This window comes from Mycolicibacter kumamotonensis (assembly GCF_002086285.1).
Lineage (GTDB): Bacteria > Actinomycetota > Actinomycetes > Mycobacteriales > Mycobacteriaceae > Mycobacterium > Mycobacterium kumamotonense.
In genome coordinates this window covers 1-55,522 of record NZ_MVHU01000026.1, presented here as the reverse complement: position 1 = coordinate 55,522, position 55,522 = coordinate 1, and the positions used below count along the sequence as shown (strand labels likewise).

The 55,522-nt window shown below is 68.7% G+C and carries 58 protein-coding genes and 1 tRNA gene (1 of these 59 cut by a window edge); 33 read left to right on the top strand and 26 right to left on the bottom strand.

The window, feature by feature from the left end; translation table 11 throughout:
- From purH to BST28_RS16455, 3 genes are all read left to right on the top strand, one after another.
- On the top strand, positions 1 to 497 hold the 3' end of the coding sequence (gene purH, locus BST28_RS16465; protein WP_083081924.1) for a bifunctional phosphoribosylaminoimidazolecarboxamide formyltransferase/IMP cyclohydrolase. It extends 1,081 nt beyond the left edge of the window; the window shows 497 of its 1,578 coding nt (coding positions 1,082-1,578); the start codon falls outside the window, past its left edge; it ends in the stop codon at positions 495 to 497.
- Positions 498 to 560: 63 nt separating this feature from the next.
- Entirely contained in the window at positions 561 to 2,336 is a 1,776-nt protein-coding gene (locus BST28_RS16460; RefSeq protein ID WP_083081921.1) for an N-acyl-D-amino-acid deacylase family protein, read from the top strand.
- A gap of 3 nt (positions 2,337 to 2,339) precedes the next feature.
- The gene (locus tag BST28_RS16455; RefSeq protein WP_019736328.1) at positions 2,340 to 2,927 is read left to right on the top strand and encodes a TetR/AcrR family transcriptional regulator; all 588 of its coding nucleotides are present in this window, start codon (positions 2,340 to 2,342) and stop codon (positions 2,925 to 2,927) included.
- Here BST28_RS16455 and BST28_RS16450 read toward each other — a convergent pair.
- On the bottom strand, positions 2,907 to 3,941 hold the full coding sequence (locus tag BST28_RS16450; RefSeq protein ID WP_065286908.1) for an alpha/beta hydrolase: 1,035 nt from the start codon (positions 3,939 to 3,941) through the stop codon (positions 2,907 to 2,909). The genes BST28_RS16455 and BST28_RS16450 overlap by 21 nt on opposite strands.
- A 90-nt stretch (positions 3,942 to 4,031) precedes the next feature.
- Between BST28_RS16450 and BST28_RS16445 the strand changes: the two genes are divergently transcribed.
- Both BST28_RS16445 and BST28_RS16440 read left to right on the top strand, forming a co-directional pair.
- Positions 4,032 to 5,423: a sigma 54-interacting transcriptional regulator gene (locus BST28_RS16445; protein WP_065286993.1), complete on the top strand. Its 1,392-nt coding sequence runs from the start codon at positions 4,032 to 4,034 to the stop codon at positions 5,421 to 5,423.
- Positions 5,416 to 7,395, top strand: coding sequence for a vWA domain-containing protein (locus BST28_RS16440; RefSeq protein WP_083081919.1), 1,980 nt, complete (start codon positions 5,416 to 5,418; stop codon positions 7,393 to 7,395). Before BST28_RS16445 ends, BST28_RS16440 begins: the two co-directional genes overlap by 8 nt.
- A 1-nt stretch (position 7,396) precedes the next feature.
- Here BST28_RS16440 and BST28_RS25130 read toward each other — a convergent pair whose 3' ends face one another.
- On the bottom strand, positions 7,397 to 8,764 hold the full coding sequence (locus BST28_RS25130) for a PPE family protein, SVP subgroup (protein ID WP_083081916.1): 1,368 nt from the start codon (positions 8,762 to 8,764) through the stop codon (positions 7,397 to 7,399).
- Between the two features lie 322 nt (positions 8,765 to 9,086).
- Between BST28_RS25130 and BST28_RS16430 the strand changes: the two genes are divergently transcribed.
- The 8 genes from BST28_RS16430 (at position 9,087) to mnhG (ending at position 17,076) form a co-directional block, all read left to right on the top strand.
- Positions 9,087 to 10,103, top strand: coding sequence for a HAMP domain-containing sensor histidine kinase (locus BST28_RS16430; RefSeq protein ID WP_019736601.1), 1,017 nt, complete (start codon positions 9,087 to 9,089; stop codon positions 10,101 to 10,103).
- Positions 10,103 to 10,759 carry a response regulator transcription factor gene (locus tag BST28_RS16425; protein WP_019736602.1) on the top strand — a complete coding sequence of 219 codons (657 nt, stop codon included), beginning with the start codon at positions 10,103 to 10,105 and terminating at the stop codon, positions 10,757 to 10,759. Before BST28_RS16430 ends, BST28_RS16425 begins: the two co-directional genes overlap by 1 nt.
- 229 nt (positions 10,760 to 10,988) lie before the next feature.
- Entirely contained in the window at positions 10,989 to 13,892 is a 2,904-nt protein-coding gene (locus BST28_RS16420) for a Na+/H+ antiporter subunit A (RefSeq protein ID WP_029249114.1), read from the top strand.
- Positions 13,889 to 14,338 carry a Na(+)/H(+) antiporter subunit C gene (locus BST28_RS16415; protein WP_019736604.1) on the top strand — a complete coding sequence of 150 codons (450 nt, stop codon included), beginning with the start codon at positions 13,889 to 13,891 and terminating at the stop codon, positions 14,336 to 14,338. The genes BST28_RS16420 and BST28_RS16415 overlap by 4 nt, the downstream gene beginning before the upstream one ends.
- Positions 14,335 to 15,930: a Na+/H+ antiporter subunit D gene (locus tag BST28_RS16410; protein ID WP_083081913.1), complete on the top strand. Its 1,596-nt coding sequence runs from the start codon at positions 14,335 to 14,337 to the stop codon at positions 15,928 to 15,930. The genes BST28_RS16415 and BST28_RS16410 overlap by 4 nt, the downstream gene beginning before the upstream one ends.
- Complete coding sequence (locus BST28_RS16405; RefSeq protein WP_029249115.1) at positions 15,927 to 16,454, top strand: Na+/H+ antiporter subunit E; 528 nt, start codon at positions 15,927 to 15,929, stop codon at positions 16,452 to 16,454. Before BST28_RS16410 ends, BST28_RS16405 begins: the two co-directional genes overlap by 4 nt.
- The gene (locus tag BST28_RS16400) at positions 16,451 to 16,732 is read left to right on the top strand and encodes a monovalent cation/H+ antiporter complex subunit F (protein ID WP_019736607.1); all 282 of its coding nucleotides are present in this window, start codon (positions 16,451 to 16,453) and stop codon (positions 16,730 to 16,732) included. Before BST28_RS16405 ends, BST28_RS16400 begins: the two co-directional genes overlap by 4 nt.
- Positions 16,729 to 17,076, top strand: coding sequence for a monovalent cation/H(+) antiporter subunit G (gene mnhG, locus BST28_RS16395; protein WP_083081911.1), 348 nt, complete (start codon positions 16,729 to 16,731; stop codon positions 17,074 to 17,076). The genes BST28_RS16400 and mnhG overlap by 4 nt, the downstream gene beginning before the upstream one ends.
- Here mnhG and BST28_RS16390 read toward each other — a convergent pair.
- The 4 genes from BST28_RS16390 to BST28_RS16375 all read right to left on the bottom strand — a co-directional run bounded on the left by BST28_RS16390 (position 17,061) and on the right by BST28_RS16375 (position 19,491).
- Positions 17,061 to 17,678 carry a class I SAM-dependent methyltransferase gene (locus tag BST28_RS16390; RefSeq protein ID WP_019736609.1) on the bottom strand — a complete coding sequence of 206 codons (618 nt, stop codon included), beginning with the start codon at positions 17,676 to 17,678 and terminating at the stop codon, positions 17,061 to 17,063. The genes mnhG and BST28_RS16390 overlap by 16 nt on opposite strands.
- 108 nt (positions 17,679 to 17,786) lie before the next feature.
- Positions 17,787 to 18,128 carry a hypothetical protein gene (locus BST28_RS16385; protein WP_065286915.1) on the bottom strand — a complete coding sequence of 114 codons (342 nt, stop codon included), beginning with the start codon at positions 18,126 to 18,128 and terminating at the stop codon, positions 17,787 to 17,789.
- A gap of 53 nt (positions 18,129 to 18,181) precedes the next feature.
- Positions 18,182 to 18,499, bottom strand: coding sequence for a DUF2563 family protein (locus tag BST28_RS16380; protein WP_083081909.1), 318 nt, complete (start codon positions 18,497 to 18,499; stop codon positions 18,182 to 18,184).
- A gap of 77 nt (positions 18,500 to 18,576) precedes the next feature.
- Positions 18,577 to 19,491 carry an oxygenase MpaB family protein gene (locus tag BST28_RS16375; RefSeq protein ID WP_083081906.1) on the bottom strand — a complete coding sequence of 305 codons (915 nt, stop codon included), beginning with the start codon at positions 19,489 to 19,491 and terminating at the stop codon, positions 18,577 to 18,579.
- Between the two features lie 75 nt (positions 19,492 to 19,566).
- Between BST28_RS16375 and BST28_RS16370 the strand changes: the two genes are divergently transcribed.
- Complete coding sequence (locus BST28_RS16370; protein WP_083081904.1) at positions 19,567 to 20,199, top strand: TetR/AcrR family transcriptional regulator; 633 nt, start codon at positions 19,567 to 19,569, stop codon at positions 20,197 to 20,199.
- A 9-nt stretch (positions 20,200 to 20,208) separates the two neighbouring features.
- On the opposite strand, the gene BST28_RS16365 is transcribed toward BST28_RS16370, so the two are convergent.
- The 7 genes from BST28_RS16365 to BST28_RS16335 are packed head-to-tail and all read right to left on the bottom strand — an operon-like array spanning position 20,209 to position 29,288.
- Complete coding sequence (locus BST28_RS16365) at positions 20,209 to 20,808, bottom strand: DUF1707 SHOCT-like domain-containing protein (protein ID WP_029249116.1); 600 nt, start codon at positions 20,806 to 20,808, stop codon at positions 20,209 to 20,211.
- A 56-nt stretch (positions 20,809 to 20,864) separates the two neighbouring features.
- Positions 20,865 to 21,662: an enoyl-CoA hydratase family protein gene (locus BST28_RS16360; protein WP_083081901.1), complete on the bottom strand. Its 798-nt coding sequence runs from the start codon at positions 21,660 to 21,662 to the stop codon at positions 20,865 to 20,867.
- On the bottom strand, positions 21,662 to 22,840 hold the full coding sequence (locus tag BST28_RS16355) for an acyl-CoA dehydrogenase family protein (RefSeq protein WP_083081899.1): 1,179 nt from the start codon (positions 22,838 to 22,840) through the stop codon (positions 21,662 to 21,664). Before BST28_RS16355 ends, BST28_RS16360 begins: the two co-directional genes overlap by 1 nt.
- A complete protein-coding gene (locus BST28_RS16350) occupies positions 22,837 to 24,828 on the bottom strand; it encodes an acetyl/propionyl/methylcrotonyl-CoA carboxylase subunit alpha (protein ID WP_065286920.1) in 1,992 nt (663 codons plus the stop codon). Before BST28_RS16350 ends, BST28_RS16355 begins: the two co-directional genes overlap by 4 nt.
- A 7-nt stretch (positions 24,829 to 24,835) precedes the next feature.
- Entirely contained in the window at positions 24,836 to 26,431 is a 1,596-nt protein-coding gene (locus BST28_RS16345) for an acyl-CoA carboxylase subunit beta (RefSeq protein ID WP_019736617.1), read from the bottom strand.
- Complete coding sequence (locus tag BST28_RS16340) at positions 26,428 to 27,576, bottom strand: acyl-CoA dehydrogenase family protein (RefSeq protein ID WP_065286921.1); 1,149 nt, start codon at positions 27,574 to 27,576, stop codon at positions 26,428 to 26,430. Before BST28_RS16340 ends, BST28_RS16345 begins: the two co-directional genes overlap by 4 nt.
- Positions 27,573 to 29,288, bottom strand: coding sequence for an acyclic terpene utilization AtuA family protein (locus tag BST28_RS16335; protein ID WP_109510808.1), 1,716 nt, complete (start codon positions 29,286 to 29,288; stop codon positions 27,573 to 27,575). Before BST28_RS16335 ends, BST28_RS16340 begins: the two co-directional genes overlap by 4 nt.
- Before the next feature lie 221 nt (positions 29,289 to 29,509).
- Here BST28_RS16335 and rpmF point away from each other — a divergent pair, with 221 nt between their 5' ends.
- The 7 genes from rpmF to BST28_RS16305 all read left to right on the top strand — a co-directional run bounded on the left by rpmF (position 29,510) and on the right by BST28_RS16305 (position 34,591).
- Complete coding sequence (gene rpmF / locus BST28_RS16330) at positions 29,510 to 29,683, top strand: 50S ribosomal protein L32 (protein ID WP_013827873.1); 174 nt, start codon at positions 29,510 to 29,512, stop codon at positions 29,681 to 29,683.
- A 63-nt stretch (positions 29,684 to 29,746) separates the two neighbouring features.
- Positions 29,747 to 30,439, top strand: coding sequence for a response regulator transcription factor (locus tag BST28_RS16325; RefSeq protein WP_019738968.1), 693 nt, complete (start codon positions 29,747 to 29,749; stop codon positions 30,437 to 30,439).
- Positions 30,439 to 31,893, top strand: coding sequence for a HAMP domain-containing sensor histidine kinase (locus tag BST28_RS16320; protein ID WP_065286922.1), 1,455 nt, complete (start codon positions 30,439 to 30,441; stop codon positions 31,891 to 31,893). The genes BST28_RS16325 and BST28_RS16320 overlap by 1 nt, the downstream gene beginning before the upstream one ends.
- A gap of 45 nt (positions 31,894 to 31,938) precedes the next feature.
- Positions 31,939 to 33,297 carry a S1C family serine protease gene (locus BST28_RS16315; RefSeq protein WP_083081896.1) on the top strand — a complete coding sequence of 453 codons (1,359 nt, stop codon included), beginning with the start codon at positions 31,939 to 31,941 and terminating at the stop codon, positions 33,295 to 33,297.
- A gap of 138 nt (positions 33,298 to 33,435) precedes the next feature.
- Positions 33,436 to 33,930, top strand: a complete 495-nt coding sequence (locus tag BST28_RS16310; RefSeq protein WP_065286924.1) for a MogA/MoaB family molybdenum cofactor biosynthesis protein — start codon at positions 33,436 to 33,438, stop codon at positions 33,928 to 33,930.
- Between the two features lies 1 nt (position 33,931).
- Entirely contained in the window at positions 33,932 to 34,054 is a 123-nt protein-coding gene (locus tag BST28_RS25125; protein ID WP_019735883.1) for a hypothetical protein, read from the top strand.
- A 105-nt stretch (positions 34,055 to 34,159) separates the two neighbouring features.
- Complete coding sequence (locus BST28_RS16305) at positions 34,160 to 34,591, top strand: large conductance mechanosensitive channel protein MscL (protein ID WP_019735882.1); 432 nt, start codon at positions 34,160 to 34,162, stop codon at positions 34,589 to 34,591.
- A gap of 4 nt (positions 34,592 to 34,595) precedes the next feature.
- Here the strand turns inward: BST28_RS16305 and BST28_RS16300 are convergent, their stop codons facing one another.
- The 3 genes from BST28_RS16300 to BST28_RS16290 form a co-directional block, all read right to left on the bottom strand.
- Positions 34,596 to 35,240: an SAF domain-containing protein gene (locus tag BST28_RS16300; protein ID WP_065286925.1), complete on the bottom strand. Its 645-nt coding sequence runs from the start codon at positions 35,238 to 35,240 to the stop codon at positions 34,596 to 34,598.
- A gap of 66 nt (positions 35,241 to 35,306) precedes the next feature.
- Positions 35,307 to 35,663, bottom strand: a complete 357-nt coding sequence (locus BST28_RS16295; RefSeq protein WP_065286926.1) for an FmdB family zinc ribbon protein — start codon at positions 35,661 to 35,663, stop codon at positions 35,307 to 35,309.
- Positions 35,664 to 35,769: 106 nt separating this feature from the next.
- Positions 35,770 to 36,354, bottom strand: a complete 585-nt coding sequence (locus BST28_RS16290) for a 5-formyltetrahydrofolate cyclo-ligase (protein ID WP_083081893.1) — start codon at positions 36,352 to 36,354, stop codon at positions 35,770 to 35,772.
- A 75-nt stretch (positions 36,355 to 36,429) separates the two neighbouring features.
- On the opposite strand from BST28_RS16290, the gene BST28_RS16285 reads away from it, so the two are divergent.
- From BST28_RS16285 to BST28_RS16265, 5 genes are all read left to right on the top strand, one after another.
- A complete protein-coding gene (locus BST28_RS16285; protein WP_019738501.1) occupies positions 36,430 to 37,341 on the top strand; it encodes a UTP--glucose-1-phosphate uridylyltransferase in 912 nt (303 codons plus the stop codon).
- 47 nt (positions 37,342 to 37,388) lie between these two features.
- Entirely contained in the window at positions 37,389 to 38,657 is a 1,269-nt protein-coding gene (gene glp, locus BST28_RS16280) for a molybdotransferase-like divisome protein Glp (RefSeq protein ID WP_064920124.1), read from the top strand.
- Between the two features lie 10 nt (positions 38,658 to 38,667).
- Entirely contained in the window at positions 38,668 to 39,330 is a 663-nt protein-coding gene (locus tag BST28_RS16275; protein ID WP_083081891.1) for a GNAT family N-acetyltransferase, read from the top strand.
- Positions 39,331 to 39,476: 146 nt separating this feature from the next.
- Positions 39,477 to 40,583 carry a divisome protein SepX/GlpR gene (gene sepX / locus BST28_RS16270; protein ID WP_083081888.1) on the top strand — a complete coding sequence of 369 codons (1,107 nt, stop codon included), beginning with the start codon at positions 39,477 to 39,479 and terminating at the stop codon, positions 40,581 to 40,583.
- A gap of 50 nt (positions 40,584 to 40,633) precedes the next feature.
- Positions 40,634 to 40,706: transfer RNA gene (locus BST28_RS16265), tRNA-Ala, on the top strand.
- A gap of 34 nt (positions 40,707 to 40,740) precedes the next feature.
- On the opposite strand, the gene BST28_RS16260 is transcribed toward BST28_RS16265, so the two are convergent.
- The gene (locus BST28_RS16260) at positions 40,741 to 41,313 is read right to left on the bottom strand and encodes a TetR/AcrR family transcriptional regulator (protein ID WP_065286930.1); all 573 of its coding nucleotides are present in this window, start codon (positions 41,311 to 41,313) and stop codon (positions 40,741 to 40,743) included.
- Between the two features lie 184 nt (positions 41,314 to 41,497).
- Here BST28_RS16260 and BST28_RS16255 point away from each other — a divergent pair, with 184 nt between their 5' ends.
- A complete protein-coding gene (locus tag BST28_RS16255; protein ID WP_019735461.1) occupies positions 41,498 to 42,709 on the top strand; it encodes a cytochrome P450 in 1,212 nt (403 codons plus the stop codon).
- Positions 42,710 to 42,715: 6 nt separating this feature from the next.
- Here BST28_RS16255 and BST28_RS16250 read toward each other — a convergent pair whose 3' ends face one another.
- From BST28_RS16250 to BST28_RS16240, 3 genes are all read right to left on the bottom strand, one after another.
- On the bottom strand, positions 42,716 to 43,540 hold the full coding sequence (locus BST28_RS16250) for a hypothetical protein (RefSeq protein ID WP_019735462.1): 825 nt from the start codon (positions 43,538 to 43,540) through the stop codon (positions 42,716 to 42,718).
- Entirely contained in the window at positions 43,537 to 44,145 is a 609-nt protein-coding gene (locus tag BST28_RS16245; protein WP_065286931.1) for a TetR family transcriptional regulator, read from the bottom strand. Before BST28_RS16245 ends, BST28_RS16250 begins: the two co-directional genes overlap by 4 nt.
- Positions 44,146 to 44,220: 75 nt before the next feature.
- Positions 44,221 to 45,135, bottom strand: a complete 915-nt coding sequence (locus BST28_RS16240; protein WP_065286932.1) for a hypothetical protein — start codon at positions 45,133 to 45,135, stop codon at positions 44,221 to 44,223.
- 192 nt (positions 45,136 to 45,327) lie between these two features.
- On the opposite strand from BST28_RS16240, the gene BST28_RS16235 reads away from it, so the two are divergent.
- Complete coding sequence (locus tag BST28_RS16235; RefSeq protein ID WP_162112292.1) at positions 45,328 to 46,374, top strand: EcsC family protein; 1,047 nt, start codon at positions 45,328 to 45,330, stop codon at positions 46,372 to 46,374.
- Here the strand turns inward: BST28_RS16235 and BST28_RS24125 are convergent.
- A complete protein-coding gene (locus tag BST28_RS24125) occupies positions 46,327 to 46,554 on the bottom strand; it encodes a hypothetical protein (RefSeq protein WP_019737092.1) in 228 nt (75 codons plus the stop codon). The two genes, BST28_RS16235 and BST28_RS24125, sit on opposite strands and share 48 nt — an antisense overlap.
- Here BST28_RS24125 and BST28_RS25370 point away from each other — a divergent pair.
- Entirely contained in the window at positions 46,445 to 46,885 is a 441-nt protein-coding gene (locus tag BST28_RS25370; protein WP_162112293.1) for an SRPBCC family protein, read from the top strand. The genes BST28_RS24125 and BST28_RS25370 overlap by 110 nt on opposite strands.
- A gap of 15 nt (positions 46,886 to 46,900) precedes the next feature.
- Here the strand turns inward: BST28_RS25370 and BST28_RS16225 are convergent, their stop codons facing one another.
- Together BST28_RS16225 and gdhA are read right to left on the bottom strand one after the other, a co-directional pair.
- Entirely contained in the window at positions 46,901 to 47,230 is a 330-nt protein-coding gene (locus tag BST28_RS16225) for a DUF732 domain-containing protein (protein WP_019737094.1), read from the bottom strand.
- Positions 47,231 to 47,319: 89 nt separating this feature from the next.
- On the bottom strand, positions 47,320 to 48,669 hold the full coding sequence (gene gdhA / locus BST28_RS16220; protein ID WP_019737095.1) for an NADP-specific glutamate dehydrogenase: 1,350 nt from the start codon (positions 48,667 to 48,669) through the stop codon (positions 47,320 to 47,322).
- Between the two features lie 155 nt (positions 48,670 to 48,824).
- On the opposite strand from gdhA, the gene pat reads away from it, so the two are divergent.
- Entirely contained in the window at positions 48,825 to 49,832 is a 1,008-nt protein-coding gene (gene pat / locus BST28_RS16215) for an acetyltransferase Pat (RefSeq protein ID WP_083081880.1), read from the top strand.
- 43 nt (positions 49,833 to 49,875) lie between these two features.
- On the top strand, positions 49,876 to 50,532 hold the full coding sequence (locus tag BST28_RS16210; RefSeq protein ID WP_019737097.1) for a DUF5642 family protein: 657 nt from the start codon (positions 49,876 to 49,878) through the stop codon (positions 50,530 to 50,532).
- A gap of 19 nt (positions 50,533 to 50,551) precedes the next feature.
- Here the strand turns inward: BST28_RS16210 and BST28_RS16205 are convergent, their stop codons facing one another.
- Positions 50,552 to 51,148, bottom strand: coding sequence for an alpha-ketoglutarate-dependent dioxygenase AlkB (locus BST28_RS16205; protein ID WP_207570117.1), 597 nt, complete (start codon positions 51,146 to 51,148; stop codon positions 50,552 to 50,554).
- Between the two features lie 33 nt (positions 51,149 to 51,181).
- Positions 51,182 to 52,741, bottom strand: coding sequence for a dolichyl-phosphate-mannose--protein mannosyltransferase (locus BST28_RS16200; protein ID WP_083081875.1), 1,560 nt, complete (start codon positions 52,739 to 52,741; stop codon positions 51,182 to 51,184).
- A gap of 24 nt (positions 52,742 to 52,765) precedes the next feature.
- On the opposite strand from BST28_RS16200, the gene rsmI reads away from it, so the two are divergent.
- Positions 52,766 to 53,602, top strand: coding sequence for a 16S rRNA (cytidine(1402)-2'-O)-methyltransferase (gene rsmI / locus BST28_RS16195; protein WP_083081872.1), 837 nt, complete (start codon positions 52,766 to 52,768; stop codon positions 53,600 to 53,602).
- A gap of 31 nt (positions 53,603 to 53,633) precedes the next feature.
- On the opposite strand, the gene BST28_RS16190 is transcribed toward rsmI, so the two are convergent.
- Positions 53,634 to 54,704, bottom strand: coding sequence for an oxygenase MpaB family protein (locus BST28_RS16190; protein WP_083081869.1), 1,071 nt, complete (start codon positions 54,702 to 54,704; stop codon positions 53,634 to 53,636).
- Positions 54,705 to 54,821: 117 nt separating this feature from the next.
- Between BST28_RS16190 and BST28_RS16185 the strand changes: the two genes are divergently transcribed.
- Positions 54,822 to 55,427 (top strand): TetR/AcrR family transcriptional regulator, encoded by a 606-nt coding sequence (locus BST28_RS16185; protein ID WP_019737102.1) that lies wholly within the window; start codon positions 54,822 to 54,824, stop codon positions 55,425 to 55,427.
- The last annotated feature ends 95 nt before the right edge of the window (positions 55,428 to 55,522 follow it).

Genomic DNA, 55,522 nt, shown 5'->3' with positions numbered 1-55,522 from the left:
GGGTACTGGTGGCCTCCGAACCGCTGCGGGGCGGCACCGAGTGGCGTCAGGTCAGCGGCGGGCTGCTGATGCAGAGCCGCGACGGCCTCGATGCCGACGGCGACAACCCGGTGAACTGGACGCTGGCCACCGGGTCACCGGCCGATCCCGCCACGCTGGCCGACCTGGCCTTCGCCTGGCGATCCTGCCGCGCGGTGAAGTCGAACGCGATCGTCATCGCCGGCAACGGCGCCACCATCGGCGTGGGGATGGGCCAGGTCAACCGGGTCGATGCGGCCCGGTTGGCGGTCGAGCGCGGCGGTGAGCGGGTGGCCGGCGCGGTGGCGGCCTCCGATGCGTTCTTCCCGTTCCCCGACGGGCTGCAGACCCTGACCGCGGCGGGGGTGAAGGCGATCGTGCACCCGGGCGGCTCGGTCCGCGACGACGAGGTCACCGCGGCAGCCGCCGAGGCCGGGATCACGCTGTACCTGACCGGGGCGCGGCACTTCGCGCACTGACCCTTGACAAAAAGATTGCAGGCGCTCACTATCTAACTCAACCTCGGAGTTAGGAGTGCCGTCGTGACCTACGACCTGATCATCCGCAACGGCCTGTGGTTCGACGGCCTGGGCAACGCCCCCCAGGTCCGCACCCTGGGCATCCGCGACGGCGTCGTCGCCGACATCGTGTCGGGGGAGCTGGACGAGACGGACTGCCCGGACGTGATCGACGCGGCCGGGAAGTGGGTGGTCCCCGGCTTCATCGACGTGCACACCCACTACGACGCCGAAGTCCTGCTGGACCCGGGCCTGCGGGAGTCGGTGCGCCACGGCGTCACGACGGTGCTGCTCGGCAACTGCTCACTGTCGACGGTGTACGCCGACGCCGAGGACGCCGCGGACCTGTTCAGCCGGGTCGAGGCGGTGCCGCGCACGTTCGTGCTGGATGCGTTGCAGTCGCACAAGACCTGGTCGACCCCGGCCGAGTATGTACGGGCCCTCGAGGAGTTGCCGCTCGGGCCCAATATCGGCTCCATGCTGGGGCATTCGGACCTGCGCACGGCGGTGCTCGGGCTGGATCGCGCCACCACCGACGGCGTCATCCCGACCGATGCCGAACTGGAGAAGATGGCCGCGCTGCTCGACGAGGGCCTCGACGCCGGCCTGCTGGGCATGTCCGGGATGGACGCGGCCATCGACAAGCTCGACGGTGACCGGTTCCGTTCGCGGGCGCTGCCGTCGACGTTCGCCACCTGGCGGGAGCGGCGCCGGCTGATCAAGGTGTTGCGCAAGCGCGGACGCATGCTGCAGAGCGCGCCCAACGTCCGTAAACCGTTGACAGCCCTCAACTTCTTCCTGGCCAGCAGCAGCATGTTCGGCCGTCGGCGCGGAGTTCGGATGAGCCTGCTGGTCTCCGCGGACGCCAAGTCATCGCCCGGTGCGGTCCGGGTCTTCGGGCCCGGGGCCAGGCTGCTCAACGCCGTCCTGAACGCCAGCGTCCGGTTCCAGCACCTGCCGGTGCCGTTCGAATTGTATTCCGACGGAATCGATCTGCCGGTATTCGAAGAGTTCGGCGCAGGAACCGCCGCGCTGCACCTGCGGGACCAGTTGGAGCGCAACGCGTTGCTGGCCGACACCGAGTACCGCCGCCGGTTCCGGAAGTCCTTCGACCGCAAGAAGCTGGGTCCGACGTTGTGGCACCGCGACTTCCACGACGCTGTGATCGTCGAATGCCCGGATGCGAACCTGATCGGCAAGAGCTTCGGCCAGATCGCCGACGAACGCGGGCTGCACCCGCTGGACGCCTTCCTGGATGTGTTGGTGGACAACGGTGAACGCAACGTCCGCTGGACCACCATCGTCGCCAACCACCGGCCCAAGCAGCTGGACAAGTTGGCGAACGAGCCGGTAATCCACATGGGGTTCTCCGACGCCGGGGCGCACCTGCGCAACATGGCGTTCTACAACTTCTCGCTGCGGCTGCTCAAGCGGGTACGCGACGCCGAGGCGGCCGGTCGACCGTTCATGAGTGTGCAACGGGCCGTGTACCGGTTGACCTCCGAGGTCGCCGACTGGTTCGGCTTCGACGCCGGCACACTGCGTCCCGGCGACCGGGCGGACTTCGTGGTGATCGACCCGGCCGGCCTGAACGACTCCGTGGACGCCTATCACGAGGAGCAGGTCCCGTTCTACGGCGGGCTTTCCCGGATGGTCAACCGCAACGACGACGCGGTGGTGGCGACCGGGGTAGGCGGCGCCGTGGTGTACCGCAACGGCCGGTTCTGCGACGGCTTCGGCACCACGATGAAGTCCGGCCGGTTCCTGCGCGCCGGATCCCGTGAGCTGCAAGCGGTGTAGCGCATGGCCAGAACCCAGCAGGAGCGTCGTGAGACCACCGTCGCGCGCCTGCTCGACGCCAGCATCACCACCATCGCCGAGATCGGCTACGCCCGGGCGTCGGCCAAGGTGATCGCCGCGCGCGCCGGGGTCTCCGACGGGGCGTTGTTCCGCCACTTCGGCACCATGGGCGACTTCATGGCCGCCACCGCACGCGAAGTGCTGCGCCGCCAGCTGGAGCAGTTCGACAAGCAGGTCGCCGAGATCCCGGCGGAGGTGCCGGCGCTGGAAGCGGTGCTGACGGTGCTGCGCGACCTGACCGCCAACTCGACCAACGCGGTGGTCTATGAGCTGCTGATCGCCGCCCGCACCGACGACAAGCTGCGAGAGACGCTGCAAGAGGTGCTGGCCGAATACAGCACCAAGATCTGCGATGCCGCCCGGGTGCTGCCCGGGGCGGACGCGTTTCCGCAGGATCTCTTTCCGAACCTGGTCGCCCTGCTGACCAACACCTTCGACGGTGCGGCGATCGTGCGCGCCGTGCTGCCGCAGCCGGAGATCGAGGCGAACCGGATCCCGCTGCTGCTGACGCTACTGGATGGCCGTATCTGAGCGCGTCGAGTCGATACTCGGCGCGGCGGGCATCACGTAGTCGATGAAGTCCGCGATCTCGGCGATGGCGCGGCGCGCGTCGGGGTTGAAGTCGAAGCTGAGCTGGAACATGTGCAAGGCGCGGTCCCAGACCTGCACCCAGTTCGGCACCCCGGCCGCGGTGAGTTTGTCGGCCAGCACAAAGGTGTCGTTGCGCAGCATCTCGTTGTTGGCGACCTGCAGCAGGAATGGTCCCAGGTCGTGCAGCTCCGATTCGGGGGGCATCACCGGCAGCTCGCGGGTGCCGTTCACGGTGGCGAACACCCGGTAGATGAACATGAACGCCATGAACGGGAAGAACGGATCGCGGTGGGCCCGGGCGGCCTGCCGTTTGATCTCCATGTCCGATGACGTCAGCGCCGACATCAACACCTGACCGGCGGGCACCGGCAGCCCGGCGTCACGCGCCGTCAGCGCCGTGGTCACCGCCATCAGCCCACCGGCGGAATCACCCGCCATCACGATGCGATCCGCGCTGTACCCGGCGTCCAGCACATGCCGGTACGCGCACATGCCGTCGGCGATGGCCTCGTCGACGCCGGCCAGCGGCGCCAAGCGGTAACCGACATTGAACACCTTCGCGCCGGTGGCCTCCGAGAGCTTGCTGGCGAACCGACGGTGCGAATTGAGGCCCAACGTGACCAGCGCCGAACCGTGGAAGTAGACGATCACCCGGTCGGAGTCGCGGGCCGAGGGGGCCACCACCCACTCCGCCGGACAGTCGGTCAGCCGCTCGCGTGTCACCTCGGTGCCCGGCAGCGCCCGGATGTAGCGCATCGGTTGGTCGATGAGGTCCAGCCGCGCCCGCTGCAACGCCGCGGGCCAGAACCGGTTGACGACGATGCCGATGATCGTCAGCACCGCGATCGAGGTGCGCAAGAAAATCGCCGCTCCCAATGCCAACAGCCGAGCCTGCCAGGAGGCCGGGCCGAAATAGGTCTGAGCCGGTCGATCGCGCCATTCCGATGAGTTCACGGTACCCAGGGTATCGGGTATTTGGCGGCGGATGAAGTGGGACGCCGTGACGGACCACCGCGCCCGTCGTAGCTTGGAGTGGTGACCGCGCTGAACTCCCCGCCCGATCTGCCCACCACACTCGGCGAATTGCGAGCCGCCGGCCACCGCGAAAGGGGGGTCAAGCAGGAGATCGCCGAGAATCTGCTGGCCCGTCTCGCCGACGGCGAAGAACCGACAACCCTGTGGCCGGGGATCTTCGGTTTCGACGACACCGTGCTGCCGCAGTTGGAGCGGGCGCTGATCGCCGGGCACGACATCGTGCTGCTCGGCGAGCGCGGACAGGGCAAGACCCGGCTGCTGCGGGCGCTGACCGAGCTGCTCGACGAGTGGACCCCGGTGATCGCCGGTGCGGAACTCGGCGAGCACCCCTATTCGCCGATCACGCCGGAGTCGATTCGGCGGGCCGCCGAGCTCGGCGACGACCTGCCGGTGACCTGGCGGCACCGCAGCGAGCGCTACACCGAGAAACTCGCCACCCCGGACACCAGCGTGGCCGACCTGGTCGGCGACATCGACCCGATCAAGGTCGCCGAGGGCCGAAGTCTGGGTGACCCCGAGACCATCGCCTACGGCCTGATCCCGCGCGCGCACCGCGGCGTCGTCGCCGTCAACGAGCTGCCCGACCTGGCCGAGCGCATCCAGGTGGCGATGCTCAACGTGATGGAGGAGCGTGACATCCAGGTGCGCGGCTACACGCTGCGGCTGCCGCTGGACGTGCTCGTGGTGGCCAGCGCCAACCCCGAGGACTACACCAACCGGGGCCGCATCATCACCCCGCTCAAGGACCGCTTCGGCGCCGAGATCCGCACCCACTACCCGCTGGAGCTCGACGCCGAGGTCGGCGTGATCGCCCAGGAGGCCCACCTGAGCGCGCAGGTGCCGCACTATCTGCTGGCGGTGCTGGCCCGCTTCGCCCGCTACCTGCGTGAGTCCCGCTCGGTGGATCAGCGCTCGGGTGTCTCGGCGCGGTTCGCGATCGCCGCCGCGGAGACGGTGGCGGCCTCGGCGCGGCACCGCGGCGCGGTGCTGGGCGAAACCGACCCGGTCGCCCGGGTGGTGGACCTGAGCACGATCGTCGACGTGCTGCGCGGCAAGCTGGAATTCGAATCCGGTGAGGAGGGCCGCGAGCAGGCAGTGCTGGAGCACCTGCTGCGCCGGGCCACCGCCGACACCGCATCGCGGGCGCTGGGCGGGATCGACGTCGGACCGCTGGTGGCCGCGGTGGAGCAGGGTGCGGCGGTGACGACCGGGGAGCGGGTGTCGGCCAAGGCGGTGCTGGCGGCGCTGCCGGAACTGCCGGTCATCGACGCCGTCGCCCAGCGCCTCGGCGCCGAATCCGAGGGCGAACGAGCTGCCGCACTCGAATTGGCCTTGGAGGCACTGTATTTGGCCAAACGCATCGACAAGACCTCCGACGAAGGTGAAACCGTCTATGGCTAGAAGCCACGCGTCGCGGTATTCGGCCTACACCGGTGGGCCGGACCCGTTGGCGCCGCCGGTCGACCTGGCCGAGGCGCTGGAGGAGATCGGCCGCGACGTGATGGAGGGGACGTCGCCGCGACGGGCCCTGCAGGAGCTGCTGCGCCGCGGCACCAAGACCATGACCGGTGCCGACCGGCTGGCCGCCGAGGCGCAGCGGCGCCGCCGGGAACTGTTGCGGCGCAACAATTTGGACGGCACGCTGGCCGAGGTCAAGAAGCTGCTCGACGAGGCGGTGCTGGCCGAACGCAAAGAGCTGGCCCGCGCACTCGACGACGACGCCCGGTTCGCCGAGATGCAGATCGAGTCGTTGTCGCCGTCACCGGCCAAAGCGGTGCAGGAGCTCGCCGACTACAACTGGCGCAGCGCCGAAGCCCGGGAGTCCTACGAGAAGATCAAGGACCTGCTCGGCCGTGAGATGCTCGACCAGCGCTTCGCCGGCATGAAGCAGGCGCTGGAAGGCGCCACCGACGAAGACCGGCAACGGGTCACCGACATGCTCGACGACCTCAACGAGCTGCTGGACAAACACGCCCGGGGTGAAGACACGGCGGAGGATTTCCAGCAGTTCATGGACTCCCACGGCGAGTTCTTCCCGGAGAACCCGCAAAACGTCGAGGAGTTGCTCGACTCCCTGGCCAAGCGGGCCGCCGCCGCGCAGCGCTTCCGCAACAGCCTGAGTGCCGAACAGCGTGCCGAGCTGGATGCGTTGGCGGAGCAGGCATTCGGCTCGCCGTCGCTGCAGCAGGCGCTGGGCCGCCTGGACGCGCACCTGCAGGCGGCCCGGCCGGGGGAGGACTGGAGCGGCTCGTCGGAGTTCTCCGGCAACAACCCGCTGGGCATGGGGGAGGGCGCCCAGGCGTTGAGCGACATCGCCGAACTCGAGCAGTTGGCCGAACAACTGTCGCAGGCCTACCCCGGCGCCAGCATGGACGACGTCGACCTGGACGCGCTGGCCCGCCAGCTCGGCGATCAGGCCGCCATCGATGCGGCGACGCTGGCCGAGCTGGAACGTGCGCTGCTCAACCAGGGTTTTCTCGACCGCAGCTCCGACGGCCAATGGCGGCTGTCGCCCAAGGCGATGCGCCGGCTCGGCGAGACGGCGCTGCGCGATGTGGCACGCCAGCTCTCGGGGCGCCGCGGCGAACGAGACCACCGCCGCGCCGGGGCGGCCGGCGAGCTGACCGGGGCGACCCGGCCCTGGCAGTTCGGTGACACCGAGCCGTGGAACGTCACCCGCACCCTGACCAACTCGGTGCTGCGGCAAGTCGCCGAACCGGGCACCCCAGCCACCCGGGGTCGGCTGTCGATCAGCGTCGAGGACGTGGAGGTCTCCGAGACCGAGACTCGCACCCAGTCGGCGGTTGCGCTGCTGGTGGACACCTCCTTCTCGATGGTGATGGACAACCGGTGGCTGCCGATGAAGCGCACCGCCTTGGCGTTGAACCATCTGATCAGCACCAGGTTTCGCTCGGATGCGTTGCAGATCATCGCTTTCGGGCGTTACGCCCGTACCGTCACCGCCGCCGAGCTGACCGGTCTGGAGGGCGTCTACGAGCAGGGCACCAACCTGCACCACGCGCTGGCCCTGGCCTCGCGGCACCTGCGTCGGCACCCCAACGCCCAGCCGGTGGTGCTGGTGGTCACCGATGGGGAGCCGACGGCGCACCTGGAGGACTACAACGGCGGTGGCGCATCGGTCTTCTTCGATTACCCGCCGCACCCGCGGACGATCGCGCACACCGTCAAGGGCTTCGACGACGTCGCAAGGCTCGGCGCGCAGGTCACCATCTTCCGGCTCGGTGACGACCCCGGACTGGCCCGGTTCATCGACCAGGTGGCGCGGCGGGTTCAAGGTCGTGTCGTGGTGCCCGAACTCGACGGGCTGGGCGCCGCGGTGGTCGGCGACTACCTGCGGTCGCGGCGCCGCTGAATCAACGCGACAGCAGCCGCTGCTTCTGCTCGGCGAATTCGGCTTCGGTCAGGTAGCCGGCGTCGTGGAGCTGACCGAGTTCGCGGATTCCGGCCGCCAGTTCGATGACCGCGTTCGCCGCCGCGTGGCCTGGGGCCGCCGCGGGTTGCGAGGGCGCATCCGATGATTGCGCCGCCGCCGGCTTGGCCTCGGCGGCCGCGGTCACCTTGCCCTGCTGGCCGCGGTTCTGGTTGATGGCGCCGGCCAGTGCACTGCCCCCCATACCGGCCAGTGCCATCTGACCGAACGCCGTTCCCAGCCCGGCCGGCGAGGTCGCCGGTCCGGCGCTGAGCGGGGTCGCGAAGCTGGTGTGCTGGATCTCGGGGGCCACCTGAGCCCAATTCGGGGGCACCGACAGCGCGCCGAGCGGGAGCGCATGACCGACCTTCACCGACTCGTGGGGCACTCGAAGGTTCTCGGTCGACGGCACGTCCGCCGTCGCCCCCAACTGGCCCAGCGCATCCAAGATGTTCTTCTGGCCTCCGTACAGCAGATCCTGGGTGTCCAGGATCTCCTGCGAGTCCAGTTCGGCGTAATGCATGGCTGCACCCGCCAGCCACACACCGATGATCGACAGGGGCAGCGCGATACCGATACCCACCTCGTCGGCCGTAACGGCCAGCCAGTCGAAGAACCCGATCGGCACGTCGGCCGGCGCCGGCATGGGCGAGATCGGTGCCGCGACTTCCGCCGAGCCCGGCCCCGACAGCGTGGAGGCCAGCTGCGACGGCAGGCTCTGCGCCACGTTGCCCGCGGAGTTGGCGCCGGCCGCCTGTGCGGCACCCTGGCCCAGCGGCCCGGCCGGGTTGGCGGTCTGCGGCGGCGGCTGGAACGGCTCCAATTCGGTGGCGGTCGCCGACAGCGACGCGTAGCTGTACATGGCGGAGGCGTCCTGGGCCCACATCTCGGCGTACTGGGCTTCGTTGGCCGCGATCGCCGCGGCGTTCTGCCCCAGGATGTTGGTGGCCAACAGGGTCAGCAACGCGGCGCGGTTGGCTGCGATCACCGGCGGCGGCACCACCATGGCAAACGTCGCCTCGTAGGCGGCCACGGCCGCCTTGGCCTGGAGGCCGGTCCGCTCCGCCTGGGCGGAGGTGGCGTTCAACCACGACACGAACGGAGTGATCGAGGCCGCCATCGCCGCCGATGAGGGACCCAACCACGGCCCACTGGTCAGCTCGGAGACCACCGACGCATAGGCCGTGGCCGCCAGGTGCAGATCGGCGGCCAGCCCATCCCAGGCCGTGGCAGCGGCAATCATCGGACCCGGGCCCGCCCCGGCATACATCAGACCGGAGGTGATTTCCGGTGGTAACGCCGCGAAATCCATTTCTCAACCCCGGGCGGTCGACGGCGTCCGGACCACGCTGTTACCGGTGGCCAGTGGGTGCGCGCCGGTAGTGTGGTTCATCGCAGGTGCATCCCTCCGGTCTGGGTCATCTGGGTCACTGTCGGCCTGATCCTTCGATCACTCCGCCCACCGCGTGTCCCGTGCGCTGTACTCCCCGGGTTGGCAAATCGCGCCGTCGACGCCTGGACTTCTTTTCATTCTCCGAGCGGAAACCGGCCGGTCGCCATGGTGTTTGACACCCATTCGAGGGCTGCCGCGACCCGTATGGACAACCCGGTACCGGCAAGACGATGGTGGTGTCATGCACCGTTGGACAGCGGTCGTCGAGAGATTTCGGCGGCGAGCGCGTAGCCCCGCGCGTGGGCTGTTTCGCCGGGTCGTTCTGATAAACGGTCTGGTCTTCACCTTCGGCACCCTGGTGCTCGCCATGTCGCCGGCCCGGGTGTCCTCGCCCATCCAGATGGCCGAGATCCCGGTGCTCCTGGTCGGACTGGCGGTCGTGGTGGGCGCCAACGCACTGTTATTGCGATCGAGTCTGGCCCCCCTCGACCGGCTCGCCACGTCGATGCGCCGCGTCGACCCACCCCATCCCAGCGACCGGGTGGACGACCCGGGTGACGGGGATCTGCGGCACCTCATCGAATCCTTCAACGGCATGATGGACCGGCTCGAAACGGAGCGGGCCTCGGCGAGTGCATTGGCCCTGACCGTGCAGGAGAACGAGCGGCAGCGCATCGCCCGGGAGCTGCACGACCAGATCGGTCAAACCCTCACCGTCGCCCTGCTCACCCTCAAACGGGCCGTGGACGCCGCCCCCGCCGAGATCCGCGGTGACCTCGGCGATGCCCAGGAGATCGTGCGTGCCAGCCTCGACGAGGTCCGCAGCATCGCCCGCCGGCTGCGCCCGGACGCACTGGAAGACCTCGGCCTGCGCAGCGCGCTGCAGGCGCTGACCAACCAGTTCACCCAGGCGACCGGGATCGACGTCGTCAAACAGATCGCCCCCCAAGCCGACCAGCTGACCCCCGACGTCAGCCTGGTCTGCTATCGCATCGCCCAGGAGAGCCTGACCAACGTCGCCCGCCATTCCGGCGCGCAGAAGGTCTGGCTTGACCTGCACCTGAACGCCCAATCAGAGCTGACGCTGCGGATCGCCGACAACGGCAAGGGTGCGGTCAGTGTCGAAGGCGCCGGAATCACCGGAATGCGCGAACGCGCCCTGCTGGTACATGCCACCCTGACGATCACATCCCCGAGCAACGAGGGAACCGAAGTCAGGCTGGTAGTGCCGGCCCGGCCGAGCGCGGGAGGCCAGTGATGTCGATACAGCCGGCGCGCATCATGCTCGCCGACGACCACGCGCTGGTGCGCAGCGGACTGCGGATGATCCTGGACGCCGAGCCCGACCTGTGCGTGGTGGCGGAGGCGGCGGACGGATCCGAGGCGCTCGCGGCGTTGCAGAACACCCCCGTCGATCTGGCCATCCTCGACATCGCGATGCCGCGGATGACCGGACTGCAGGCCGCGCGTGAGATCAACCGCAGCCACCCCCACGTACGGGTGCTGATGCTGTCGATGCACGACAACGAGCAGTATTTCTTCGAAGCCCTCAAAGCGGGCGCGTCGGGCTATGTCCTGAAATCCGTGGCCGACCGCGACCTGCTCGAGGCATGCCGGGCGACGATGCGCGGCGAGCCGTTTCTGTATGCCGGCGCGGTGACCGCTCTGATCCGGGACTACCTGCACCGGAACCGGCAGGGCGACGACTTGCCGGACAACATCCTCACCCCGCGTGAAGAGGAAGTGTTGAAGCTCATAGCCGAGGGCCTGTCAGCGCGCGAGATCGCCAAGACACTCGGTATCAGCGCCAAGACCGTCGACCGCCATCGGACGAACACGCTGCAGAAACTCGGCCTTCGGGACCGCTTGGCGCTGACCCGTTACGCGATCCGAGCTGGCTTGATCGAGGCCTGATGGGGGTCCGCCACCCCGCCGAATGGGGGTTGCATTCCATGGCGCTCGACTGCTTTTCCACAGAAACTGGATTTAGTTGCGGTGGGAGATGCAGTGCACGTTTGAGCGAGGCTCGATGTGGCTGTCGTTGTCGCGACCGGATGTGGAGCTGCCCGGCGCCGCCCGCGTACCCGATGTGTTGTGCCGGAACTGATTCCATTTTTTGGATCAATTTGCCCTGTGGAGCGTGATGCTAGCGATACTGCTTGCCCATACCGTCGGCGCGGCCGTAGCACCCCTACTGGTGCGCAGATGGGGCCGAGCAGCGTTCTACCCGCTGGGGGCAATACCGCTGGTGTCGCTGGGGTGGGTGGCGGCGAACTGGCCGAGCGGCCCGGCCGACGACCGCCGGACGGTGGTGTCGTGGGTGCCGGGGTTGTCGATGGACATCGCGCTGCGCTTCGACACGCTGGCCGCGATCATGAGCGTGCTGGCGCTGGGTATCGGCGCGCTGGTGCTGTTCTACTGCGCCGGCTACTTCCGTCCGGTCGATCCGGACGCCGCCACCGACCCGCGGATGCCCGGATTCGCCGCGAAGATGGTCGGGTTCGCCGGCTCCATGTTCGGCCTGATGGTGGCCGACAACATGCTGGTCCTCTACGTGTTTTGGGAACTGACCACCGTGCTGTCGTTCCTGCTGGTGGGGCACTACGCCGAACGCTCGATCAACCGTCGCGCCGCCATCCAGGCGCTGGTGGTGACCACCGCCGGCGGGCTGGCGATGCTGGTGGGGTTCATCGCGCTGGGCAACGCCGCCGGCAGCTACCTGGTCTCGGATCTTGTCGCCGATCCGCCGTCGGGCACCGTGGTCACCGTTGCCCTGCTGCTGGTGCTGGTCGGCGCGCTGAGCAAGTCGGCGATCGTGCCGCTGCACTTCTGGTTGCCCGGCGCGATGGCGGCGCCCACACCGGTCAGCGCCTACCTGCACGCCGCGGCGATGGTCAAGGCCGGGATCTACCTGGTGGCGCGGTTGACCCCGGGCTTCGCCGACTCGCCGGGGTGGCGTCCGACGGTGGTGGTGCTGGGCCTGGCCACCGCCCTGTTGGCCGGGTGGCGCGCCGTCCGCGAATACGACCTGAAGCTGCTGCTGGCCTACAGCACCGTGAGCCAGCTGGGGCTGATGATCATGCTCGTCGGCGCCGGCAGCGGCGATCTGATGCTGGCCGGACTGACCGCCATGTGTGCGCACGCCGGGGCCAAGGCCACCCTGTTCATGGTGGTCGGCATCATCGACCACGCCACCGGCACCCGGGATCTGCGTGAGCTGGCCGGTCTGGGACGGCGCAGCCCGTGGCTGTTCGTGATCGCCGCCGCGGGCGCGGCCAGCATGGCCGGTGTGCCACCGTTCGTCGGCTTCATCGCCAAGGAAACGATCTTCGGCGCCGAGGCAAACGCACCGGTGCTGGGGGCCGCCGGCCCGTACGCGCTGGCGGCTGCGGTCCTGGCGTCGACCTTCACGGTGATCTACAGCGTCAGGTTCGTCTGGGGTGGTTTTGCGGCCAAGGGCAAAGCCGTGCCGAGCGCCGCGGTCGCCGGCATGCACCGGCCGAGCGCGGCGTTCATGGCGCCCCCGGCGGTGCTGGCCGGCATCAGCCTGCTCCTCGGGTTGTACGCCCTGGTGCTCGACACCGTGTTGCACGGCTACGCCGACACCATGCCCGACGGCACCGGGTATCACCTGGCGCTGTGGCACGGCATGGGGCTGCCGGTGTTCCTGTCGGCGTTGGTGCTGGCGGTGGGTACCGGGTTGTTCGTCGCGCGCGGCCCGCTGCAGCTGAGCCGGCTGCGCCGCCTGCCGCTGGGCAAGGCCGACCAGCTCTATGACACCTCCCTGCGCCTGCTCGACGTGGCGGCGGTGCGGCTGACCGGTTTCACCCAGCGCGGCTCGCTGCCGTTCAACCAGGCGATGATCTTCGCCACGCTGGTGCTGTTGCCGCTGGGGGCGCTGATGCTCGGTGCCCGCGACCGGGTGGATCTGCAGTTGTGGGACACCCCGCTGCAGCTGACCGTCGCGGTGTTGGTCGTCGCCGGCGGGGTCGGGGCCACCCTGGCGCGCAACAGGCTGTCGGCGGTGCTGCTGGTGGGGGTGACCGGTTACGGCTGCGCCGTGGCGTTCGCCTTCCACGGCGCGCCCGACCTGGCGCTGACCCAGTTGTTGGTGGAGACCGTGACCCTGGTGATCTTCGTGCTGGTGTTGCGCACGTTGCCGGCGGAGTCGGAACGGCCCACGATGGCGCTGAGCCGCGGGCCCCGTGCCCTGCTCGCGCTGGCGGTCGGCGCCAGCGTCGCGGTGCTGGCGGCCTTCGCGATGGCCGCCCGCAGTGGCCCGACGGTCTCCGAGGCGCTGCCGGAAGCCGCCTACGTGCGGGGACACGGCGCCAACATCGTCAACGTGATTCTGGTCGACGTCCGGGCCTGGGACACCCTCGGCGAGATCTCGGTGCTGCTGGTGGCGGCGACCGGGGTGGCTTCGATGGTGTTCCGCACCCGTCGGTACGGCCGGGCGCCGCGCATCGCCGATGCCGATGCCCAACGAAAGCCCCCGGGCCGAATATCCCCGGCCACCCCGTACAGTCCGGCGATCGGCTCCACCACCTGGCTGCGCGGCAGCGCGTACCACGATCCCAATCAGCGATCCCTGGTGTTGGAGGTCGCCACGCGCGGGATCTTCCCGGTGATCATGGTGGTCTCGGTGTACTTCCTGTTCGCCGGGCACAACAACCCCGGAGGCGGCTTCGCCGGTGGCCTGGCCGCCGGGCTCGGCCTGGCGTTGCGCTATATCGCCGGCGGGCGATACGAACTCGGTGAGACGCTCCCGCTGGACTCCGGCAAGATCCTCGGCGTCGGCCTGAGCCTGGTCGGCGGCACGGCACTGGGCTCGTTGCTGCTGGGGGCGCCGGTGCTGTCCTCGGCGATGATCTCGTTCAGCCTGCCGGTGCTGGGCCAGGTCCACCTGGTCACCGGGTTGTTCTTCGACTGCGGCGTGTACCTGGTGGTGGTCGGCATGGTGCTCGACGTCCTGCGCAGCCTGGGGGTGCGGTTGGATCAGGAACTGGAATCGCAGGCCGCCCAACCATTGGCGGGTGTGCCGTGACCGCGCATCTGATTCCGCTCCTTATGGCCGCCGGGCTCACCGCCTGCGGGGTGTACATGCTGCTGGAACGCAACCTCACCCGCTCGCTGTTGGGTCTGATGATGATCGGCAACGCCATCAATCTGCTGATCATCGACGTCTCCGGCCCGGGCGGCAGCCCACCGATCTACAACAGCACCGAGGGAATGGAGACCGATGCCGACCCGCTGGCGCAGGCCATGGTGCTGACCGCGATCGTCATCACCATGGGCGTCGGCGCCTTCGTGCTGGCCCTGACCTACCGCTCCCATCACCTGACCACCACCGACGACATCAGCGATGACACCGAGGCGACCCGGGTCTCGAAGCTGTCCGACGAGGAGATCATCGCCGCCGCCGTGCAGGATCCGGGGGTGCCGGTGGAGGCCGGTGAGCTTGACGCCGTGACCAGTGAGGAGCCGGTGTGAACCCCGCTGTCCTGATCCCGCTGCCGGTGCTGCTGCCCACCCTGGGTGCCGCGGTGACGCTGATCGTCGGCCGGCGTCCGCGGCTGCAGCGACCCATCACCATCGGGGTGCTGTGCGCGGTGGCCGCGGTCAGCGTCGCGTTGCTGTACCTGACCGACCGGGACGGCACGCTGGTGCTGCACGTCGGCGGCTGGGGCCCCACCCAGGACAACCTCGGCCCGCTGGGCATCACGTTGGTGGTCGACCGGCTGACGGCGCTGATGCTGGTGGTGTCGGCGATCGTGCTGCTGGCGGTGATGGTCTACGCGATCGGCCAGGGTGTCCGCGACGGTGATGACCGGCAGCCGGTGTCGATCTTTCTACCCACCTATCTGACCCTGGCCACCGGCGTCTCGCTGGCGTTCCTGGCGGGCGACCTGTTCAACCTGTTCGTCGGGTTCGAGATGCTGTTGGCGGCCAGCTTCGTGCTGCTGACCATCGGCGCCAGCGCTGAACGTATCCGGGCCGGGGTCGGCTACGTGATGGTCTCGATGGCGTCGTCGCTGATCTTCCTGCTCGGTATCGCCCTGGTCTACGGCGCCACCGGCACACTGAACCTGGCCGAGCTCGCCACCCGCACCGGTGGCCTGCCGGCCGGCACCCGCAGTGCGATATTCGCGGTGTTGCTGGTGGCGTTCGGCATCAAGGCCGCGGTGTTCCCGCTGTCGGCGTGGCTACCCGACGCCTATCCCACCGCGCCCGCGCCGATCACCGCGGTATTCGCCGGGATTCTGACCAAAGTCGGTGTGTACGCGATCATCCGGGCGCATTCGCTGCTGTTTCCCGACGGCGGGCTGGACTCGGTGCTGTTGGTGGCCGCGCTGCTGACCATGCTGGTCGGCATCTTCGGCGCCGTCGCGCAGAGTGACATCAAGCGGCTGTTGTCGTTCACCTTGGTCAGTCATATCGGCTTCATGGTGTTCGGGGTGGCGCTGTCCAGTCGGTTGGGCATGACCGGCGCCATCTTCTACGTCATGCACCACATCATCGTGATGACCACGTTGTTCCTGGCCGCCGGACTGATCGAACGCCAGGGCGGCGCGTCGTCGTTGCAGCGTCTCGGCGGTCTTGCCGCCAACCCGCTGCTCGCGTTCGTGTTCCTGGTCCCGGCGTTCAATCTCGGTGGTATCCCGCCGTTTTCGGGCTTCATCGGTAAGACGGCCGTGTTGCAGGCGGGCGCCAGCGACGGTTCGGTGCTGGCGTGGTGTCTGGTCGGCGGCGCGGTGGTGACCAGTCTGCTGACGCTGTACGCGCTGGCGCGGGTGTGGGCCAGGGCGTTCTGGCGCCGCCGGGTGGATGCCCCCGAAGGGGCGTTGGTGCGCGCCACGCCGCCGGTGCTGCTCGACGACGTCACCGATGTCGCCTACGAGGAGCGCGTCGACGTCGGCCGGATGCCGACCTGGATGCTGGTCCCCACCCTGGCGCTGATCGCGCTCGGCCTGGGCTTGACCGTGGCAGCCGGTCCGGTCTTCGCCTACAGCGAGCGCGCCGCCGCGGAGGTGCTCGACCGGGGCGAATACATCTCGGCGGTGCTGTCGGGAGGTGCCCCGTGAGAGTGATCGCGCTGCGGGTGTTCGCGGTGTCCGCCCTGGCGACCATCTGGGTGCTGCTGTGGGGCCGCGTCACCATCGCCAACATCGTCATGGGGGTGGTGGTGGCGTCGCTGCTGCTGGTGTTGCTGCCGTTGCCGCCGGTGCCGGTGCAGGGCCGGGTGCATCCGGTCGCGGTGCTGAAACTGTCGGGCCTGTTCGCCTGGTATCTGCTGGTCTCGAGTATTCAACTGATGTGGTTGGCGATCAAACCCGGGCCGACACCGCAGACCGGGGTGCTGCGGGTGCCGGTGAACCTCAAATCCGATCTGGTGCTGGTGTTGGCGTCCAGCATCACCACGCTGATCCCGGGTTCGATCGTTCTGGAGATCGACCAGGTGCGCCGGATTCTCTACTGCCACGTGATCGACGTCGGGTCCGCGCGCTCGGTCGAGCGGTTCTATCAACAGGTCGCCCAGGTGGAGCGACTGCTGGTGGCCGCCTTCGAACGCGACGATGAGTGGCTGCCCGCAGGGGAGAACGCATGAACGTGATCTGGGCGACCGCGGGCGCGCTGCTGGGCGTCGCCGCCGTCATCACCATGTACCGGCTACTGGCCGGCCCCAGCACCCTGGACCGGCTGGTGGCGCTGGACACCCTGGCCGCGATGACCATGTGTGGCATCGGCACCTGGGCCGCGGCCAGCCGGGACACCACCGCGACCTACAGCCTGGCGGCGCTGGCGCTGGTGGGCTTCATCGGATCGGTGAGCGTCGCCCGGTTCCGGGTGCCCGACGAACCCGCGGACCCGGGGAGGCAGCCATGATCGTGTTCGACGTGATCGCCGGGGTGCTGGTGTTGGCCGGGGCGGTGCTGGCGCTGACCGCGGCGATCGGGGTGGTGCGGTTCGGCGACACCTTGGCCCGGATGCATTCGGCCACCAAACCGCAGGTGTTGGGTTTGTTGCTGGTGCTCGTCGGTGCGTTGTTCCGGCTGCGCGGCAGTCACGACGCCGGCATGGTGACGGTGAGCATCATCTTCATGCTGCTCACCGCGCCGGTGGTCGCGCACCGGGTGGCCCGGTTGGCCTACCAGGAGCAGGACATGAGCGACGTGCTCGTCGTCGACGAACTGGGCGAACTGAGCCCGGAGGATCAGCTGCCGGGCTGAGCCGGGCGCAGCACGGCGACCAGGAAGTCGGAATCGTCGGTGAAGGGTCTCAGGTCCCAGGTGCCCAGCAGGAGATCGGTGGCGAAGCCGACGGCCGCAGCGTCCTGGAAAAACTGGTCGAACTCGTAGTCCCGGTCGGCGCCGAACCCGATCACCGTCCGTCCGTCGGCGGCGCAGTGGTTGCGCAGCCGACGCAGGATCTCGACACGGGTGCTCGGGGCGACGAACGTCATGACGTTGCCGGCCGACACGATCACGTCGAACGGTTCGGCGATGCCGCGGGCGGGCAGGTCGAGTTCGGCCAGGTCGGCGACGAGATAGCGCGGCCCGGGATGATCGTGCTCGGCCGCCTCGATCAGCTCCGGGTCCACGTCGACACCGACCACGTCGTGGCCGGCGGCTGCCAGCAGGCCGGCCACCCGGCCGGGGCCGCAGCCCGCGTCGAGGATGCGGGCACCACGCGAGGCCATCGCGTCGATGAAGCGCGCTTCACCACCCAAATCCTTACCGGCGCGGGCCATTTCGCGGAACCGTTCGATGTACCACTGCGAATGCCCGGGATCGGCGGCGACTTTCTGCATCCAGAGGCTCTGCTCGACCATGGGTGCATTGTTGCAGGGCACGTCACTTGGCTGGCAGGTGGACTTCCAGGCAAGCAAGGATGGCCGGGAGTCTGGTCGGCGGCTTCCGCGACCGGTCGCATCGGTGCGTCAAGAACGAGAACCAGGCCAGCGCCCGATCGGCCAGCGCTTGCGGACGAAGACGGCGCCGAAGCATAGGTAGGCGAAGAATGCCCCGCCAACGACTGCGCCGACCAGATCCGATGCCTCAGGATTCTTCACCGAGCCGTAGAGGGCGACGGCGAACAACGCGGCGCACACCGTCGGACCGATGACCCAAAACAGCCACTTCGACCTCGTGTCCTTGCGGGGGTCCACCGGGATTGCGATGGCAAGCGCGACCACAGCGGCGAGGAAGATAATGCGCTCTGCGTTGCTGATGGTGGTCGTTCTCCTTTGCCTGCCGCGTCTCAGCCCAACAGGCTGCGCCAAACACTGTGTGACACATCCGAAATCTCTTCGGGGCTACTGCAGGGCAGGACGGGTCACTGCCCGGTGCCGGGCCCGGTGATGTCTCGCAGCAGCTCGGCGTTGTGGTTGTCCATGCGCGTGAAAGCGGTGGCCGCGGTGCGCACGTTTTGGGCGATGCCGGTGAGGTTCTGGTGGTGGTTCCGCAGGGCATCGCGGTGACCGTCTTTGGCGGTGCCCAGCGCGGCGTGGAAACTGTGGGCGGCATCGAAGTCACCGAAAATGCCGGTGGTCACCCCGGCCAGCCCGAGTCGCTGCGCCCCGGTGTCGGCGTGCTGCCCGGCGTCATCGGAGACGTTGGCTCCGATGCGCAACACATGCGGATTGACGTGCATCACCGTTACCTTCCCTCGCCGGGTCGCGTTCAAAGACTACCCAGCGATGCGGATGGGTCAATTCACCTCGACGGCCGCTACACCAGCGGACGGCCGGAGCGAATGCGCCGCTCCAGATCCCACATGATCAGGTTGAACGGGAACGCGCGGAGGAACGGGGGCAGCAGGGTATTGACCCCGCGAAGCAGGCGCATCAACCGGTCGAACCGGCGTTGCCTGGCCGCGTCCCACGGCAGCTGCATCTCGTCGCGGAAGCGCTGCGGCAGGAAACCGGTGGTGATCAACAGGGCGAGCCGTTCGTTCGCCCGCTGCAGGGGTCCCGGCAGGGTCAGGCCGCGCAGCCGGCTGGCCGCGATCGGTTGCAGGTAGGCGCGGACGGCGTCGTCGATGTGCACCTTGTCCAGTTGCTCCTGCCAGTACCGGTCAAAGGCGGCCCGGTCCGCCGGCCACATGTCCTCGGGGACCTGGAGCATGGTGGCCATGGCCTTGCCTTCGTTGTGGTAGTGCCGGTCGGCGTGCTCGTCGTCCATCTCCCCGAGGAAGATGCGGTGGACATCGACATTGCCCTTGTACAGGCACGCGCCCACCCACAGCTGCAGATCGCGGTCGAAGGCGTTGTACTTCACCGGGCTGTCGGCCGTCGAGCGAACCTGCCGGTGGGCGCTGTTCACCGCCTCGCGAAACGCGGTCTTCTGTTCCTCGCTGCCCTGGGTCGCGACGACCAGGTAAGTGAACGTGGTGCGGGCCCGCTTGATCGGGTGCAGGTCGACGCGCCCACTTTCGACGCGGCTCTCCAGCACCCCGTAACCCACCTCGGGTCGCGCGAGCTGCATGATTACGTTGGCCGGACCGGCCAGCAGCGCCACGCCCATCATCATGTTGTCCTTGCAGGTGACCTGCGGCAGCCATGAACGCCGACGAGGTGCAGGTCGTGCGATCGCCGAATCGCTCACCGATCGCTCCACCAGGGGGATCGACTCGCTGACTGTCATGACTGCACCTCGCAATTGTGAGAACAACGGTTTCCTGATATTGCCGAGTCCTGGGCCCGGTGTCAACATGAGGGCATGACTGCCGCCGTGCCGGAGCGCCCCTACCGGGGGGTGCGGGCCGCAGACAGGCTGGCCGAACGCCGGGAACGGCTGCTGGGGGCCGGCCTCGACCTGCTCGGCGCTCAGGAGTTGACCGAGCTGACGGTTCGCGGAGTATGTAGCCGGGCCGGCGTGGCATCGCGCTATTTCTACGAGAGTTTCGCCGACAAGGACGAGTTCGTGGCCGCGGTATTCGACTGGGTCGTCGATGACCTGGCGGCCAGCACCCAGGCCGCCGTGGCCGCGGCGCCCTACGCCGAACAGACCCGCGCGGGAATGGCCCACCTTGTGGCGGCCATCGCCGGGGACGCCCGCGTCGGCAGGATCCTCTTCAGTCCCCGGCTGTCCAACGCACTGCTGGTGCGCAAACGGGCAGAATCCAGTGCGCTGTTCGCGATGCTGTCGGGACGCCACGTGCAGAACGTCCTGCGGGTGCCGGGCAATGACCGGATAAAGGCGGCCGCGCATTTCGTGGTCGGCGGGGTGGCCCAGACGATCGGCGCCTGGCTGGCCGGGGAGATCCGCCTGGAGCCCGGACAGCTCGTGGACCAGCTGACCGCATTACTGGGCCGACTCGACGACCCGGCACTGTACCGGGAGGGGTCGTGATCCCAGCCGTCAGCCGCGTGACTTGCGCGGCTTGCGCTTGATGCCCACCCCGCCCCACAGCGAGAAACCGCGGATCCGCACGGTCGGCGCGCCCGGGGTACCCCGGCCCTCGACATGCTGGTCGAAGCCGCCCATCACCCCGTGGCCGTGGATGTCGACGTTGACTTCCGGCGGCAGCAGGATGGTCTGCCCACCCATGATGGAGTAGGCGTTGATCACGACGTCGGGAGCGGTGAAGTCCGCGTAGCGCAGGTCGATGACGCCGCCGCCCCACAGCGAGAACGTGGTCAGTCGCTTGGGCACGTTCCACCGTCCGCGCCGCTCGAACGAGCTCAGGATCGCCAGCAGCAGCGTGGAGGGCGCCGGCTTACAGTCGCCACCGCGGTGCGGGCACACCGAGGAACCCGGAAGGTCGGCGCGCAGCCCGTCGAGCTCGTCGTAGGTCTGGGCGGCGTAGGCCTTGGCCAGCCGGTCCTCGTACTCACTCATCGGCAGCCGACCCTGCGCCGCGGCATCGCCGAGCAGCTGCGCCAACTGGATCCGGTCGGTGTCCGCGGCACGCGACGGCACGCCGTGGGTGTCGTGGCTTCGCCGGATTGAGTTTCTCATCGGCTACAGAGCCTACGACGAACCCACCAAGATGCAAGTACGGTTCACCAAAGTGGCTAAACGGCCCAGTTGGGAGGACGTTTTTGCAGGAAAGCCACCATCCCTTCACGAGCCTCCTCGGAAACGAACATCCGTGCCGAGGCCACGCTGAGCCGCTCTGCGTCGCGGTCGAACCCGTCCAGCACCGCAGCGGTCGTCAACGCCTTAGCGGCCGCCAACCCCTGCGGGGAACCGAGCCGCAGGTCGCGCACCAGACCGGCGACGGCCGTTTCGACATCGCCGGCCGAGTCCACGGCCAGCGTGATCAGCCCGATCGCCGCGGCTTCGGCCGCGCCGAACTTCTCCCCGGTCAGGAAGTAGCGGGCGGCCGCCCGGGGGGAAAGTTTGGGCAGCAGCGTCAGCGAGATGATCGACGGAGCCACGCCGATCCGGGCCTCGGTCAGGGCGAACGTGGCGGCCGGTCCGGCGACTGCGATATCGCACGCGCCGACCAGCCCCATGCCGCCGGCCCGCACGTGCCCGTCGACCGCCGCGATCACCGGGCGCGGTGACTCGACGATCGCCCGCAGCAGTGCCGCCATTTCGCGAGCCCGATCCGCGGCGAGCTCTCCGGGACTGGCATCTGGGTCGCCGGTGGCCTCACTCAGGTCCGCGCCGGCGCAGAACGTGTTGCCGGTATGGCCGAGCACGATCACCCGCACGTTCGGGTCGGCGGCCGCATCGCGCAGCCCCGCGTGCAGCTGCGCGACCAACCCGCTCGACAGCGCGTTGCGGTTATGCGGCGAGTCCAGGGTCAGCCGGGCCGAACCGTCGCCGGTGTCTTCCGGCCCGGCATAGGAGACCAGCGTGTTCATCAGTACGACCGGGGCAGGCCCAGCGACGTCTGCGCGACGAAGTTGAGCACCATCTCGCGGCTCACCGGTGCGATCCGGGCCAGCCGGGACGCGGTGACCGCCGCCGCGATGCCGTACTCCTTGGTCAGACCGTTACCGCCGAGCGACTGCACCGCCTGGTCGACCGCCCGGGTCGACGCCTCACCGGCGGCGTACTTGGCCATGTTGGCCGCCTCCGCGGCGCCGAAGTCGTCACCGGCGTCATACAGCGTCGCCGCCTTCTGCATCATCAGCTTGGCCAACTGGATCTCGATGTGGTTCTGAGCCAGCGGGTGCGACAGGCCCTGGTGCGCCCCGATCGGGGTCTTCCACACCTGGCGGGTGGTGACGTAGTCGACGGCCTTGCCGATCGCGAAGCGCCCCATGCCGACCGCGCTGGCCGCACCCATGATGCGCTCCGGGTTCAGGCCCGCGAACAACTGCGCGATGGCGGCTTCCTCGGAGCCCACCAGCGCATCGGCGGGCAGCCGGACGTCGTCGAGGAACACCTGGAACTGACGCTCCGGGCTGATCAGCTCCATCTCGATCGGCGTGTAGTTCAGTCCGGGCGTGTCGGTGGGCACCACGAACAGCGCGGGCCGCAGGTTGCCGGTCTTGGCGTCTTCGCTGCGGCCCACCACCAGCACGGCCTGCGCCTGATCGATGCCGGAGATGAAGGTCTTCTGCCCCTTGATGATCCAATCGGACCCGTCGCGGCGCGCGGTGGTGGTGATCTTGTGCGAGTTCGACCCGGCGTCGGGCTCGGTGATGGCGAACGCCATGGTCAGCGAGCCGTCGGCGATGCCGGGGATCCACCGCTTCTTCTGCTCGTCGGTGCCGAACTTGGAGATGATGGTGCCGTTGATGGCCGGTGAGACCACCATCATCAGCAGTGCGCAGCCGTTGGCGGACATCTCCTCCATGACCAGCGACAGCTCGTACATTCCCGCGCCGCCGCCGCCGTACTCCTCGGGCAGGTTGACGCCGATGAAGCCGAGCTTGCCTGCCTCGCTCCACAATTCGTCGGTGTGCTGACCGGCGCGGGCCTTTTCCAGGTAGTAGTTCTGGCCGTAGTTACGGGCCATCGCCGCGACCGCCTCACGCAGTGCGCGCCGTTCGTCGCTTTCGATGAAGCTGGTGTCGCTCTTGGAATCGGTCACAGTGGATCTCCTTCTGCTGAGGCTTCGGGCTTTTCGACACGGGCCAGCACGGCGCCGACCTCTACCTGATCGCCGGGTTTGACGTTGAGGTGGGTGAGTACCCCGTCGGCCGGGGCGCTGATGGTGTGCTCCATCTTCATGGCTTCCAGCCAGATCAGCGGTTGGCCGGCGCTCACCTGATCGCCGAGGGCGGCACCCAACCGGATCACGTTGCCGGGCATCGGCGCCAGCAGCGATCCCTGTGCGACGGCGGATTCGGGGTCGGGGAATCGCGGCGACGCCACCAGGTGCACGCCGCCGGCGGGGGAGTCGACGTAGATGTCCTGGAAAGCCGAGCCGTAACGGGCCACGGTAAAGGTGCGCGCCACCCCGGCCGCGTCGGCCAGCACCACTTCGTGCGGGGTGTACGAGACCAGGCTGACGTCATCGTTGACGGTCAATCCAGTTCGGGTGAAACGGTATTCGACGCGATGTTCTACACCGTCGTCGTCGACGTAAGTCTTGACCTGGAATCCCGACGCCAGGTTGCGCCAGCCGCCGGGAATGGAGCCGAACGCCTGCGCGGTGGCCCGGTTGTGCGCGGCGTCGGCCAGCGCGGCCGCGACCGCCGAGGTCCGGATGGTCGCCGCGTCGGTCACGGGTGCGGACAGCTCGGACAGGCCGTGGGTGTCGAAGAACGCCGTGTCGGTGTCGCCGTTCAGGAACGCCGGGTGCCGCAGCACGTTGACCAGCAGGTCACGGTTGGTGCGTGGCCCGTGCAGCCGGGCGCGGGTCAGCGCGGTGGCCAGCACGGCGGCCGCCTGTGCGCGGGTGGGCGCATAGCTGATCACCTTGGCCAGCATGGGGTCGTAATGGATCGACACCGTCGAGCCGTCTTCGATGCCGGAGTCCAGCCGGACCCCGGTATGCCGGCACAGGGTGCGGAACCGCGCGGCCACCCCCGGGACGTCGATGGCGTGCACCGGCCCGGCCTGCGGCTGCCAGCCCCGGGCCGGGTCCTCGGCGTACAGTCGCGCCTCGATGGAGTGTCCCTGTGCCGCAGGAGGTTCCGGACCAAGCCGCGCGCCGTCGGCGACGGCCAACTGCAGCTCGACCAGGTCGCAGCCGGTGGTCTCCTCGGTGACGGGGTGCTCGACCTGCAGCCGGGTGTTCATCTCCAGGAAGTAGAACGCGCCCTGCTCGTCGGCGAGGAACTCCACGGTGCCCGCGCCGGTGTAGCCGATGGCGTTCGCTGCCAGGCGCGCGGCCTCGAAGAGCTTGTCGCGCATCCCGGGAATGCGCTCCACCAGCGGCGAGGGGGCCTCTTCGATGACCTTCTGGTGGCGGCGCTGGATCGAGCATTCCCGTTCGCCGACCGCCCAGACCGTGCCGTGCGCATCGGCCATCACCTGAACCTCGATGTGGCGGCCGGTCGGCAGGTACCGCTCGCAGAACACCGTCGGGTCCCCGAACGCCGACTGGGCTTCGCGTTGGGCGGCCGCGACCTCATCGGCCAGCGCCGGCAGTTCGGTGACCACCCGCATACCCCGGCCACCGCCGCCGGCCGACGCCTTGACCAGCACCGGCAGCTGCGCGGCGGTGACGCCTGCCGGGTCGAGCTCTTCCAGGACCGGGACCCCGGCCGCGGCCATCAGCTTCTTGGCCTCGATCTTGGAGCCCATGGAGGTCACCGCGGCCACCGGCGGGCCGATCCAGGTCAACCCGGCGGCCTGGACGGCGGCTGCGAACTCGGCGTTCTCGGAGAGGAATCCGTAGCCGGGATGCACCGCATCGGCGCCGGCGGCGCGGGCCGCGGCGATGATCGCCTCGGCCGACAGGTACGACGTGGTCTCGGGCAGCCGGACCTTCGCATCGGCTTCGGCGACGTGCGGCATGCCGGCGTCGGGATCGGTGTAGACCGCGACCGTGCCCAGGCCCAGCCGGCGGCAGGTGGTGAAGACCCGCCGGGCGATCTCGCCGCGGTTGGCCACCAAAACGTTGCTGATCATGGGGTCCTCACATTCGGAAGACGCCGAAGTTCGACGTCCCCTCGACCGGGCCATTGGCGATGGCGGACAAGCACATTCCCAGCACGGTGCGGGTGTCGCGCGGGTCGATCACCCCGTCGTCGTAGATCCTGCCGGACAAGAACATCGGCAGTGATTCGGCTTCGATCTGGGCTTCGATCGCGGCCCGCAGCGCCGCGTCGGCGGCCTCGTCCACCTGCTGGCCGCGGGCCTCGGCGGCGGCGCGGCTCACGATCGAGATGACCCCGGCCAGCTGCGTCCCGCCCATCACCGCCGCTTTGGCAGACGGCCAGGCGAACAGGAACCGCGGATCGTAGGCCCGCCCGCACATGCCATAGTGCCCGGCGCCGTAGGAAGCGCCGATCAGCAGCGAGATGTGCGGCACCGTCGAGTTCGACACGGCGTTGATCATCATCGAGCCGTGCTTGATCATCCCGCCCTCTTCGTAGGCCTTACCGACCATGTACCCGGTGGTGTTGTGCAGGAACAGCAGTGGGGTATTCGAGCGGTTCGCCAGCTGGATGAACTGGGTGGCCTTCTGCGACTCCTCGCTGAACAGCACCCCGCGGGCGTTGGCCAGAATGCCCACCGGGTAGCCGTGCAGCCGGGCCCAGCCGGTGACCAGTGACGAGCCGTACAGCGCCTTGAACTCGTCGAACTCCGAACCATCGACGATCCGGGCTATCACCTCACGCGGGTCGAACGGGATCCGCAGGTCGGCCGGAACGATGCCGATCAGTTCCTCGGCGTCGTACTTCGGTTCCACCACGGCGATCGGCTTCGGGCCCTTCTTGACCCAGTTGAGCCGGGCCACGATCCGGCGGCCGATGCGCAGCGCATCCAGTTCGTCGTTCGCGAAGTAGTCGCCCAACCCGGAAGTGCGGGAGTGCATCTCGGCGCCACCGAGGGATTCGTCGTCGGATTCCTCGCCGGTGGCCATCTTCACCAGCGGCGGGCCGGCGAGAAACACCTTCGAGCGTTCCTTGATCATCACCACGTGGTCGGACATGCCGGGCACGTACGCCCCACCCGCGGTGGAGTTGCCGAACACCAGCGCGATGGTCGGAATACCCGCGGCCGACAGCCGGGTCAGGTCTCGGAACATCTGACCGCCGGGGATGAACACTTCCTTCTGAGTGGGCAGGTCGGCCCCGCCGGACTCCACCAGGGAGATCACCGGAAGCCGGTTCTCGAAGGCGATCTGGTTGGCCCGCAGGATCTTTCGCAGCGTCCACGGGTTGGAGGTACCGCCTTTGACCGTCGGGTCGTTGGCGACGATCATGCACTCCACGCCTTCGACCGCGCCGATCCCGACCACCGCGCTGGCGCCGACTTGGAATTCGCTGCCCCAGGCGGCCAGCGGACACAGTTCCAGGAACGGCGAGTCGGCGTCGATCAGCAGCTCGATGCGTTCCCGCGCGGTGAGCTTGCCCCGGGCGTGGTGGCGTTCGACGTACTTGGGGCCGCCACCGGCGAGCGCTTTGGCCAGCTCGGCGTCGAGTTCGGCGAGTTTGTCGGTCAGCGCCGCCGCTGCCTCGGTGAACGCGGGGGAGGTGGGGTCCAGGGTGGACTTCAGTGTTGTCACGCTTGGTATCCAAGGCTCTTGGCGGCCAGCGCGGTGAGGATTTCGGTGGTTCCGCCGCCGATCCCGATGATCCGCATGTCGCGGTACTGGCGTTCCACCTCGCATTCGGACATGTAGCCCATGCCGCCGAACAGCTGCACGGCCTGGTTGGCCACCCACTCACCGGCCTCCACCGCGGTGTTCTTGGCGAAGCACACCTCGGCGATCAGGTTGAACTCCCCGGCCAGCTGTCGCTCGACGACGTGGCGGGTGTAGACCCGGGCCACATCGATGCGGCGGGCCATTTCGGCCAGGGTGTTCTGCACCGCCTGCCGCGAGATCAGCGGCCGGCCGAACGTCTCCCGGTCCCGGCACCACGCCAGGGTCAGATCCAGGCAGCGCTGCGCGCTGGCGTAGGCCTGCGCGGCCAGGCCGACCCGCTCGGAGACGAAGGCCCCGGCGATCTGGGCGAAGCCGGTGTTCTCGCCGCCGACCAGGTTCGCGGCCGGGACCCGGGCGTCGACGTAGGACAGTTCGGCGGTGTCCGAGGAGCGCCAGCCCATCTTGTCCAGCTTGCGCGACACCTCGAACCCGGGTGTGTCCTTCTCGACCACCAGCAGCGACACCCCGGCCGCCCCCGGGCCGCCGGTGCGCACCGCGGTGACGACATAGTCGGCGCGCACTGCGGAGGTGATGAAGGTCTTGGAGCCGTTGACCACGTAGTGGTCGCCGTCCAGGCGCGCCGTGGTGCGCAGGTGCCCGACATCCGAGCCGCCGCCGGGCTCGGTGATGGCCAGTGAACCGATCTTCTCGCCGGCCAGCGTCGGGCGGACGAACTCCTCGATCAGCCGGGCATCGCCCGAGGCGATCATGTGCGGCACCGCGATCCCGCAGGTGAACAGCGAGGCGAACACCCCGCCGGGCGCTCCGGCCTGGTGCATCTCCTCGCAGACGATCACCGCGTCGGCGCCGTCGCCGCCACTGCCGCCGGCCTCCTCGGGAAAGCCCGCACCCAACAAGCCGACCTCGGCGGCCTTGCGGTGCAGCTCGCGCGGCAGCTCGCCGGTGCGCTCCCACTCCTCGACGTGCGGTGCGATCTCGCGTTCGACGAAGGCGCGCACCGTCTTGCGCAGCTCTTGGCGCTCGGCGGTAGTCCAGATACTCATGGCTTCCCTTCTGACAACAGCTGCTCGGGTATCTCGAGATGGCGGCTGCGCAGCCACTCGCCTAATCCCTTGGCCTGGGGGTCGAACCGGGCCTGATAGGCCACGCCCTGACCCAGGATGCCCTCGATGACGAAGTTGACCGCGCGCAGCTTCGGCAGCAGGTGCCGGGTGACCGGCAACTCGGCGGTCTCTGGCAGCAGTCGACGCAGGTTCTCCACCGTCAGTTCGTGGGCCAGCCAGCGCCACTGTTCATCGGTGCGCACCCAGACCCCGACATTGGCCGAGCCGCCCTTGTCACCGCTGCGGGCGCCCGCGATCAGCCCCAGCGGCGCCCGGCGGGTGGAGCCGGCCGGCAGCGCCTCGGGCAGCTCCGGCTCGGCGGCGGGAGCGAGTTCCAGGGTCTGGGCGGCAGGCGGAATGTCGACCCGGGTGCCGTCGGCGTGCACGGCGACGTGCGGTACCGCCGCGGCGTCGACATAACCGGGGGTGAACACGCCGTAGACCTGGCCGTCGCCGGGCGGGGCGGTGACGCAGAAGCCGGGGTAGCTGGCCAGTGCGAGCTCGATACCGGCCGCGGAGAACTTGCGGCCCACGTTGGCCGGATCGGGGTCGCGTACCACGCAGTGCAACAGGGCGCTGGCGGTTTCTTCGGTGTCGGCGTCGGGGTGGTCGGTGCGGGCCAGCGTCCACTGGAGCTCGGCCGGGCGGACCGTCATCGCGGCCTCCAGCTGGGTGCGCACCAGTTCGGCCTTGGCCTCGATGTCCAGGCCGGTCAGCACGAACGTGGTGGAGTTGCGGAACCCGCCGATGCTGTTCAGCGATACCTTGCAGGTGGGCGGCGGCGGCTCCCCGGTGACCCCGGAGATGCGCACCCGGTCCGGGCCGTCGGGCGACAGTTCGATGCTGTCCATCCGGGCGGTGACGTCGGGGTTGGCGTAGCGGGCCCCGGTGACTTCGTAGAGCAGCTGGGCGGTGACGGTGTCGACGCTGACCAGCCCGCCGGTGCCGGGATGCTTGGTGATCACCGACGACCCGTCGGCGTGGATCTCGGCGAGCGGGAAGCCGGGATGGAGCAGTTGCTCGGTGGGAATCTCGGTGAAGAAGGCGTAGTTGCCGCCGCTGGCCTGGACACCGCACTCGATGACGTGGCCGGCCACCACCGCGCCGGCGAGCCGGTCGTAGTCGGTGCGACCCCAGCCGAAGTGGGCGGCGGCGGGTCCGACGATCACCGAGGCGTCGGTGACCCGCCCGGTGATCACGACGTCGGCCCCGCCGGCCAGGCACTCGGCGATACCCCAGGCGCCCAGGTAGGCATTGGCGGTCAGCGGCGAACCCAGACCCAGCTCGGCCGCCCGGGGAAGCAGGTCGTCGCCCTCGACGTAGGCCACCCGGGCGGGAACCCCGAGTCGGTCGGCCAGCTCCCGCACCGCCTCGGCCAGGCCGGCCGGGTTGAGTCCGCCGGCGTTGGCCACGATGCGCACGCCCTTGTCCCGGGCGAGTCCCAGACACTGTTCGAGCTGGGTGAGAAAGGTCTTGGCGTAGCCGCGTTCCGGGTGCTTCATCCGGTCGCGCCCCAGGATCAGCATGGTCAGCTCGGCCAGATAGTCACCGGTGAGATAGTCCAGGTCACCGCCGGTGAGCATCTCGTACATCGCGGCGTGCCGGTCGCCGTAGAAGCCCGAGCAGTTGCCGATCCGAACCGGTGCTGTCATCTGCAATCCCATCATTCAACCAACCGGTAGGTTAGCCGTTACCGCTGGTGTCGCGTCAAGGTGGGCGACGCCCGAACTGAGCGGCGCGCTGCGTGAGCGGTCCCGGCTTCGCCGGGTTCGGGTTTGCCCTTTTGGAGCCGACGCTGGTCACCCGCTATCCTTTCAAAAGTCCCGCCACTGGCGTCTAGTGGCGATATATCAATTTGAGGAGAGGCTCGACCATGGCCGTGCCGAAGCGCAGGATGTCGCGCGCGAACACCCGTAGTCGCCGCGCGCAGTGGAAGGCCGAGGCAACTGGCCTGGTCAACGTGTCGGTCGCCGGCCGCGCCCACAAGGTGCCGCGTCGGTTGCTGAAGGCAGCACGCCTGGGTCTGATCGACCTCGACCGTCGGTAATAACGCTTCGACACGAGCGGTTCTTTACCCACCAGATCGCCCATCGATGATTGGATAGCAATTATGGCTACCCGGGTACTGGTTGTTGATGATGACCGCGCGGTGCGTGAGTCGCTGCGCAGATCCCTGTCGTTCAATGGCTACTCCGTCTCGTTGGCCACTGACGGCGTCGAGGCGCTCGAGGCGATCTCCAGCGACCGGCCGGACGCGATGATCCTCGATGTCATGATGCCGCGGCTGGACGGCCTGGAAGTCTGCCGGCAGCTGCGCAGCACCGGTGACGACCTGCCGATCCTGGTGCTCACGGCGCGTGACTCGGTCTCCGAGCGGGTGGCCGGCCTCGACGCCGGCGCCGACGACTACCTACCGAAGCCGTTCGCCCTGGAGGAACTGCTGGCGCGGATGCGCGCCCTGCTGCGCCGCACCACCGCCGAGGACCTGTCGGAGTCGGTGGCGATGACCTTCGAGGATCTGACGCTGGACCCGGTAACCCGCGAGGTCACCCGCGGTGACCGGCAGATCAGCCTGACCCGCACCGAATTCGCGTTGCTGGAGATGCTCATCGCCAACCCGCGCCGGGTGCTCACCCGCAGCCGCATCCTCGAGGAGGTGTGGGGCTTCGACTTCCCCACCTCGGGCAATGCGCTGGAGGTCTACATCGGGTATCTGCGTCGTAAGACCGAAGCCGAAGGGGAGCCGCGGCTGATCTACACCGTGCGCGGGGTGGGTTACGTGCTCCGCGAGACCCCGCCCTGATGCAATTTTTCCACCGGCGGCAGGACGGCGCTTCGGCGCAGAACACCTCCCTGTCGCTGCGCTGGCGGGTGATGCTGCTGGCGATGTCGATGGTCGCGCTGGTGGTGGTCTTGATGGCCGTCGCCGTCTATGCGGTGATCTCGGCGGCGCTCTACAACGACATCGACAATCAGCTGCAGAGCCGCACCGAGATGCTCATCGCCAGCGGTTCGCTGGCCGCCGATCCCCGCAAGGCGATCGAGGGCACCGCCTACTCCGACGTCAACGCCATGCTGGTCAATCCCGGCCGATCGATCTACACCGCCAATCAGCCCGGCCAGCGGCTGCCGGTCGGGCCGCAGGAGAAGGCCGTCATCCGTGGCGAACTGTTCTTGTCGCGGCGCACCGCCGCCGGGCAGCGGGTGCTGGCCGTACACCTGCCCAACGGCAGCACGTTGTTGATCTCCAAGAGCCTGGCGCCCACCCGGGCGGTGACCATGAAGCTGCGCTGGGTGCTGCTGGTCGTCGGCGGGGTCGGCGTGGTGGTGGCCGCCATCGCCGGCGGGATGGTCACCCGGACCGGCCTGCGGCCGGTGGGCCGGCTGACCGAGGCGGCCGAACGGGTGGCGCGCACCGATGACCTGCGCCCGATCCCGGTCTACGGCAGCGACGAGTTGGCCCGGCTCACCGAGGCGTTCAACGCGATGCTGCGGGCTCTGGCCGAGTCGCGGGAGCGGCAGGCACGGTTGGTCGCCGACGCCGGTCACGAACTGAAGACCCCGCTGACGTCGTTGCGTACCAACGTCGAGCTGCTGATGGCCTCCGCGGCGCCGGGCGCTCCGCAGCTGCCCGAGGAGGAGATGGCCGAACTGCGCGCCGATGCCATCGGCCAGATCGAGGAATTGTCCACGCTGGTCGGCGATTTGGTGGATCTGACCCGCGATGACCGGCGCGAGGCGGCGTTCGAGCAGGTCGATCTCACCGAGGTCGTGGACCGCAGCATGGAACGAGTCCGGCGGCGCCGCAACGACATCGAGTTCGATATCCAGGTGGTGCCCTGGAACGTCTACGGCGATGCCGCGGGCCTGTCGCGGGCGGTGCTGAACTTGCTCGACAACGCCGCCAAGTGGAGCCCGTCCGGCGGGATCGTCCGGCTGCGGATGCGTCAGATCGACCCGACGCATGTCGAGATGGTGGTGTCCGACATGGGGCCGGGAATCCCGGAGAACGAGCGCGAATTGGTGTTCGAACGCTTCTTCCGGTCCGATCAGGCCCGGGCGATGCCCGGGTCCGGTCTCGGCCTGGCGATCGTCAAACAGGTGGTGCTCAAGCACGGCGGGGCGATCACCATCGAAGACACCGTTCCCGGCGGTCAGCCGCCCGGGACGTCGTTCCGGATGGTGCTGCCCGGTGGGCCCCCGTCCGCCGGCGAGATACCGGCCACGTCGATCACAGGCGGTTCTCAGTCCACCTAGGCATGGTGGTGAGGCAACTTCGCGTCTCTAGGAGCAGGCAACGACATGATGAACCACCCGGGCTACCCTCCGCCGCGGCAGCAGCCGGAACAGTCCGATCAGACGGGTGCGTCTGCGGGGCAGCACCGTGGACCGGCCGGCTATCCCGGCCGGGCCGCGCAGGGTCCCTACTCGCAGTCGTACGACTGGCGCTATGCCCAACAGCCGGCCCAGCAGCCGGCCTACCGCTCCGCCTACGACGCGTCCTACGGCCGGTCGCCGGTCCCGGGTCCGGGCCTGCCCCCGAGGCGCTCGCGCACGGGCGCGCTGGTGCTCGGTGCGGCCGCCATCGCCGCACTGTCGGGGGTGACCGGTGGCGTGGTGGGCTCGACGCTGCACTCCGATCACAAAGCGGCCGCCGGTAGCAGCCACATGAGCGCTCAGGCGCCGGGTGTGCCCGCCGCGGTCGTACTGCCCGACGGTTCGGTCGAGAAGGTCGCGGCGAAGGTGGTGCCCAGCGTCGTCATGTTGGAGACCGATCTGGGCCGCCAGTCCGAAGAAGGCTCGGGCATCATCTTGTCGGCCGACGGGATGATCCTGACCAACAACCACGTGGTGGCCGCAGCCGCCAAGGCGGACGCGACCTCCAAGGCGCCGTTGAAGACCACGGTGACCTTCGCCGACGGGCGCACCGCGCCCTTCAGCGTGGTGGGAGCCGACCCGGCCAGCGACATCGCCGTGGTGCGGGTGCAGGGGGTCTCCGATCTGACCCCGATCACGCTCGGCTCCTCGGCGGACCTGCGGGTGGGCCAGCACGTGGTGGCGGTCGGGTCGCCGCTGGGCCTGGAGGGCACCGTGACGACCGGCATCGTCAGCGCGCTCAACCGGCCCGTGTCCACCACCGGTGAAGCCGGCAACCAGAACACCGTGCTGGACGCGATCCAGACCGATGCCGCCATCAACCCGGGCAACTCCGGCGGGGCGCTGGTCAACATGAACGGTGACCTGGTGGGCATCAACTCGGCGATCGCGACGATGGGCGGGGACTCTGCCGAGGCTCAGAGCGGCTCCATCGGCCTGGGCTTCGCGATTCCGGTCGACCAGGCCAAGCGGATCGCCGACGAGCTCATCAACTCTCCGGACCACACCGCATCGCACGCCTCGCTGGGGGTGCGGGTCACCAGTGACCGCAGCCTGCACGGCGCGAAGGTGGTCGAGGTGGTGCCGGGGGAGGCGGCTGCGAAAGGCGGCTTGCCGGAAGGCGTGACGGTGACCGCCTTCGACAAGCGCCCGATCGGCAGTGCCGACGCCCTGGTGGCCGCGGTGCGGTCCAAGGCGCCCGGCGACCAGGTGACGCTGACCTACCTGGACGCCAGCGGGGCCTCCAAGTCGGTACAGGTCACCTTGGGCAAAGCCCCGCAGTAACGGATGCGGCGGGCCCAGCTTCGCCTCTCCTTCGTCGAGCCTCGCTGACCCGCTCGGTTGATGCGGCGGGCCCAGCTTCGCCTCTCCTTCGTCGAGCCTCGCTGACCCGCCGGGTCGCTGCGATATACGGTTGGATCCATGGAACAGACCTCAGAACTCGCCGGCCGCGCGCTCGTCGTCGTCGTCGACGACCGCACCGCGCACGGCGATGAGGACCACAGCGGTCCGTTGGTCACCGAACTGCTGGCCGAGGGCGGGTTCATGGTCGACGGCGTGGTCGCCGTCGCCGCCGATGAGGTCGAGATCCGCAACGCGCTGAACACGGCGGTGATCGGCGGAGTCGACCTGGTCGTGTCGGTCGGCGGCACCGGTGTCACCCCGCGTGACGTCGCCCCGGAGGCCACCCGCGACATCCTGGACCGCGAGATCCTGGGTATCTCCGAGGCGCTGCGCGCCTCCGGCCTGGCCGCCGGTATTCACGACGCCGGGTTGTCGCGGGGCCTGGCCGGAGTATCGGGCAGCACCCTGGTGGTCAACCTGGCCGGTTCCCGGGCCGCGGTCCGCGACGGGATGGCGACGTTGAACCCGCTGGCGGCCACGATCATCGGCCAGCTGTCCAGCCTGGAGATCTAGGGTGTCCACGCCCGGCCTCGGCGAGCACCAGGAGTCCTCCGACGAGCGCGATCCGGACGACGCCCGGGAGGTCGAGGAGCGCGAGCGCTGGCTGCGGGACAACGTCCCGCCGCATCACGGTTGAGATTCGACTTCGCGCAATCACCCGCGCCGACGCTCCGACGGCCATTACGGTGCGCTTGGGTAGCGCAGGGCTGCCCGCAGGGTTCCGGGCGAAAGGGGTGCACCGGTGTTCAAAGGATTCAAGAATTTTCTGATGCGCGACGACGTCATCACCGTCGCCATCGGTCTGGTGGTGGCGCTGGCGTTTTCCAACCTGGTCAAGGCCTTCACCGACAGCGTGATCAACCCGCTGGTCGCGGCCGCGCAGCCGGACACCGCCGGGCTGGGGCTGGGCTACCAACTCGGGGCGGAGGGCAACGAGGCGACCTTTGTCGACCTGGGCGCATTCATCTCGGCGATCATCTACTTCATCGTGTTCATGGCGACCATATATTTCTTTATCGTGTTGCCTTACAAGCACATTCAGAAGCGGCGCGGGAAGGCGGTGTTCGGCGACGCGCCGCCCACCAAGACCTGCCCGGAATGCGCGTCCGAAATCGCCGCCGAAGCGACAAAGTGCAAGTTCTGCGCCAGCCCGCAGCCGGCTGCCGCGGCTTGACGGTTCAGCGCAGCGTCAGGGTCACCGCCTGAGCCAGGGTGGTGCCGGCCACCGCGACGGCGGCGGTGGCCGGCAATGCCACCAGCACCACCCGATCGTCGTGATTCTGCTTGTCCGACACCAGCACCACGATCCCGCCGGACGCTACCACCCGGGGCCCGCCCGGCGGGTCTGCTGCGTCATCGGCCGTCACGACGTCGACGACGTCGCCGGGCCGGACCAGGTCGACCAGGGCGGCGTCGGCCGGGTGCAGGCCCACGATGCGGGCGTCCGGCCCGGCGGCGGCCTCGGTGAGTCGGCTGCCCAGTAGGCGGACATCGGTGAGTACCTCGCCGCGGCGTGCCGGGCCGGCAAGCGTGGTGGCCAACACCGACGACACATCGGTGAGGGCACCGGCGGGAACCGTTCGCGCGAAACGGTATTCGACGGAGATGTCGTCGGCGGTCAACGCCGTTCCGGGGGCCAGGTCGCGGCTGGCCACCACGACCTCGACCCGCTCGCCCTGCGGATCGGAGCGGATCGCCGCGGCCCCGGCCAGCAGGACCAGGACCCCGGCGGCCACCCGCCGTGCGCGCACCGTACGAGTCCAGTCCGGGCGCAGCGCCTGCGAGGCGCGGGAGATCAAGGTCGGATTGAGCGACTCGCCCATGGCGCAACGGTAAGCGACCGGCCCGCCCGGGGGCGCCGACCCGGGTGCCGGCCTGTGGATAACGGGTTACGCCGAGGCGGCAGCCGCGGTGGATGCGGCGGCCTTGGGCTTGTCGGCGGACTTGGTGCCGCCATCCGCAGAGGACTTGCCGGCCGATTTGGTGCCGCCATCGCTAGAGCCGCCCGACCCGGAATCCGATGCCGCGGCCTTGGGGGAGCCGCCGCCGTTCGAGGACGTCTTACCCGCATCCCGGCTGTCGGTGCGGTAGAAACCGCTGCCCTTGAACACGACGCCGACCTTGCCGAAGATCTTGCGGAGGCGACCGTTGCACTCCTCGCAGGTGGTCAACGCGTCGTCGGTAAAGGCCTGGACCACATCGAAGCGGTGGCTGCACTCGGTGCAGGCGTAGCTGTAGGTGGGCACGCGTACCTCCGTGAATCGAACAATCGGGTTAGCACTCTACCGTGCTAAGTGCTAGAACCGCCATCTGGTCTTGAGCATTCCGGGCCGGGGCGAAGCCATCGCGGCTTCAGGCCAGCGCCACCAGGCCGCGTCCGGGAGTCAGCGCATGGGTCATCGGCACATCATGCGGCTCGGCCGGCAACGCATCGAGCAGCTCGTCGTCGCGGACCACCGCCACCAGCGGAATGTGCGGCCGGCGCAGCGGCAGGGAGCGATCGTAGAAGCCGGCTCCGCGGCCCAGCCGCACCCCCCGGCGGTCGACCGCCAGCGCCGGCACCAGCACGGCGTCCGCCTCGGCCAGGGCTTCGGCGGGCAGCCACGGCGGCGCCGGCTCCCGTAGGCCGAACCGGGCCGAAACCAGCGCGTCGGGCCGGTATTCACCCCACCTCAGCGCGGCCCCGTCGGCAGCCACCACCGGCAGCAGCACCCGAATACCGCGGCGGGCCAGCGCGTCGAGCATGGCTGCCGAGCCGGGTTCGGTGCCCACCGGCACATAACCGCAGACCGTGGCGGCGTCACCGGCCAGCTGCTCGAGGTGGCCGGCCAGCGCGTGGGCTTCGGCGACGTGCAGGTCCGGCGGTATGGCGCGGCGGGCTTCGAGTATCCGGGCGCGCAACGCGGACTTGGCGGCTACCACCGCGTTGTCGGTCACGCCTTTCAGCCTGTCAGCACCGGCTCGCCCACCGCCAGGGAGGAGGTGGAGTTGATTGCGGTTATCGTGTGAACAATGCCCACGTCGAAGGTTCCGATTCCGCGTACCGCTATCGTGCCCGCGGCCGGTTTGGGTACCCGGTTCTTGCCGGCGACCAAGACGGTGCCCAAGGAGTTGCTGCCCGTCGTCGACACCCCGGGGATCGAACTGGTGGCCGCCGAGGCGGCCGAGGCCGGTGCCGAGCGGTTGGTGATCATCACCTCCGAGGGCAAGGACGGGGTGGTCGCGCACTTCGTCGAAGACCTGGTGCTGGAAGGCACGCTGGAGGCCCGCGGCAAGAAGGCCATGCTGGCCAAGGTGCGCCGGGCCCCGCAGTTGATCAAGGTGGAGTCGGTGGTGCAGGCCGAGCCGCTCGGGCTGGGCCATGCCATCAGCTGCGTCGAACCCACCCTGTCGGCCGACGAAGACGCCGTCGCCGTCCTGCTCCCCGACGACCTGGTGCTGCCCACCGGGGTGTTGGAGACGATGTCGGCGGTGCGGGCCCGGCACGGCGGCACCGTGCTGTGCGCGATCGAGGTCAGCCCCGAAGAAGTCAGCGCCTACGGCGTTTTCGACGTCGAACCCGTTCCCGGCGGTGACAACCCCGACGTGCTGCGGGTCAAGGGGATGGTCGAGAAGCCCAAGGCCGCCGACGCACCGTCGATGTATGCCGCGGCGGGCCGCTACGTGCTGGATCGGGCGGTGTTCGATGCGTTGCGGCGCATCGACCGCGGCGCCGGCGGCGAGGTGCAGCTCACCGATGCCATCGCCCTGATGATCGCCGAGGGTCACCCCGTCCACGTGGTCGTGCACCGCGGATCGCGACACGACCTGGGAAATCCGGGCGGCTACCTCAAAGCTGCGGTTGACTTTGCCTTGGATCGTGATGACTACGGTCCGGATCTGCGCCGGTGGCTGGTGGCGCGGCTGGGTTTGGCGGAGACCTGAGCAGACGCCGGCCCGGAATCGGACCCAGGCTTTGAGAAAGGCGCATCGTGCGTTCGGTTGAGGAGCAGCAGGCCCGGGTTTCGGCTGCCGCGGTGGCTCCGCGCCCGGTCCGGGTGGCGATCGCCGAGGCGCAGGGCTTGATGTGTGCCGAAGAGGTCATCGCCGAGCGGCCGATGCCCGCCTTCGATCAGGCGGCCATCGACGGGTACGCGGTACGGAGCGTCGACGTCTTCGGTGCCGATGCCATCGGTGACAGCTCCGAGGCGGCCGATCGCGACGCCGCCGCGGTCACCCTTCCGGTGCTGGGCACCATCGAAGCCGGGGCGCGCACACCCACCCGACTGCAGCCCAAACTGGCCACCCGGATCCAGACCGGCGCTCCGATGCCCACTTTGGCCGATGCGGTGCTGCCGTTGCGCTGGACCGACGGTGGCAATTCCCGGGTCCGGGTGCTGCGCGGCGTGCGCCCGGGCGACTACGTGCGCCGCGTCGGCGACGACGTGCAGCCCGGCGACGTCGCGGTACGCGCCGGCACGGTCGTCGGCGCCGCCCAGGTCGGGCTGCTGGCCGCCGTCGGCCGCGACCGGGTACTGGTCCACCCGCGTCCCCGGCTGTCGGTGATGGCGGTGGGAGGAGAGCTGGTCGACGTCACCCGCACACCCGGTAACGGTCAGGTCTACGACGTGGACTCCTACGCGCTGGCCGCCGCCGGCCGGGACGCGGGGGCCGAGGTGAACCGCGTCGGCATCGTCAGCAGCGAACCCAAGAAACTGCGCGAAGTGGTCGAGGGACAGCTCAACCGCGCCGAGATCGTGGTGATCGCCGGAGGGGTGGGCGGTGCGGCGGCCGAGGAAGTGCGGGCGGCGCTGTCGGACCTCGGCGAGATGGAGGTCGCCCGGATCGCGATGCACCCCGGTTCGGTCCAGGGCTTCGGGCAGCTGGGGCCGGAAGGGGTTCCGACGTTCCTGTTGCCGACCAACCCGGTCAGTGCGCTGGTGGTGTTCGAGGTGATGATCCGTCCGCTGATCCGGCTGTCGCTGGGCAAGCGCGAGCCGATGCGCCGGATGGTGCGGGCCCGCGCCCTGGGGCCGATCAGTTCGATGCCCGGGCGCAAAGGCTATCTGCGGGGCCAGCTGATGCGCGACCAGGAGACCGACGAGTACCTGGTGCAGGTGCTCGGGGCGTCCGGTGGCACCTCGTCGCACCTGCTGGCGACCCTGGCCGAGGCGAACTGCCTGGTGGTGGTTCCCGAGGAGGTCGAGCAGATCGCCACCGGCGAGCTGGTGGACGTCGCCTTTCTGGCGCAACGGGGCTGAGTCCGGGTAGATGCTGGTCAATCTGTGGCCCTTCAAGGCCGTCCAGCACCCCGGCTGGCCGACGGTGCTCGGGCCGTTGCGGGTTCCGGCGGGGGTGCTGCGGTTGCGCCCGGTGCGGATGCGCGACGGCGTGGCCTGGAGCCGGATCCGGTTGGCCGACCGGGCCCACCTGGAGCCGTGGGAGCCCAGCGTCGAGGCGGACTGGGCCACCCGGCACAGTTCGGCCGCGTGGCCGCCGGTGTGTTCGAGCCTGCGGACCGAGGCCCGTTACGGCCGGATGTTGCCGTTCGTGATCGAGCTCGACGGCCGGTTCTGCGGTCAGCTGACGGTCGGCAACATCGCCCACGGTGCGCTCCGGTCGGCCTGGATCGGCTACTGGGTGTCCAGTTCGGTGGCCGGCGGGGGCGTGGCGACCGCAGCGGTGGCGCTCGGCCTCGACCACTGCTTCGGGCCGGTGGGGCTGCATCGGGTGGAGGCCACCGTCCGGCCGGAGAACGGGGCCAGCCGGGCGGTCTTGGCCAAGGTCGGCTTTCGGCAGGAGGGTCTGCTGCAGCGCTACCTCGACGTCGACGGAGCGTGGCGGGACCACATCCTGGTGGCGATGACGGTCGAGGAGGTGACCGGGTCGGTGACCGCGACCCTGGTCCGGTCGGGTCGGGCCGCGTGGACCTGAACGAATTAAGCCCTCGTGTTGCCCGTGTGATAGTTGTGACTATCGAGGTCAGCGAGTAAATTACAACTGTGTAATTGGCTCGGCGCGCCAACCGGGGCCGTGTGGGTCAGGAGACCTAGCCTTGGCTGGGAAAGGAGCAGGCCACCATGCCCAGCATCCCGCAATCGTTGCTCTGGATCTCACTGGTCGTCCTCTGGCTGTTCGTACTGGTGCCGATGCTGGTCAGCAAACGAGACGCGGTGCGGCGCACCAGTGACGTGGCATTGGCGACCCGTGTGCTGACCAGCGGCGCCAGCGCCCGTCTGCTCAAGCGCGCCGGCCCGGCCGCCGGTCACCGCAGCGACCCCGACTGGCAGCGCAGCGCTGCCGACGCCGAACTCGACGACATCGAGGACTCCGACGACGACGCGCCCGCCGAACCGGCCGGCAGCGGATCACGGGTGTTCGCCGCCACCGTCGGCGAGCAGGGCGAACTCGACTACCTCGACGTCCTGGACGTCGAAGTCGTCGCCGAGGACCCCGACGTGTTGCCGTTGTCGGAAGCGGGTCTGGCTGCCGAGGCCGAAGCCCAGGCACGCGCTCAGGCCGAAGCTCGGGCGCAAGCCGAGGCCGAGGCTCAAGCTCAAGCCGAAGCCGAGGCTCAAGCTCAAGCCGAGGCCGAAGCTCGGGCGCAAGCCGAGGCCGAAGCGGAAGCCGAAGCCCAAGGCCAGGCCGAGCCGGAAGATGTCGCCGAGGCCGAGGGCTACGAGTACGAATACGTCGAGGACAGTTCGGGTTTGGAGGCCGAGGCCGACATCCCGACGCCTGCGGCGGCGCGGCCGCGCCGTTACGACACCAAGACGGCCGCCGCTGTCAGCGCCCGCAAGTACGAGTTCCGCAAGCGGGTGCTGATGTCGCTGGCGGTGGTGCTGGTGTTCTCGGCGCTGATGGCGTTCACCGTGGCGCCGAGCGCGTGGTGGGTCTGCGGCGGTGCGGCCGGGGCGACCGTGCTCTACCTGGCCTACCTGCGCCGGCAGACCCGCATCGAGCAGCAGGTGCGCGCGCGGCGGGCACGGCGAGCGGAGCGGCCACGGGCGCAGCGCGAGAACGTTCACCCGGAGGCGTTCGAGGTGGTGCCGTCGCGGCTGCGGCGGCCCGGCGTAGCGGTGCTGGAGATCGACGACGAGGACCCCGTCTTCGAGCACCTTGAGTACACCGCGTCCGCCCGCGAGTACGACTGGCGCGGCGACCTGCCCCGGGCATCGGGTCAATAGCGTCTCGGTTTCAGGAGACCGGCCGGGGGCTGGTAGCCTGCTAGCGGTCAGGGGCTATGGCGCAGTTGGTAGCGCGACTCGTTCGCATCGAGTAGGTCAGGGGTTCGATTCCCCTTAGCTCCACAGAGTTTGATCGGGTCACGACGGCGCCGCGCCGTCAACCTTGCAAGGCCCGGTCCGCATCGTAGGGCGGGCCGAGGAATCGCCGTACCGCAGCCTTTTCCGCGTCGCCGTCCTTGAGCGGCCAGTACCAGAGCGCCAGGAACACGCGGATGAGCCACTGCGCGGCCAGCGGGTCGGGATTGTCAGCGCCGACCATTTCACCGGCGAAGCGGGCGATGACGGGCGAATCGGTCAGCCACCCGGTACCGGGCGGGCCGGTCATGGAGCCCATGATCTTGGCTAGCGGATCGGCCCGCATGCGCTGCAAGGCGACGGTGGTGGCGGTGACGATGCGCTCCGAGCCGGTCAGCCCGGTGATGGCGTCGCGCACCGAGTCGAGGATGCGTTCGGCATGCCTGCTCAGCACCGCGTCCCGGAGCGCGGCCTTGCCGCCGACATGGCGGTAGATCGTCGCCGGCGAACAGTGAACCCTGGCCGCCAGCGCGTCGATGGAGAAGCCGTCGTAGCCCTGCCGTGACATCAAATCGGCTGCCGCGGCGTAGATCCGTTCCGCACCCGCGCTGCGCCGATCCCGGCCGATCAGCCAGTCGTTCGCCACCGCGATCACCCACTTTCCCGCGGCGAAATCATGACATGATTTTCTCACAATGAGAAAAATCTCGAGTGAATTCTCAGTGCCGGTGCTGGTCGGCGCGGCGGGCTGAGAACGACGATCCGCACCGAACCCGCACCGGTTTGCAAGTTCGGCCCACAACGTTGACGCAGGTCACGGGGCCATTCAGCCTTAGGGTATGCGTGCAGTGGTGGACCCCAACGACTTCTTCGGCACCGCCATCCAGGACCCCTACCCGCTCTATGAGGCCATGCGCAGCCGCGGCGGGGTGAATCGGATCGGCGACTCGGTGTTCTACGCGGTCTGCGGCTGGGACGCCCTGGTGGAAGCCGTCGAGCGCGTCGAGGACTTCTCGTCGAACCTGACCGCGACCATGGTCTACCACGACGACGGGACCGTCACACCGTTCGAGATGGGCCAGCTCGGTGGGCCGATGCAAGTGCTGGCCACCGCCGACGATCCGTTGCACGCGCAGCATCGGAAGTTGCTGCTGCCGCATCTTTCCGCGAAGCGGGTGCGCGTGATCGAGGAGTTCGCCGAGGCCACCGCGAAGCGGCTGTGGGCCGAGGCCAGCGGTGACGGGCGCATCGAATGGATGAGCGCGATGGCCAACCGGCTGCCCATGATGGTGGTCGCGCGCCTGCTCGGGCTCCCCGACGACGACGTCGACGAGCTGATCCGGCTGGGATATGCGACCACCACGCTGCTCGACGGAATCGTCAGCGAGGATCAGCTCTCAGCCGCCGGCGTGGCGGCCATGGAGTTGTCCGCCTATGTGCTCGAGCACTTCGAGAAGGCCATCGAGAACCCCCAGCCGGGCCTGATCGGTGATCTTGCCGCGCGGACCAAATCCGGTGAGCTGGAACAGCTTCCGGCGCTGGCCGTCATGATCACGTTGTTCAGCGCCGCCGGTGAGTCCACCGCTTCGTTGCTCGGCAGCGCCGCCTGGATTCTGGCTGAGCGCCCCGCCGTGCAGGAGCAACTGCGGGCCCATCCCGAACTGCTGGGGGCGTTCATCGAGGAGACCCTGCGATTCGAGTCGCCGTTTCGCGGCCATTACCGCCATGTGGTCAAAGACACCACCCTGGCCGGTGTCGAGTTGCCCGCTGATTCGCGCCTGCTGTTGGTGTGGGGCGCCGCCAATCGCGATCCCGAGCACTTCGACACCCCCGAGGAGTTCCGGCTCGACCGCAGCGCGTTGAAGGGGCACGTGGCCTTCGGCAAGGGGGCGCACTTCTGCGTCGGCACCCCGCTGGCCCGCCTGGAGGCTCGGGTCGTCCTGCAAACGCTGCTCGAACAGACCACCTGGATCGAGGCGGCCGAGGTCGGCCGGTGGTTGCCCAGCATCTTGGTGCGCCGCCTCGAACGGCTGGAGCTGGACCTGCGCTGACGGCGCTCAGGGGTGCGCGGTGAGATAGGTCGGATTGTCCAGCCCGGCTGTCAGTTCCGTCACGTCGAACGCCCGGTCCAGTCGCGAAGCCAGGGCCTTCGGGTCGATCAGCAGGCTGATCTCAGCGGTCTGCCGGGCGATCAGGCGCCCGATCAACGGGTAGAGCCGGCGCATGATCGCCCGCTCGACCGAGGTGCAACGCGACGCGCAGTAGCCGACATGGCCGATCTCATCGGTGAGGATCTCGCTGTAGAGCAACGTGATTCGCTGCGCGACGTCGGGTTCGTCGGCGAACAACTCGACGCCGACACGGCGTAGCTCGTCGAACATGATGCAGCCCGCCATCTCTGCGGCCCCGACGAACATGAAGCCCAGCCGTTCGGGGAGAAACACGCTGGTTTTGACGAACTGGCGCATCACGAACGGCGGGGGGACGACCTGGAAGGGCAGGCCGAATACGTCGAGCGCGTAGGCCAGCAGCCGGGTGTGATAGTGCTCTTCCAGCTCGAGGTAGACGTTCTCGGGCGGCAGGCTCTCGTCGCTGTTGCGCCCGTAGGTCTCACCGAGTCCGACACCGAACCGCTCCGCCTGGTTGAGTTTGGCCGTCGCCAGCAGGAACAGCATCTTCGGGTCCAGGCCCGGTTCGGGCCGTCGGCGCCGCAGGTTGCGAAGAAAGGTCGGGCGGTCGGCGGGGTGAGCCGAACGGACGGGATTGGCCTCAAGCTCGTCGAAGAATGTTTCCCGGTTGGACAACCGCCGGTTGAGTAGGTCCGCTTCGCCATCACGTTCGGCCAAGTAGTCCCGGTAGCCCTCGATACCACTGTGATTCATCGGATCTCCATTCCCTTGACGATCGTCGTGACGTAACGGTCCAGCTGCGCAGCATCGTGCGCACCGGTGGCCAGCAGGGCGAACAGCCCGGTCAAAAAGAAGGTTCCGAGTTCCGCCGCATCGAGGTCCGGGGAGACTTGCCCCGACTTCTGCGCGCGGCTGATCAGGCCCACCAGAAACTCCGCGAGGGGGTGTTGCGCCAACTCGTCATCGACGGGGCGGGCGGAGGAGAAGTGCAGGCCGAGCATGTCCCGGAAGACCACGGCTCCCAACCGGCGTTTGGCTTCCAGGGCGTGCTGGACCAGTTGCGAAAGCACGGAAGCCAAATCGCCGTCGGCCGCGCCGAGTTCGCTGACGATTCGGGTCTCCGCATTGCGCTCGACCTCGATCAGGACGTGCTCCTTGGTGGGGAAGTGGAAGTAGAACGTTCCCCGGACCACACCCGCTGCCGCGGCGATGGCGCTGACGTCGGCACCGGCCAGCCCGTGGTGGGCGATCTCGGCCAGCGCGGCATCGAAGAGGCGTGCGCGGGTCTCGAGTCGCCGCGCCTCGCGGGCACCCCCGGTTACCGATGACGGCGCGCTCAGCTCACCCGGTGCCTGCATGCCCGCACCGTACGCCGATTGCTGACGACCGTCAATGACAGGCGTCAGTGTATTGAGGCCGCAGGCCGGGCCGGCTCACACCGCGTGGGTGAGCGCGGAAATCAGCAGCCCGATCAATTCTTCGGACCACACGCCGAACCCGTCGACCGTCATAGTGCCGTCGATGAGGTCTTTGGTGTGCTCGAAAAAGGAAGTCGGATCTCCGAGGAATTGGAGAGTGACAAGGCTGTGGAGATCGTCGTTGAGCTGCGTTTCGATCGGCTCCTGATCGAGCCCGACCATTCCGTAGTAGCCGTACATCGTGAAGTCCCAAGCGGTCGCAAGTCCCCAGCTGAGTACCCCGCCCGTGATCGGATCGTCGGTCATTGCGTGGAAGAACGTGCCGATGTCTCTGACCAGCGGGTAGAAGATGCCCAAGTGGTCTGCGGCCTCCGAGTACATCTGGTGGCCGCTCTGCCCGATCTCGTCTCCCAGGTCGGGTAGGGGCACCGAGTCGTTCGGGTTAGGCAGGTGAGCGTTCGGAATGAAATCCACCCAACGCACGAAATAGGAATGGTAGTAACTGAAAACGGCCGTCGGTGAATAGTCGTGCAGCTCCAGGAGTATGTTCTGCGGCCCGCCGGTGGTGAGGATGTTATACATCTGGTCTGTCGTGTAGCCAAAGTTGTAGCCGTCCAACGCTATTGCTTCGGCGAGTTGGTGCGTATCCGCCAGCGTGGTTCCCGGGTAGCCCGCGTCGATGTAGATCCAGTGCAGTGATTTGGCGATACCGTCGATAGCGCTCGCGACTTCGGTGGCGTCCGGCAGCGCGGTGAGGTTGACCGGGGCGCTGAAGAAAAGCGGTGCGCCCGCTGACGTCGAGGCCGCGCCGGCTGGTGGCGCCACGATCGCCGCGGCGAGCGCGGCCGCGGTGGCGGCCCGCGTCCACCGCCGCGCATTCCCAACTGCGGCCCACGCTCCACGTTCGCTGATGTTTGTGCAGTTCCCCACGTCCCCCGCCCTTCAAAGTAGACATATTTCTATTATTGGGTAGCACGCTACTGAGCGGCAGGCAAGGATTCCTCAGCTGAAACTTTGTGAAAAATAGGTTGGATGGAGAGGCTTGATTCGGGCCTCCTGCCGGTCGCCGGGCCGACGTTCACGACGGCGTTCCCTGGGCCTGCGTCGGTAGGCTTTCAATTCGTGGCCACCAAGCCGGGCATGTCCGAGTACGAGCGCAAGGCCTGGGAAGCGCTGCTGGATGCGGCCACCGGCGCCGAGCGATCCGGCCGGTTCGCAACCCTGAGCCAGGGCATCAGGCGACGCGCCCAGCAGGTAGCCGCTCAGGCCCGCTCGACCGTCGAGCAAGTCCCGGGCGCCACCGCCGTCATCGGCACGCTCGACAATCTGATGACCAAGGCGATGGAGACCCTGCACACCGTGCTGGTGGAGCGGGGACTCAATTCGGTCAAGCCGGACAACGTGTTTGCGATGTTCGCCGACCAGGGTGTCGTGGTGGCGTCCTACGGCCAGGTCCGGCAACTCGACCTGCAGCAGTGCGACCGCTCGGTTCCGCGGCGCAAGGAGCGCTACCTCGCGCTGGCGGTGGCCGGAGGTGCCGCGTCGTCGCTGGCGGTGACGGGTTCGGTGCTGTCGAGCGCGGTCACCGGCGGTACCAGCATGACGGTCGCGGCGTCGGCGGTCGTCGCCGACGTCACCGCCGTGATGGTCGGGATGGGCCGCATCGTGGCTTTGGTTGCGGCGCATTACGGTTACGACGTCCGCGAGCCGGACGAGCAGGCCTTCGCCTCCGGCGTGATCGCCTATTCGGCCGCCGGTGACTCCGCGGAGAAGGCCGCGGCGCTGGCGTCGCTGTCACGGTTGACCCAGCAGATGATGCGTCGAACGTCATGGCGCCATCTCAAGCCGGAGCAAGCGGACAACGTGATCCAGCAGGTCTCGGTGGCGCTGGGATTCCGGATGGCCAAACACAAACTGGCGCAGGCGGTCCCGGTCTTGGGTGCGGCCGTCAACGGCGGGCTCAACGCCCGCATTGCGCACACCACGTTCGAACGCGCTCAGCAGGCCTACAGGCTGCGCTTCCTCACCGAGAAGCACGACCTGGACGCGGGTCGATGGGCGCCGGTCGTTTCCGGCAACGATGTCATCGACCTCCCGCTGGTCGACGAGGTGCTGGACGCCTCAGCCGGTCGCCGGCAATCCGGCGATGAAGACGCCCAGCAGCCGTAAGAGGGTCGCCTCGAAGTCGGTGATCATCGGCTGAATCGAATCCGGGTTCCTCCAGGCCCACGCCGTGCCGGTGAACGCGTGCACGGCCGCCGTCAAGGCACCGAGCTGTTCGTCGGACAGCGGTAGCCAAGGCCGCAGCGCATCGCCCAGCCGCAGCTGGGCGTCGTCGGCCTGGGCCACCAGCGCTCGTATCTCGTCGGGGTCAAGCCGGGCGATCAGTGCCGGCGACCTCGATGGTCACAGTGGGCGCGCCGCTGATCCCGTATTCGACGTGGGAGAACCCCGGTCCGGCCGGCGGCACGGCTACACCATGCTCGTCGACGGCCCGATCCGCGACTACCAGGCCGAGGTGTCCTTCACCGAGGACGCCGACGGAACGTGCATGACCTGGTCCGGGCGTTACGAAACCCGTTGGCGCGCAACTGGTGTAGCCTACTGGCTGGTCCTGCGGGTCGTGATCGGGATGCTGACCCGCAAGCTCGTCGCCGCCGCCGAACGTAGCGCCGGCTAGGCCGGCGAAGGCGAATCAGGTCAGGGTTTCAGGGCACAGTTCGTGTTGGGCGATGTCGATCACCGGCCGCAGATTCACGGTGAGGTCATCGACCATGGACGGCCCCCCGAACGACGGCCGGCGCGGGAACGTCGCGATGATCTGGTCGACCGTGGCGCCGCTGCGCAACTGGTTGCAGAACCGGTGCCCCGCCGACAGTCGCGCATTGGGCGGACCGGACCGGAAGACCCCGTTGGCATCCAGGGCTGCGATGTAGCTGGCGTCGTCGGCATGGGCCGACGCGCTGCCGAGCAGTGCCATGGCGGCGGCGCCGACGGACACGACGGTGCGCAGAATCCAACTCATTCGGCGATGCTACGTCGAAACGACGTTGACTCTGCAGCTACCGGGCAAAGTGCGAGGGCACCGTCCGGTAGCCGCAGAGTCAACAGGGGTTAAATCAGGCCGAGCGCGGTCATCGCGTCGGCGACCTGGATGAAGCCGGCGATGTTGGCGCCGACCACGTAGTTGCCGGGTGCGCCGTACTCATCGGCGGTCACCAGGCAGCGGTGGTGGATGCTCTGCATGATCGCGGCGAGGCGCTGCTCGGTGTACTCGAAGCTCCACGAATCCCGCGAGGCGTTCTGCTGCATCTCCAGCGCGCTGGTGGCCACCCCACCGGCGTTGGCCGCCTTGCCCGGGGCCACCGTCACACCGGCCTCGGTGAACAGCTTGACGGCCTCCGGGGTGCAGGGCATGTTGGCGCCCTCGGCGACGATCTTGCAGCCGTTCTGGGCCAGGGTCGCGGCGTGGCTGCCGTCGAGCTCGTTCTGGGTGGCCGAAGGCACCGCGATCTGGCAGGGCACGTCCCAGATGGAGCCGCCGTTGACGAACTGCGTCGTGCCGCCACGGGTGGTGGCGTAGGCCTCGATGCGCTCGCGCTTGACCTCCTTGATCTCCTTGAGCAGCTCCAGGTCGATGCCCTTCTCGTCGACGATGTAGCCGCTGGAGTCCGAGCAGGCCACCACGGTGCCGCCCAGCTGGTGGATCTTCTCGATGGCGTAGATCGCCACGTTGCCCGAACCCGAGACCACGGCCCGCTTGCCCTCGAAGGAGTCTTTGGCGGTCTTGAGGATCTCGTCGGCGAAGAACACCGCACCGTAACCGGTCGCCTCGGTGCGCACCTGCGAACCGCCCCAGGTCAGGCCCTTGCCGGTCAGCACCCCGGACTCGTAGCGGTTGGTGATCCGCTTGTACTGGCCGAACAGGTAGCCGATTTCGCGGCCACCGACGCCGATGTCACCGGCCGGGACGTCGGTGTACTCGCCCAGGTGGCGGTAGAGCTCGGTCATGAACGACTGGCAGAACCGCATGATCTCGTTGTCCGAGCGGCCCTTGGGGTCGAAGTCCGACCCGCCCTTGCCGCCGCCGATCGGCAGGCCGGTCAGCGAGTTCTTGAAGATCTGCTCGAAGCCGAGGAACTTGATGATCCCCAGGTAGACCGACGGGTGGAACCGCAGGCCGCCCTTGTACGGGCCCAGAGCCGAGTTGAACTCCACCCGGAAACCCCGGTTGATCTGCACGTTGCCGTTGTCGTCGAGCCAGGGAACGCGGAAGATGATCTGACGTTCCGGTTCGCACATCCGGCGGATGACGGCGCTGTCGACGTACTGCGGGTGCTTCGACACCACCGGTCCGAGGCTGCTGAGCACCTCGAAGACGGCCTGGTGGAACTCGGCCTCACCAGGGTTGCGTCGCAGCACCTCGTCATAGATGTCGTGCAGCTTCGGATTCAATTCGCTCATGTCTTGTGATCTCTTCCTCGCGTGTCGCAGTCAGCGGGCACAGGCTAGCCGCCTTCGTCCTGAATGCCGAAGCCGGTCTGTTACGTCGCTGTAAAATCATTACCGGTCCCGGTGCACCCGTTAGCCTTGATTGGCAAACAAAGGCGGAGCAGTCCATGGCGATATCGCGGCGAGAACGGGTGGCTGCGCCGCTGCCGACCACCGAACTCGCGGCGATCGAGATCTTTGCCGGATGCACCGACGCCGACCTGAGACCGCTTGCCGCTACTCTACAGCCGCTGCAGGCCAAGGCCGGTACCGACCTGATGCGACAAGGCGAGCGGGCGCTGTCATTCCTGCTGATCTCCTCGGGTTCTGCCCAGGTCACACACCTCGGAGACGACGGTGCGGTGGTCGTCAACGAGGTCTCGGCCGGGATGGTGGTCGGCGAGATCGCCCTGCTGCGCAAAGGCCGGCGGACCGCGACGGTCACCGCCTCGACGCAGTTGACCGGCTGGATCGGTGACGCACACGCCTTCGACGAGATGATGCAGATCCCGGGGGTGATGGACCGGCTGGTGCGCACCGCGCGCCAACGGCTGGCCGCCTATATCGAGGCCGTGCCGATCGCGGCCCGTGACGGCACGTCGTTGTTGCTGCGCCCGGTGTTGCCCGGCGACAGTGCGCGCACTGCCCAGGCCCATGTCTCCAGCGAGACGCTCTACCGCCGCTTCATGTCCACCCGCACCCCGAACCCGGCGCTCATGCACTACCTGTTCGAAGTCGACTACGTCGATCACTTCGTCTGGGTGGTCACCGAGCTGGACGGCGCGTTCGTCGCCGACGCGCGATTCGTCCGGGATACCGAGAACCCGACCGTTGCCGAGATCGCGTTCATCGTCAGCGACAGCTATCAGGGCCGGGGGATCGGTACCTACCTGATGGGGGCGCTGGCGGTGATCGCCCGGCTGGAGGGCATCGAGAAGTTCACCGCGCGGGTGCTGTCCGAGAACGCGCCGATGCGCGGCATCCTGGATCGCCTGGGCGCTTACTGGGAGCGCGACGATCCGGGCATCGTCACCACCGTTATCGACGTACCCGGTGAGAAGCAGTTGCCATTCGGCAGGGATATCGCCGATCAGATCAAAGAGGTTGGCCGCCAAGCGATCCAGGCGGTGGGGTGACCGCGGCCAGGCATATCCGTCGCTGTTGGGTAGATTGTCTGCGATGGTGAACCTTCGCGCGGTGCCGGCAATCGGCTGTGTCGTATTGCTCGCCGCCTGCAGCTCGGAACCCGGTGAGGTGACTGCCGACATCGGCAAGGTGACCGAGATCAAGTCCTCGTTCGGTCCGGAATTTCAGGTCAAGAGCATCGAGCAGACCGGACTTGACCCAAAGTTGCTGGCGGCCAACACATTGCCCTCGGGCCTGAAGTTCGAACCCGCCGACTGCTCGAGGTTCGCGGTCAGCCAGCAGCTGCCGCAGGGCGTGCAGGGCAACATGGCCGCCGTGGCCGCCGAAGGCAACGGCAACCGCTTCATCACCATCGCCCTGGAGACCTCCGAGCCGGTCACGTTCACCGAGCCGGGACGATCCTGCCGGCGGATCGGCTTCGCCGGGGACCGGATGCGCGGCCTGGTCGAAACGGTCGAGGCGCCGCACATCGACGGGGTGCAGACCCTGGGGGTGCACCGGGTGGTCGAGACGGTCGCCGGCGGCGCGAGTCGCATCGGGGAGCTCTACAACTACTCGGCGTATTTCGGTCCGTACCAGGTGCTTGTCACCGCCAACCCGCTGGTGGCGCCGGACAAGCCCGTCGTCCCCGTCGACACCGAGCGCGCCCGCGACCTGCTGGTGGCCGCGGTCGCCGCGGTGCGCGGCTAGGGGTGCGGACCGGCGCGAACTAGCGCACCCCGCGCGGGCGGAACTGGATGCTGATCCGCGGGCCGGTCGGTGTGGCCGTCTTCGGGATGGAATGCTCCCAGGTCCGCTGGCACGAGCCGCCCATCACCAGCAGGTCGCCGTGGCGCTGGGGCAACCGCAGCGCGACGCCGCCTCCGCGGGGGCGCAGCGCAAACGTGCGGGTGGCGCCGACACTGACGATCGCGACCATGGTGTCGTGCTTGGCGCCGCGGCCGAGGGTATCGCCGTGCCAGGCCACGCTGTCGCCGCCGTCGCGGTACAGGCACAGCCCCACCGTGGTGAACGGCTCGCCGAGTTCCCCGGCGTAGATGTCGTTGAGCCGGCGGCGCAGCCGGGCGATAGCGGGATGGGGCGCCTCGCCGGCGGCCAGGTCGTGGAAGCTGACCAGCCGGGGGACATCCAGTACCCGGTCATACATTCGGCGGCGCTCCGCCCGCCAGGGGATGGCGGACTGCAGCTCGCCGACCAGCTCCGCGCCGTCGGTCAGCCAGTTGGAACGAACGTCGAGCCAGGCGCCGTCGCCCAGCTGTCGGCGTTCGCTCAGGTCGAACAGCGACTCCTGTACCGGTATCGCCACGGCTCGCAGTTTATCGCACACCAGTTCGATACGCTACGACCAGCTGGGCAGCCAGATCTCCATGTTCCAGGTGGCCGGCGAGATGGGCACCCCGGTCAAGATCGGGTACAGCCAGGCGAAGTTCGTCAGCACTAACGCGACGTAACAACACACCGCGAGCAGCCCGAGGGTCTGGCGCTCCTGGCCGCGGTCGCGCCCGTGATCGATGATGTCGATGCAGATCAACGCGAGCAGCACGACCAAGAACGGCGCCATCGGCACGGCGTAGAAGAAATACATCTGCCGGTCGATATCGGCGAACCACGGCAGCCAGCCCGCGCAGTAACCGACCAGCGCTGCGGCGTAGCGCCAGTCATGGCGCACCACCGTTCGCCACAACGCGTAGCCCAGCACCGGCACGGCCAGCCACCACATCGCCGGCGTGCCCACCAGCATCACCGCCTTGACGCAGGACTGGGCGCCGCAGCCGGGAACGTCGTGCTGGTCGATCGCATAGAGCACCGGGCGCAGCGACATCGGCCAGGCCCACGGCTTGGACTCCCACGGGTGGTGGTTGCCGGCGGCGTTCGTCAGGCCGGAGTGGAAGTGATAGGCCTGATAGGTGTAGTGCCACAGTGAGCGCAGCGCATCGGGCACCGGGAACCGGCTCTCCAGCCCGATCGACTGACCTTCCTCGTGGCGATCCACCCCGGTCTCGGAGGCGAACCACGCCGCATACGACGCCAGGTACACCCCGAACGGGATGAGCGCCATGGCATAGCCGGTGGGGACGACGTCACGGCGCAGCGTTCCCAGCCACGGTCGGCGCACCCGGTACTGCCGGCGAGCGGCGACGTCGAACGCCAGCGACATGGCGGCGAAGAACACCACGAAATACAGCCCGGACCATTTGGTGGCGCACGCCAATCCGAGCAGCACCCCGGCGCCGAAGCGCCACCAGCGCACCCCCAGCCGCGGGCCCCACGGCGTTGTCCCGCAACGGCCGTCGGTCAGCACGGTGTGCATCCGCATCCGCACCTGATCGCGGTCGACGAGCAGCGCCCCGAACGCCGCCACCACGAAGAAGGTCAGGAAGCCGTCCAGCAGCGCGGTGCGCGCGGCGACGAAGCTGACTCCGTCGCCGACCAGCAACAGCCCGGCGATCCCGCCGGCCAGCGTCGAGCGGGTCATCCGGCGCACGATCCGCACCAGCAGCGCGATCGCGAGCACGCCGAGCAGCGCGCTGGTGAACCGCCAGCCCAGCCCGTTGTAGCCGAACAGGGCTTCGCCGATCGCGATCAGCTGCTTGCCGACCGGAGGGTGGACCACCAGGCCGTAGCCGGGGTTGTCCTCCACCCCGTGGTTGTGCAGCATCTGCCAGGCCTGCGGCGCATAGTGCTTCTCGTCGAAGATCGGCGTGCCCGCGTCGGTCGGTGTGTACAGGTTCGAGAACCGGGTCACCGCCGCCAGCGTCGTGACCGCCGCGGTCACCGCCCAGCCGCGGGCGCGGTCGGTCGGCCCGAAATCGGCCACCGGCACCAGCAGTCCCGGGCTGATCACGGGAGCGGTGCGCTCCGGCACGGCCGCGGGCACGGTAGCGGTCGGCGCGCTCATCTGGTCGATCGTAGGCTGTGCGCCATGGCCGAGGGTCGATTGCTGCTGGGGGCCACCCCGCTGGGGCAGCCCGCCGACGCGTCGCCTCGGCTGGCCGCGGCGCTGGGCACCGCCGACGTGGTGGCCGCCGAGGACACCCGCCGGGTGCGGACGCTGGCCAAGGCGCTTGAGGTGCAGATCACCGGCAAGGTGGTCAGCCTGTTCGACGCCAACGAGGCGGCCCGGGTGCCCGCGCTGGTGGCCGACATCGAGGCCGGTGCCACCGTGCTGGTGGTCAGTGACGCCGGGATGCCGCTGATCAGCGACCCGGGTTACCGCCTGGTGGTGGCCTGCGCCGAGGCGGGCCTGCCGGTGAGCTGCCTGCCGGGCCCATCGGCGGTCACGACCGCGCTGGCGGTCTCGGGGCTGGCCTCGGACAGGTTCTGTTTCGAGGGTTTCGCGCCGCGCAAGGCCACGGCGCGCCGGGCCTGGCTGGCGACGTTGGCCGAGGAACGGCGCACGTGCGTGTTCTTCGAATCGCCGCGGCGGCTGGCCGAGTGCCTGCGTGACGCGGTTGACGAGCTCGGCGCGGACCGGCGGGCCGTGGTGTGCCGGGAGCTGACCAAGACCCACGAGGAGGTGCTGCGCGGCACCCTGGCCGAGCTGGCCGGCTGGGCTGCCGAGGGCGTGCTGGGGGAGATCACCGTGGTGCTGGCCGGGGCGGCCCCGCGCGCCGACCTGCCGGCGTTGGTGGCCGAGGTCGACCGGCTGACCGGCGAGGGCATGCGGGTCAAAGACGCTTGCGCACAGGCGATCGCGAACCTGCCCGGTGCGGTGTCGCGGCGCGAGCTTTATGACGCCGTGCTGCGCTCCCGGCAGTGACACCGCTCAGGGTCTGAGGCTTCGCGCCGGCTCACCCGAACGGGCATGCACCAACGCGGTGCTCGGGGACCGAAAACGTGTCGAGTCCGTAGCGCTCGTAGAAGCCGGCGAGCCAGGAGTTCTGCTGCTGCAGGCGTTTGGCCGCGCGGTCGTAGCGGGCCTGGGCGCGAGCGGTGCCATCGAGGCGTTCCCGCAGCGCGTCCAGACGTATCCGGTTGTAGTGGATGGGTTCGAGCAGCAGCCGGTCGGGAAGCAGGTGCCAGGCCAGCTGAAGCAGCCGCGAGTAGACGGCGAATTCCCAGTGGTGGCGACGCTTGAGTTCGAATCCGATCAGCGCCAGCACATCCGGGTGCATGGTCTTGGCGGAGCAGACCTGAACGACGTGCCCCAGCAGCGGCCGCACCACCAGCCACGGCGGGGTGAGCACGGGGCGGAGCCACCGCGGCAGCAGCAGGGTGGGCAGCGGCAGCCGGGTCAGCGTGGTGAACTGGTCGCGGAGAAAACCGTTGGCGGCCAAGCCCGTTGCAACGGTGTCCTCGTAGTAGGTGTTGAACGCCTCGAAGGTCTCCGGCAGCCGGCCGCGCTTGCTGGGCAGTTCCAGGTCGCCGAACAGGTGGCGAAGGTATTGATAGCCGGCCTCAACCTCCGCGGGCCGCAACGTGGTTCCGCTGCACACCGGATACGACACGATGATCGCGTGCAGCGCGCTGGCGATGATCCATAGCCACAGGTCGGGGTCAAGCGCGCTGTAGCGGACGCCGTCGTACTCACCGACTCCCGTGCCGCGCACGCTGCGGTGCTGGTCGATCAGCCATTGGGCGTGCTTTTTGCGCTGCTCGGCGCCGGCGAGTATCGCCTGCCCGCTGAAGGCGCTGCGCAGGCCGCGGTCGGTGAAGTTGTCGCGGAATCGGCCGGTGCGATCCACGGAGGCCGCGATCGGCAGCATCGCCACCTCGTCGAAAAGGACCCCGCCGAACACCCCGTTCAACACGCTGCCCAGATGCTTGCGGAAATCCGCCATGACCCGGGGACGCAGCCCCTCACCGCGCAGCAGGGAAAGACCGTCATCGTCTGTCGGACCGGTCGTTTCGGCCGCGGGCATCGGTCGATCGGCGGGGGACAGCAATTCCGTCACGACAACCTCCAGATGTTAGTGAGTTATTAAAACGCTAACATCATCACGCCGGGAGGGGAAGCGTCACTGTGGAAAGATCGGCTCATGCCTGTCGACCGGACCGGCGAGCGCATTCTGGACGCTGCCCTGCAGGCGATCCTCGATTTCGGTGTACGCCGGGCCTCCGTCGAGGAGATCGCCCGCCGAGCGGGCGTGTCGCACATGACCGTGTACCGGCGCTGGCCGACCAAGAAGGATCTGCTGGCCGCGGTGTTCAGCCGGGTGGCCGATTCGATCTTCGCTGCCGTCGACGCGGAGGTGGCGGCGCTGGACGGCTACGAAGACCGCTTCGTGGCCGGCTTCGCCGGAATCTACTGGCGGGTCTGCACTCACCCGATGCTGAGCCGCACCCTGGAAACCGACCCCGAAGCCGTGCTGCCCGCGCTGACCACCGGCGCGGGGCCGGCATTGGAACTGGCGACCCGCTATCTCGCCGGGCACATCGCCGACACCGCCCGGCGTGGCGGGGTCACCGTCGACGACCCCGAGGGACTCGCGGAGATCTTCGTGCGCCTGACCCACTCCTTGGTGCTCACCCAGCGCGTCGGTGAGCCGCTCAAGACTCGCGCCGACACCGAACGCTATGCCCGCCAACACCTGTTGCCGCTGGCCCTGGCCGCGGTCCGCCCGGTGAACACCGACGCCAGGTGACGCCGACCGTGCGGGGCGCTAGTGTCCTGAGTCATTAATTTTGGTGCAGTAGTTTCCGATGCTGGTCAGGATTTGGTCGGCGGTTTTGGTCCAGA

Excerpts from the sequence above, each read along its gene's own strand:
- BST28_RS16455 (WP_019736328.1), top strand. The coding sequence starts at position 2,340 with ATGGCCAGAACCCAGCAGGAGCGTCGTGAGACCACCGTCGCGCGCCTG.
- BST28_RS16440 (WP_083081919.1), top strand. The coding sequence starts at position 5,416 with ATGGCTAGAAGCCACGCGTCGCGGTATTCGGCCTACACCGGTGGGCCG.
- BST28_RS25130 (WP_083081916.1), bottom strand. The coding sequence starts at position 8,764 with ATGGATTTCGCGGCGTTACCACCGGAAATCACCTCCGGTCTGATGTAT.
- BST28_RS16430 (WP_019736601.1), top strand. The coding sequence starts at position 9,087 with ATGCACCGTTGGACAGCGGTCGTCGAGAGATTTCGGCGGCGAGCGCGT.
- BST28_RS16425 (WP_019736602.1), top strand. The coding sequence starts at position 10,103 with ATGTCGATACAGCCGGCGCGCATCATGCTCGCCGACGACCACGCGCTG.
- BST28_RS16420 (WP_029249114.1), top strand. The coding sequence starts at position 10,989 with ATGCTAGCGATACTGCTTGCCCATACCGTCGGCGCGGCCGTAGCACCC.
- BST28_RS16400 (WP_019736607.1), top strand. The coding sequence starts at position 16,451 with ATGAACGTGATCTGGGCGACCGCGGGCGCGCTGCTGGGCGTCGCCGCC.
- mnhG (WP_083081911.1), top strand. The coding sequence starts at position 16,729 with ATGATCGTGTTCGACGTGATCGCCGGGGTGCTGGTGTTGGCCGGGGCG.
- BST28_RS16390 (WP_019736609.1), bottom strand. The coding sequence starts at position 17,678 with ATGGTCGAGCAGAGCCTCTGGATGCAGAAAGTCGCCGCCGATCCCGGG.
- BST28_RS16380 (WP_083081909.1), bottom strand. The coding sequence starts at position 18,499 with ATGCACGTCAATCCGCATGTGTTGCGCATCGGAGCCAACGTCTCCGAT.
- BST28_RS16375 (WP_083081906.1), bottom strand. The coding sequence starts at position 19,491 with ATGACAGTCAGCGAGTCGATCCCCCTGGTGGAGCGATCGGTGAGCGAT.
- BST28_RS16370 (WP_083081904.1), top strand. The coding sequence starts at position 19,567 with ATGACTGCCGCCGTGCCGGAGCGCCCCTACCGGGGGGTGCGGGCCGCA.
- BST28_RS16365 (WP_029249116.1), bottom strand. The coding sequence starts at position 20,808 with ATGAGAAACTCAATCCGGCGAAGCCACGACACCCACGGCGTGCCGTCG.
- BST28_RS16360 (WP_083081901.1), bottom strand. The coding sequence starts at position 21,662 with ATGAACACGCTGGTCTCCTATGCCGGGCCGGAAGACACCGGCGACGGT.
- BST28_RS16350 (WP_065286920.1), bottom strand. The coding sequence starts at position 24,828 with ATGATCAGCAACGTTTTGGTGGCCAACCGCGGCGAGATCGCCCGGCGG.
- BST28_RS16340 (WP_065286921.1), bottom strand. The coding sequence starts at position 27,576 with ATGAGTATCTGGACTACCGCCGAGCGCCAAGAGCTGCGCAAGACGGTG.
- BST28_RS16335 (WP_109510808.1), bottom strand. The coding sequence starts at position 29,288 with ATGACAGCACCGGTTCGGATCGGCAACTGCTCGGGCTTCTACGGCGAC.
- rpmF (WP_013827873.1), top strand. The coding sequence starts at position 29,510 with ATGGCCGTGCCGAAGCGCAGGATGTCGCGCGCGAACACCCGTAGTCGC.
- BST28_RS16325 (WP_019738968.1), top strand. The coding sequence starts at position 29,747 with ATGGCTACCCGGGTACTGGTTGTTGATGATGACCGCGCGGTGCGTGAG.
- BST28_RS16320 (WP_065286922.1), top strand. The coding sequence starts at position 30,439 with ATGCAATTTTTCCACCGGCGGCAGGACGGCGCTTCGGCGCAGAACACC.
- BST28_RS16315 (WP_083081896.1), top strand. The coding sequence starts at position 31,939 with ATGATGAACCACCCGGGCTACCCTCCGCCGCGGCAGCAGCCGGAACAG.
- BST28_RS16310 (WP_065286924.1), top strand. The coding sequence starts at position 33,436 with ATGGAACAGACCTCAGAACTCGCCGGCCGCGCGCTCGTCGTCGTCGTC.
- BST28_RS16300 (WP_065286925.1), bottom strand. The coding sequence starts at position 35,240 with ATGGGCGAGTCGCTCAATCCGACCTTGATCTCCCGCGCCTCGCAGGCG.
- BST28_RS16285 (WP_019738501.1), top strand. The coding sequence starts at position 36,430 with ATGCCCACGTCGAAGGTTCCGATTCCGCGTACCGCTATCGTGCCCGCG.
- BST28_RS16275 (WP_083081891.1), top strand. The coding sequence starts at position 38,668 with ATGCTGGTCAATCTGTGGCCCTTCAAGGCCGTCCAGCACCCCGGCTGG.
- sepX (WP_083081888.1), top strand. The coding sequence starts at position 39,477 with ATGCCCAGCATCCCGCAATCGTTGCTCTGGATCTCACTGGTCGTCCTC.
- BST28_RS16255 (WP_019735461.1), top strand. The coding sequence starts at position 41,498 with ATGCGTGCAGTGGTGGACCCCAACGACTTCTTCGGCACCGCCATCCAG.
- BST28_RS16250 (WP_019735462.1), bottom strand. The coding sequence starts at position 43,540 with ATGAATCACAGTGGTATCGAGGGCTACCGGGACTACTTGGCCGAACGT.
- BST28_RS16245 (WP_065286931.1), bottom strand. The coding sequence starts at position 44,145 with ATGCAGGCACCGGGTGAGCTGAGCGCGCCGTCATCGGTAACCGGGGGT.
- BST28_RS16225 (WP_019737094.1), bottom strand. The coding sequence starts at position 47,230 with ATGAGTTGGATTCTGCGCACCGTCGTGTCCGTCGGCGCCGCCGCCATG.
- gdhA (WP_019737095.1), bottom strand. The coding sequence starts at position 48,669 with ATGAGCGAATTGAATCCGAAGCTGCACGACATCTATGACGAGGTGCTG.
- pat (WP_083081880.1), top strand. The coding sequence starts at position 48,825 with ATGGCGATATCGCGGCGAGAACGGGTGGCTGCGCCGCTGCCGACCACC.
- BST28_RS16210 (WP_019737097.1), top strand. The coding sequence starts at position 49,876 with ATGGTGAACCTTCGCGCGGTGCCGGCAATCGGCTGTGTCGTATTGCTC.
- BST28_RS16200 (WP_083081875.1), bottom strand. The coding sequence starts at position 52,741 with ATGAGCGCGCCGACCGCTACCGTGCCCGCGGCCGTGCCGGAGCGCACC.
- rsmI (WP_083081872.1), top strand. The coding sequence starts at position 52,766 with ATGGCCGAGGGTCGATTGCTGCTGGGGGCCACCCCGCTGGGGCAGCCC.
- BST28_RS16190 (WP_083081869.1), bottom strand. The coding sequence starts at position 54,704 with ATGCCCGCGGCCGAAACGACCGGTCCGACAGACGATGACGGTCTTTCC.
- BST28_RS16185 (WP_019737102.1), top strand. The coding sequence starts at position 54,822 with ATGCCTGTCGACCGGACCGGCGAGCGCATTCTGGACGCTGCCCTGCAG.